The following is a 56,796-nucleotide window of genomic DNA, read 5'->3' on the forward strand; positions in this document are numbered from 1 at the left end:
ATCACTATCACTCCGGCATGGCGCGCGGCTACTACCATGGCGGTGGCTGGGGAGGTACGGCAGCGGGAGGCGCGCGAGGCGGCCGCAGCGGAGGCGGCCGCGGGCGGCACTGATCAGCGCGAACCCATGGCGCACGCAATGCAAAGCGGTCCCGCGCAATGCTCGGGTTTCGTATTGTTGGGAATTTGCAGAACTTGGCCAGGACGGCCCGGAGACGAGCTTCGGAGACCAGAAAAGGTCTTTGGTTGCGGGGGCAGGACTTGAACCTGCGACCTTCGGGTTATGAGCCCGACGAGCTGCCAACTGCTCCACCCCGCGTCCGAGAGGCCGGATTATGGTGGATCCCGCCGCGCATTGCAATCGCTTTGTGACGTCATCGTGAAAAACCTGTCATCGGGCGCGACAGCACGCGCTATGGCGTACTCCCGCATTGCCCGCACGGCAAGGACGACATGCCCGCTAGTCCGTCACCGGCCCCACCAGCTTGTCCAYAAGCTGATAGGCCGCAGCGAACGCGRCGACTTCGGCAGCGTGCCGGGTAGCAAACTGCGCGCCGTCGCCCGACAAGCGCTCGATGTCGCCGGCATCGGAGGGATCCGCGCCCTCCTGGCAGACGCGCACCTCGTACCCCCACTGGGCAACCTTGCCCAAAGCCGGGACGCCGCCGTCGCCCGGCCTCGATACGAGGACATAGACATCCATGCCCCGATAGGCTTCCACCCGCCAGTCCGCATTGCTCATTGGATCCTCCCATGGTTCTTGCCGCAAGCAAGAAGCATAGCGCTTGGCGCCCCCGCACGCTCCTGAACCAGCCTAGGCCGCCAGCACCGGTCCCGCAAGCCGGCGCGCACCTACACGCCATAGTGCGCAGCGTGATAGCGCACCTCGCGCATGGGGCTATCCGAATCGTCGAGGCAATGCCGGACAAACGCCAGCTGCCGCTGCAAACCGGCGCCGGGCCCGGCCCACATGGCCCGGCCCAGCAGGTAGCTCACCGCGACCTCCTGCCAGGACGCCATCTGCGCGAAGACCTGCGACGCTGCCTGCTCGATCACGGCCCAGGCCTGCGCCTCGGTTTGCATGCCACAGTCGTAGGCGGCCCGCGCGACATGAATCGCGCGGCTCATGTCCCAGGCCAGCACGCCACGCGCAAGATCGACCCGCGAGCCGAGCAGGCGACTCGCGCGCAGGTCCGGCATGGCGCGCTCGAGATTGTCGATGCATTGGGCAAGACGCACCGGGTCGAAGCGATCATCGAGCAGCACGATCTCACGCTCGCGCGCCGTGCGCGGCACCGAGAACAAGATCCGGCAGACCTGCGGATACAGCGCGCGATGCCCCTCCTCCAGCAGCCACGCCAGCGTGCCCCGCGCCTCGCCGGCCGTATGGATATGCCAGTCGGTAGCCAGCACGCACGCCTGCGTGCGCGGGTCCACACCGGTGGCAAGGTTGCTGACGTTAAGGGTCAACCGCGCATCGTGCAAAAAGCCCACCAGCAAACCGCACATGCGCTCGCCGGTGGCCGACGCAGACTTGCCCTCGATCGCCTGGCTACAGACACGGGCTTRCAAGTCCGGCCCGCGCTCCGCCGCTGGCGGCAACACGGCTGGCGGCACGCCCGGCTTGCGCCAACGGCATGCGGCACTGGCCACGACGGCAAGCACGGCGGCACAGACAAACCATGGCAACGATCGCATCGCAAGACGCTCCAGAGGAAAGCGCGATCGCTCGGCCCGGCAGATCGGGAAGCAGCAACAAGAGAGCGATCCGGTTATGAACGCGCGAGAATGCGCACCGGAATAGAGATTAGCGAGAGGAAGCCCGGCGCACGATGAGACAAGTCTCAATCGCGGCGATTACGGTCGACGCGCGGCGGAACGCCGTAGAATGAGCAGATCCGCATCTGGAAGCAGGCGGACCAGGAACCGAGAGCGACGGCAGAAGCCCAAATGAAAAAAGAGCTTCCATTTCTGGAAGCTCTTTTTGCAATGAGTGGTGCGGCTGGCAGGATTCGAACCCACGACCCCTTGGTTCGTAGCCAAGTACTCTATCCAACTGAGCTACAGCCGCACTCGAGAAAGAAATTATAACGTACTTTTGAAATTTGGGAACCCCCCTGCCCCACTTTTTTTGCTTTCCCCTCCGGCAGGCCGCCGCTTCCTATAATGACAGCCCCGCAGATGTGATCGGATCATGAACAAGGCATTTGTCAAAGAGTCACCCGGCGACGAGGACGACGACCTTCCCGAAGGCGCCACCCCGCTGCCACCTGGCACCAAGAACTACATCTCGGCGCAAGGCTACCAGCGCTTGCGCGATGAGCTGATGCACCTGATCGACACGGCGCGCCCGGAGGTGGTCCAAATCGTTTCGTGGGCCGCATCCAACGGCGACCGCTCCGAGAACGGCGACTATCACTACGGCAAGAAGCGCCTGCGCGAGATCGACCGCCGCATCCGCTTCCTGACCAAGCGCCTGGAGAAGGCCGAGGTGGTGGACCCGTCCCTGCAGGGCGACAACGACCAGATCTTTTTCGGCGCCACCGTCACCTATGCCGACCAGGCCGGCGAGGAAACCACCGTGACGATTGTCGGCACCGACGAGGTCGACCTCGACAGCAACCACGTGAGCTGGATCTCGCCGATCGCGCGCGCGCTGCTCAAGGCGCGCGAAGGCGATACGGTGCCRCTGCGCACGCCGGCCGGGGTGGAGCAGATCGATATCCTGAAAGTCAGCTATCCCAGGAAGCAGGCGGAACCGATCGCCGCCGCGCAGCCGGAAAAGCACTGAGCCCGGCTCGGCCGGGCTCAGTGCTTGCGTGCGGGAAGACTGCGTCAGCCGTCGTTGCGGTCGCGGAAGATGCGGATGACGTCGGGGTTGCGCCGCAGCGCCCGCATCACGTTGGCCAGGTGCAGGCGGTTCTGCACCTGGATGATGAACTGCATGTAGGTGGCCTCCTGATGGCCGCCCTCCTGCTGCTCCATCGCCACGTGCGCAACGTTGGCGTCGGCCGAAGTCAGGTCGGCCGCCACGCGGGCGACGATGCCCTTGACGTTGCGCACCATCACCTTGATCGACACATCGAAGGAGCGCGTTGTCTTCTTCGCCCACATCACATCGATCCAGTGCTCCGGGTCCTTGCTGTGCAGGCGCTTGGCTATCTTGCAATCCTGGACGTGAATCTGCAAACCCTCGCCCTTGCCCAGGTAGCCGACGATGGAATCGCCGGGAATCGGCCGGCAGCATGACGAGAAGATCATCGACATGCCTTCATCGCCGGTGATCGGCACTGCGGGGGCTTCTTCGCCGGCGAAGGTCTGCACGGCCGCCAGCAGCGCGCTGTCGACATCGCCGGACAGCTCCTGCAGCAGGATCTCCATGCGCTTGGCCACGACGGCCGGCACGCGCCGCCCCAGCGCCAGGTCGGCAAAGATGTCTTCCTTGTGCTTGTTGCCGGTCCACTGCACCATGCGGTCCCACACCGACTGCGGCAGCGCCTTGAGCTCGATGCCGAGCTGTCGCGCCGACTGCTCCAGCAGGCGTTCGCCAAGCTGGATGGCTTCGTCGAGCCGGGTGGTCTTGAGATAGTGGCGGATGGCCGCGCGCGCCTTGCCGGTGCGCACGAACGCCAGCCAAGCCGGATTGGGCTTGGAGTATGGCGCCGTCACCACCTCGACGATATCGCCGCTCTTGAGCTCAGTGCGCAGCGGCAGCAGCTCGTTGTTGATCTTGACGGCCACGCACTGGTTGCCGAGGTCGCTGTGCACGGCATAGGCGAAATCGAGCGCGGTGGCGCCGCGCGGCAGCGCGCGGATATGCCCCTTGGGCGTGAACACATAGACCGCATCCGGGAACAGGTCGATCTTGACGTGCTCGAGAAATTCCTGCGAATCGCCGGTCTGGCTCTGGATATCGAGCAGCGACTGCAACCACTGGTGCGCCTGCTGCTGGATATCGTTGGCCTGGTCGGCCTGATGCTTGTACATCCAGTGCGCGGCCACGCCGGCTTCCGCGATCTGGTGCATGTCGCGGGTGCGGATCTGGAACTCCACCGGCGTGCCGAACGGGCCCACCAGCGTGGTATGCAACGACTGGTAGCCGTTGATCTTGGGAATGGCGATGTAGTCCTTGAACTTGCCCGGCATGGGCTTGTACAGCCCGTGCAGCGCGCCCATCGCCATATAGGTGTGCATCTGGGTTTCCACGACCACGCGGAAACCATACACGTCGAGCACCTGCGAGAACGACAGCTGCTTGTCGTGCATCTTGCGGTAGATGCTGTAGAGCGTTTTTTCACGCCCCGACAGCTCCGCCACGATGCCGGCGTCGCCCAGCGCCTTCTGCGCGGTTTCGAGAATGCGCTTGACCACCTCGCGCCGGTTGCCGCGCGCAGCCTTGACCGCCTTTTCCAGCGTGGCATAGCGGAACGGCGAACCCACCTTGAAGGACAGCTCCTGCAGTTCGCGGTACGTGGTGTTGAGGCCGAGCCGATGCGCGATCGGCGCGTAGATCTCCATGGTCTCGAGCGCGATCCGCCGCCGCTTTTCCGGCGGCACGAAATCAAGCGTGCGCATGTTGTGGGTGCGGTCGGCCAGCTTGACCAGGATCACCCGCACATCGCGCGCCATCGCCAGCAGCATCTTGCGAAAGCTCTCCGCCTGCGCCTGCTCGCGGCTCTGGAATTCGAGCTTGTCCAGCTTGGTCAGGCCATCGACCAGTTCGGACACCTTGGGGCCGAATTTTTCCGCCAGCTCGCTCTTGGTGATGCCCTGGTCTTCCATCACATCGTGCAGCAACGCCGCCATGATGGATTGGACATCGAGCTTCCAGTCGGCGCACAGTTCGGCCACCGCTACCGGATGCGTGATATAGGGCTCGCCGCTCTGGCGATACTGGCCAAGGTGAGCCTCGTCCGAGAACTGGAAGGCTTCGCGCACGTGCGCCTGATCCGCCGGCTTGAGATAAGCGAGCTTCTCCATCAGCCGGGTGATCGAGATCACCTGCTGGCGCGGGGGCACTGCGGGTTGCGAGGTCGGGCCGAAGAAGTGACGATAGGACTGCGCCAGCACCGCGTCGATGAAGAGCGCATCGCCCGGCGCCGCGCCCTGCGGCGCCTCGCTCAGCTCACTTTCGGCGGCGGCCTGGGCGGCTCTTGCCTTGCCTGCACCCATTGCGGGGGCAACGGCACGCTCGCCAACGACATCGTTGCCAAGCGGATCGGGAAGATTGGGAGCGCCAGTACGCGCCGTCACGGTCGACTGACCGGGCACGGCGCGCTTGCGCTGAACGGGTGGCACTGCATCGCCACTCGCGTCACCAGTGGCTTCTCCGCGCGATCGCGCCGGCGTGGCCGTGGGGCTGGCCGTCGCGACAGGGGAGGAAGGCTGGGAGGAAGACATGTGGGCGGCTTCTGTAATCTGGCTGGTTAAGCAAGTACGCGAACAGGTACGTTAGCAGAGTCTCAATGCAAAGGTACGCGTTGCTAGGACTGGCCACCGCCGCCCGAAAATCAGGTCGGTACCTTCTTGAGCATCTCGATGCCGATCTGGCCCGAGGCGATCTCGCGCAGCGCCACAACCGTGGGCTTGTCCTTGGCCTCGACCTTGGGAGTGTGACCCTGCACCAGCTGACGGGCCCGGTACGTTGCCGCGAGCGCGAGCTCGAAGCGATTCGGGATGTGTTTCAGACAATCTTCGACGGTAATACGCGCCATATGTAATCCACCTCGGGACAAAACCTTATGCGATGCCGGCTATTTTACAGCACGCGGCAAGAAACGTTCCCGCCGCGCTCCGGATCAATGAATACCGAGCTCGATGAAGAGGTCGGCGTGACGCGCTTTTTGTGATGAAAAACGCAGACGGGTAGCGCGGATGACGCTGCGAAGCTGTTCGAGCGCCTGCTCGAAAACCTCGTTGATGATGACATAGTCCGACTCGGACGCATGGGCCATCTCGCTGCCTGCCGCCAGCAGGCGGCGCACGATCACTTTCGGCTCGTCCTGGCCCCGCTTGTTCAGGCGTTCTTCAAGCGCTTGCAGCGACGGCGGCAGGATGAAGATCTCCATGGCGTTGGAAAAACGCTTGTGCACCTGCTGCGCGCCCTGCCAGTCGATTTCCAGCAGCACATCGTTGCCCTGGGCCATCTGTTGCTCGATCCACACCCGCGAGGTGGCGTAGTAGTTGCCGTGCACTTCCGCCCACTCGAGGAATTCGCCGCGATCGCGCGCCGCGCGGAACGCGTCCACGGTGGTGAAGTGGTATTCGCGGCCATCCTGCTCGCCGGGACGCGGCGCGCGGGTGGTGTGCGAGATGGATAGGCGAATGGCCTGGTCCTGCGCCAGCAGCGCGTTGACCAGGGTGGACTTGCCGGCGCCGGAAGGCGCCACCACCATGAACAGGTTGCCGGGGTAGGCGGTGTCGATGGCGACGTGGGACGACGTTTCACTCATGATGATTATTCTAGGTTCTGAATCTGTTCTCGCATCTGCTCGATCAGCAGTTTGAGTTCCATGGCGGCATCGGCCAGTTCTTTGGCCGCTGATTTGGAGCCCAGCGTATTCGCTTCGCGGTTGAGCTCCTGCATCATGAAATCGAGCCGCTTGCCAACCTGCCCGCCCTTCTTGAGGATATGGCGGGTTTCGTTCAGGTGGGCCTGCAGGCGCGACAGCTCTTCGGCGATGTCGATGCGGATGCCGTAGACCGTGGCTTCCTGGCGGATGCGCTCGCCGATTTCGTCACGGCTCATCGAGGGCATGCCGCCGGGCGCGACCAGGTTGAAAGCCTCCTGCAGGCGCTCGGTGAGCTTGTCCTGGTGATGGGAGATCAGCTGCGGGATGGTGGGCGTGAGGCGCTCGACGATGGCCAGCATGGCTTCGATGCGCTCGTCCAGCGTGGCCTTGAGCGCGTCGCCCTCGCGGCGGCGCGCTTCCAGCAACTGGCCCAGCGCTTCCTTGGCAGCGTCCGTCACGGCCTCGCGCAGGGCGTCCTGCGACAACTCGGGCTCCACCAGCACGCCGGGCCAGCGCAGGATCTCGCCCATGCGCAGCGAGCCGGCTTGCGTGAAGGTGGCTGCTACCGTGGCCTCGATCGAGCGGATCTGCGCCAGCAAGGCGTCGTTGAGCGCCAGCGTGGTGCCGCCGGCGCCGGCATCGGCGCGCTGCAGGTTGATGCGGCATTCCAGCTTGCCGCGCGACAGCTTCGCCATGAGCATTTCCCGCAGCGCCGGCTCGAAGGCGCGGCATTCTTCGGGAGCCCGGAAAAACAGGTCGAGGAATCGCGAATTGACTGTGCGGAACTCCACCGAAACGGATGCGGTCCTGCCGGTGGGCGCGCCTTGCGCGTCCGTCAGCGGCGCCTGGCGCGTCGCCAGGCCGTAGCCTGTCATGCTGTGGATCATTAAGTAGTCTCGCGAAATGGCCATCTGGCCGCATGGGTTCAAACAGCCCGGGGAGCCGGCAGCCCCGCAACCACGCTGGTTGAACGCCGAAAAGAGAGGCCAAAATGGCCGCTATTGTGTTCTTTACAAGTCTTCGATTAGTCAGGACAATCCGGAGGCAATCAAGGTCCCGAATCCTATGACAGAGCCAAAGGGCGCATCACCTCCAAAGAGCGCACCGCTGCCCATCGGCACGCTGCTGTCCAACTATCGTATTGTAAAGAAGTTGGCCAGCGGGGGGTTCAGTTTCGTCTACCTTGCCACCGACGAGACCGGCTCCCCTGTCGCGATCAAGGAGTACCTGCCGTCGTCTCTGGCACGCCGCCAGCCCGGCGAGCTGATCCCCGTGGTGCCCGAGGAAAGCGCGGCGTCGTTCCGGCTGGGACTCAAGTATTTCTTCGAGGAAGGCCGCTCGCTGGCGAAGATTTCACATCCCAGCGTGGTGCGCGTGGTGAATTTCTTCCGCGAGAATTCCACCGTCTACATGGTGATGAACTACGAGCTGGGCAAGACGCTGCAGGAACACATCCTGCACGCGCGCCAGCAAGGCCGCGCCAAGGTGCTGCGCGAACACTTCATCCGCAAGGTCTTCCACGACCTGATGAGCRGCCTGYGCGAAGTGCATATCCACAAGCTGCTGCACCTGGACATCAAGCCCGGCAACATCTACCTGCGCGAAGACGAATCGCCCATCCTGCTCGATTTTGGCGCCGCCCGCCAGATCCTGACCATGGAAGCGGCGCGCTTCCAGCCCATGTACACGCCGGGCTTTGCCGCGCCGGAGCTCTACGGCAAGCATTCCGAGCTGGGCCCGTGGACCGACATCTACAGCCTTGGCGCCACGCTCTACGCCTGCATGGCCGGCATGCCGCCCCAGGAGGCCAACCAGCGCGAAAAGGACGACCGCATGGCGGACTCCATCACGCGGTTGCGCGCCAGCTATACCGACGGCCTGGTGGACCTGGTCGAATGGTGCCTGCGGCTGCCCCCTTCCGAGCGGCCGCAGAGCGTGTTCCGGCTGCAGAAGGAGTTGCGCGAACAAACCAATGCACTAGGCGAGCAGGCCGCCGCGCCCGCAGCCGCAGTCGCCGAGCGCCCCCTCGCAAGCCGGTTCCTGACGCTGCTGCGCAAGCGCGAGGAGCCAGCCGCTGCAATCCAGGCCAAGGAGTCCGGCGCAAGCGGCGAATAAATAACAAAATGGCGCCATCCCCGCGTCGTGGATAGCCCCCCTCCGTGCGCCCCCTTCTGCCACCATTTGCAACTATGATGAGAACCGTCGCCTCGCGGCACGCCCGCACGCTGTGCCGGTGGAGCGCGCAGATGACGCCGCCGTCTCTCAAGAACCGACTCCTACAGCCACCATGCGATTCTCCGTCTACCAGGAAAGCAGAAAAGGCGGCCGCCGCATCAACCAGGACCGCATGGGCTATTGCTTTACGCGGGATGCCCTGCTGATGGTGCTGGCCGATGGCCTGGGCGGCCACGCGCTGGGCGAAGTCGCCGCGCAACAAGCCTTGCAGACCCTGGCGCGCCAGTTCCAGGCCCAGGCCCGGCCTTCGATCCGCAATCCTGCCGATTTCCTGCAGGACACCATCATGCTGGCCCACCGGGAAATCCATCGCTACGCCGAAGCCAACCAGCTGGCCGACGTCCCGCGCACCACCGTGGTCTGCTGCCTGGTCCAGAACGGCCAGATCCACTGGGCCCACGCCGGCGACTCGCGCCTCTACCTGGTGCGCAAGGGCAACCTGCTGACCCGCACGCGCGACCACTCCAAGATCGAGAACCTGCTGCAGCAGGAGCGCGTGCTGCCAATGGAAGTGGCCAACCATCCCGAGCGCAACAAGCTCTACAACTGCCTGGGCTCGCCCAACCTGCCGCTGATCGATATCGGCGGCCCACTGCGGCTGGAGCCGGGCGACGTGGCGCTGCTGTGCTCAGACGGGTTGTGGGGCAGCATCGAAGAGCAACTGCTGGTGGAGAAGGTCACCAACTTGTCCGTGGTGCATGCCATCCCGGACCTGATCGAGCAGGCGCTGCACAACGCCGGCGACGGCGCCGACAACACGACAGCCATCGCCATGATGTGGGAGCTCGACGCCCACCTGTCCAACGAGGACTCAGTCGCCACCGAGACCCTGCCGCTCAACACGTTCACCACCTCGATCCTGGAGAACAACGGTGGCGATACCGACCTGCTCTCGGAGGAGGAGATCGAGCGCTCCATCGCCGAGATCCGCGCGGCGATCGACAAGACCAGCAATTTCATGCGCTGAGCCCGGGCCAAAGTACCGCCCGCGCCGCAATGGCGCGGGAATTAGCACTCCCCCGCGGGAGGAGTTGGGGCAGGACGCGCACGCGCAGCCCGGCGGCGTTAAAATCCGGGTCCTGAATCGATTTCCGAGAAAACCTCCACATGCGACCCAGCGGACGCGCAGCCGATGCGCTGCGCCCTATTGCTCTGACCCGCCACTACACCCGCCACGCCGAAGGCGCTGTCCTGAGTGCCTTTGGCGACACCAAGGTGCTGTGCACCGCCAGCGTGCTGGCCAAGGTGCCTCCCCACAAGAAGGGCAGCGGCGAAGGCTGGGTCACCGCCGAGTACGGCATGCTGCCGCGCGCCACCCACACGCGCTCGGACCGTGAAGCCGCCCGCGGCAAGCAGACCGGGCGCACGCAGGAAATCCAGCGCCTGATCGGCCGCGCGATGCGCTCAGTGTTCGATCTGTCCGCGCTGGGCGAATTCACCATCCACCTGGACTGCGACGTGTTGCAGGCCGATGGCGGCACCCGCACCGCAGCCATCACCGGCGCCTTCGTGGCCGCCCATGACGCTGTTTCCGCCATGCTGCGCAATGGCCAGATCAAAGCCAGCCCGATCCGCGACTTCGTCGCCGCCGTGTCGGTTGGCATGGTGGATGGCGTGGCCGTGCTCGACCTGGATTATGCCGAGGACAGTAGCTGCGACACCGACATGAACGTGGTGATGACCGGCAGCGGCGGCTTTGTCGAAGTGCAAGGCACCGCCGAGGGCGTGCCGTTCAGCCGTGCCGATCTCGATGCGATGACGCGCATCGCCGAGCAAGGCATCGCCGAACTGGTGGCGCACCAGCGCCGCGCGCTGGGCCTGGCCTGATACGGTGAACGCCATGCAACGCCTGGTCCTCGCCTCCAACAACCCCGGCAAGCTCGGCGAGTTTGGCGCGCTGCTGGCGCCGCTCGGCTTCGAGCTGATCCCGCAGGGGCAGCTCGGCATTGCCGAGGCCGAGGAACCCTACGCCACCTTCGTCGAGAACGCTCTCACCAAGGCGCGCCACGCCAGCCGCCTGGCCGGCCTGCCCGCGCTGGCGGATGACTCCGGCATCTGCGTCGACGCGCTGGATGGCGCGCCGGGCGTCTACTCCGCGCGTTATGCGCAACTCGTGGGCAAGCCCAAGTCCGATGCCGCCAACAACGCCCACCTCATCTCGCAGCTGGCCGGCAAGCTCAACCGCCACGCCTACTACTACTGCGTGCTGGTGCTGGTGCGCCATGCCGAGGATCCGCGGCCGGTGATCGCCGAGGGCGTGTGGGCGGGCGAAGTAGTCGACGCGCCACGCGGCAACGCCGGCTTTGGCTACGATCCGCACTTCCTGCTCCCGCACCTGGGCAAGACCGCGGCCGAGCTGAGCGCCGAGGAAAAGAACGCCGTCAGCCACCGCGCGCTCGCGCTCAGGGCGCTGACCGAGCGCCTGCAGGCCGACAGCCCCGGGACCGGCTGCCCATGATCCCGATCGTTCCCCTGGCGGCCGCGGGCACCGGCGCCCCCGCCGATACCAAGTCATTGTGGCTGCAGCCGGGCCAGCTCGCGCTGCCCGGCTCCCCGCCGCTGTCGCTCTACGTGCATATCCCGTGGTGCGTGCGCAAGTGCCCGTACTGCGATTTCAACTCGCATGCCGTGCCCGGCGCCGCGGACAGCCACGACATCCCGGAAGACGCCTACCTGGACGCGCTGCGCGCCGACCTGGAGCAATCGCTGCCGCTGGTATGGGGCCGCCAGGTGCACACGGTCTTCATCGGCGGCGGCACGCCCAGCCTGCTGTCGGCCGCAGGCATGGACCGGCTGCTGTCGGATATCCGCGCGCTGTTGCCGCTGGACGCCGACGCGGAGATCACGATGGAGGCCAACCCCGGCACCTTCGAGGCGGAGCGCTTCGCCAGCTATCGCGCCAGCGGCATCAACCGCTTGTCCATCGGCATCCAGAGTTTCAACGACCGCCATCTTGCCGCGCTCGGCCGCATCCACGGCGGCGCGGAGGCCCGCGCGGCGATCGGCATCGCGCTGGACAACTTCGACAACGTCAACCTCGACCTGATGTACGCGCTGCCCGGCCAGACGCTGGCGGAATGCGCCGAGGACCTGGAGACGGCGCTGTCGTTCAACACCACGCACTTGTCGCTCTATCACCTGACGCTGGAGCCCAACACGCTGTTTGCCAAGTTTCCGCCGGCGCTGCCGGATGACGACAGCGCGTATGAAATGCAGGACCTGATCGAAGCGCGCACCGCGCAGGCAGGCTACGTCCACTACGAAACCTCGGCCTACGCCCGGCCGCACCGGCAAGCGCGCCACAACCTGAACTACTGGCGCTTTGGCGACTACCTGGGCATCGGAGCCGGCGCGCACGGCAAGCTGTCGTTCCCGCACCGGGTGCTGCGCCAGATGCGCCACAAGCATCCCGCCACGTATATGGCGCAGGCCATGGCCGGCAACGCAGTGCAGGAGCAGCACGATGTCGGCGCAGCCGAGCTGCCCTTCGAGTTCATGCTGAACGCGCTGCGCCTGACTGACGGCGTGCCAGCCAGCACGTTCTTCGACCACACCGGGCTGCCGCTGCACACCATCAGCCGCGACCTGGCCGCCGCCGAAAAGAAAGGGCTGCTGGAAGCGGATCTCGCGACCATCAAACCAACAGAACTGGGGCGGCGCTTCCTGAACGACCTGCAGGAGATGTTCCTGAAAGGTTGATCGCGATACCACGCCGCCACAAGCAAAACGGCCACCCGAGGGTGGCCGTTTGCTCGCGTGCGCGGCGCGAAGGCACGCCGGTCAGTACGGCGTCGCCATGTCGTTGGCCACCTGGACGCGGGAACCGATGCGCAGATTGCTGACGTTGCGCTGCGTCACGGTAGCCATGCGGCCATCGTCCAGCCGCACGTTGACGCGATACACGGTATCGGTGCTGCTGCCTGCGCGCTTCTCGATCTGGTTGCCCGCCACGCCACCCGCCACCGCGCCGCCGATGGTGGCGATGGTATTGCCGGTGCCCCCGCCGATCTGGTGGCCCAGCAAACCGCCGGCCACGCCGCCGATCACGGTGCCGAGCAAGCCCGAGCTGTTTTGCTGCGTCGTCACCGGCTCGATCGATTCCACCCGGCCATAGAACACCGAATTCGCGGGTGCCTGGTAGCTATTGGTGCCCGGGGGCGGGGGCGGTGCCTGGTACGCCGCTTGCTGCGGCGCACCGTAGCCACCGCCATAGCCGCCGCCATAGCCACCACCGGGCGCCGCGCAACCCGCCAAGCCAGCCACCGCGGCGGCCGCCGCCACGCTCAACAGAGTCTTGCCGTTCATCAGTTGTTCTCCTCAAGTGATTGCAAATGCGTGGAACGAGGGAGCGCGGCGCATCGGCATGCGCCCCCTCACGCATATTAGGATCAGTCGGACGAAATGAAGGTTCCATCGCGTCCGACGAACACCGACAAAACAACTTTACACGCCGCATACTGCCGCGCGTCCCCGCACTTGCTATAATGCGCGGCGCTGGCCGTCGTGCCGGCGTCCAAGGCAGCATGCCGCTCGGGCCGGGACCTCCCCGCTTCGCGCTACAATGCCTGCCATTCCTTTCCGGAAGCGTGGCCGAGTGGTTTAAGGCAGCAGTCTTGAAAACTGCCGATGGGGTGACCCATCCGTGAGTTCGAATCTCACCGCTTCCGCCAATTCTGCAGACCAGATCATTGATTTTGAATGGCTTTTTTTAGCCATATGGCTGCCATTTGGCATGACATCATCTTGCCGCTCTCGATGTGCTTTTTTCCACGTTCGACCGTTCAACCACATCCGCAGCGAACTTCAAACGGGCTAAGACCGCAACGGCTCCCATTGGGCCCATAAAAACCCGCCGCTTGATTGAAGTTGGCGTCGCCCGAAAACATATCGGACGACCGAACTTGCCGCTCGGCCGCCGCTGGGTCGGTCTGGAAGCAGATCACAACGGGGCCTGAGAGCACTCGGGTACGACAGCCGACTGCCTGCGCCAAGCGCCGCCCCTAGTCGATAATCCCCCGCCAGTAAGTACGATAGCGACGACCCAACGTAGGTCCGGACGGCGTGAATACATTGGTGCCGCTCACGGCCGCCTGGTACGTGTTGCCGCCGATCTGGACCGAGATCGGGACCGGCGTGGGCGCGTAGCCGCCGCCGGTTAGCACTAGATAGCGATCTGCGGCCGTCAAGCCACCGTCGCCCGTGAGATCACTGGTGGAAGCGGCGGTCAGATAGTTCATCATGTAGTACCGCGCTTCCCCGAGGTTTCCCGTACACGAATTGGTAGCCGCGGTAGCCGGGGTATTGGTGGTAAACATGACCGTGCCGGACAGTGTAGTGGAGCCGCTGACAACCTTCTCCCCCGCACCGAGCGTGACATACCAGCCGCTTGCCGTCGATAGCGCCTGCTTGGCGGCAGCGATCTGGGCTGGAGTGCCGACTTGCACCAGATCGGCGGTGGCGTCATAGAGCTGACCGGCAACGCCGGTCGTGGCGCCGGCCACTCCTTCAGTGATGGGGGTCGAACGCACGGCATTCAGGCTGTGGTCATCCTTGATCATGTAATACCGATTCTGGATGGTCGTGTCGAACGGGTGCTCTCGGTCACCGGAGCCGATCAGCAGGCTATCGGTCGGGTTCAGCGCGGTGGCGGGCACGATGTCAGGCGCGTAAAGGAACTTGCGCGCAGCGGCACTGCTTCCTCCGAGTGAGGCAAGCTTGGTCACGGTCCAGTTCGCCGGCGAGGCGTCGCCGATGTTGATCCGCCAGATGTTGGCGCCGGTATCGGCGGCGTATAGACGATCGATATATCCGTCGCGGTTGGAATCGTAGATCGCGACATTGGAGGGAATGGCATAGGTCATACCCGGCACGTTCAAGCCCGTTGAGCCGGTGGCCGCGGCCGGGCCGGCCTGCCAGACCAGATTGCCGGTGGCCGCATCCAGCACCATCACGCCGCGGCCCTGGGTAGCGGTGCCTTGCACGATGGTGTCGTTGGCGGCGATATCGTAGCCCAGGCCAAAAACAACGACTGGATTGCCCTGATTGGCCTTCACCTTCGCGATGCGCAGGTCCGACCAGGTCTGCCCCAACTCACCGAAACCCGTATCGCTGGCGCCATGCTTCCACAGCAGCTTCGGTGCGGTTGGGTTGGTCACATCCAGGGCATAGATGAAGTTCCCGCCCCTACGCATGGTCAGGAACAGATAAGCCTTGGTGACCGCCCCGGTGGTGGGGTCCGACTCCGTATAGGCCGTTGACGAACCATCCACGAAATATGGCTTCGGCGCCGAACTCGAAATCGACGGCGAGTGGTTATACATCCTGCCGAACTTCGGGAAATGCTCGGACGGGATGAAGCTCCACAACTCCGTTCCGCCGGCACTGCTCTGACCACCCTTGACAGCATGCAACATGCCATCGTTGGCACCGTAGAAGACCACGATATCGTCGGCAGTGCGATTGTAGTTGATCACAGCCGGCCGGGAGTGCAGCACATCGCCGTGCGCAAAGCCGCGAATATTGTAGACAGGCGGGGCGGAAGGATTGGCGACAAGGGGATCGTCCGCCAGGGTATTGCCCCCTCGCACCCAATTGATGACGGGCTCGGTGTTGGCCCCGCTCGACAGGCCGAGCATCGTGGCCACGATCGAGGAATTGCTGGTGCTGAATGGCGTGGCAGACAGGGAAGAACCCGACGTGCAACTGCCGGTGCAGGTATAGATGTTGCGGCTCGCCTGATTATTCGCAAACGCGGTGCGCAGGTATTGCCCCACGCCGCCTTTTTCCACCAGGTCGCCGTCAGGTGAATCCGAACTGCCTCCCACGCCCTGCGAATCCACGTAGTAATTAGGATTCCAGAAGGTTGAAGGATTGGTCCAGAAGCTGATCACATTTGGGTTGACGAAGCCCGTTGTGCTGCTCAGCACCTTCGCGCCAACGCTATCGGCCATATACACGTTGCCGGTCGAGTCCACAGCCAGTTGGTACTGCTTCAGGTTGCCAACCCAGTTCGGCTTGGCATAGGCGTCCGGGCGGAACGTGCCCAGGTACACCTGGTTCAGATAGGTGCCACGCACGCTTACCGACACCGGCAGGGAAACCGACGCGAAGACTGAGTTCACCGCCTGGATCTGAGCCAGGATATTGCTCAACGCCGCCGCCAGAGCGGTATCACTGCCGGCCTGGAAATAGTCGCCGCCGCCATTGCCGGCGACGCTCTTCATCATGGCCGTGAAATCGGTATTCTGCTGCGCGTTGTAAGCGTCGATGGTGAAGGTGGTCACGGATCCATTCGCAGCGGCCGCGCTACCGGCGCCGAGGTCCGGGCGCAATTTCAGGAAGCGTGCCCAGGCAGCCTGGACATTCGAGATCGTGGAATACCCGGGGTATTTCGCCAGCGTGGTGGCGGCCGGGTCCGTGCTGGCGGGCACGGGCGGTAACTGGCCCTGTCGGTTGTTGCCAATGAAGATGATGTAGGTGTGCGCACAGCCGCTGCTGCCAATCGGGCTGTTGTACGCCGAGCCATTGGCGGAGCCCTTGTAGGCGTAACCCGAGGACAAGCCGCCGATGGCGGAGGTTGTCAGATTATCCTTGCTGGTTCCGGCGTTGCCGGAGTAATCCGCAAGCGGATCCATGCCCGCCCAGCTGTTGGAACCATTGAGATAGAGCCAGGCTTCGTACAAGGCGTTGGCGTAGTCGCCGGAAGCCTGGTCAATCTTTTCATCTGGAGCATTGACATCGATGCCGCCAACGATGTTCTGCAACGCAGTGTTATTGGCGGCCACGCTCATATCGCGTATGCCATAGCGCAGGTAGCCGCCATCACGCTTGTTTGCCAGGGACAACATCATCAGGCCCACATTGGCCGGCTTCGTCAGGCCAGCCACGAAGTTCTTGATGGCCGTCAGCTCGGCCTGGCCCTGCGTTGGCGATCCGACCCACTTCTGCGAGGCCTTCGACCAGTTGGCAGTGTTGTCCAGGATAAACAGGATGTTCGGCGCCGGCGATTTCACGCCTGGCGGCTGATTGAAGATATCGGTGTCATCTGTGCGGCCGGTGATCGACACTAGCGCCAGCGAGGCCAGCAGAATGAGCTTCAGCAGTCTCAACATATTCACGGTGGCCCCCCGGGGCGATACAAGTTGTTGTCTAGGGACAGGTCGCCGTCGAATTCATCCGCACCCTGGCGCCTTGATGCACCGTGACGGAGATGCCGGTTCGATTGTCGGTTGCAACCGCACTGATATCCCAATAGGTATCCTTCGGCGCAGAGTCGGCGAAATCGACGCTGTAACCGTCCGCCGCGGTCATCTGCAAGCAAGCCGGCTTGGCAGTCTGGACGGTGTAGTCCGCCATGCCGTCGTTATTGATATCGATGCTGAAAGTCTGCGCGGCAGGTGTGTAGAAATTGCTGACCGAGCCGATGATTCTCTCGATTGCCTGCTGCGCGGCGGCCGTAGCCTCGATTTTGGCTTGCTGGTTGCCCACAACCTTCAGGTTGGTCTTGCTCATGCGCACGGCCGAGACCACCATTAGTGTCAGGACAATCAACATGACCAGCCCCACCACCAGGCTCATACCAGCCTGGCGAAGCCTGCCCTGGAATGATCGAAGCCTCATCTTCACTCTCTCCGGCTGCTGGGGTTGATGACGCGCACGACGCCGGTGTAGACGTGCCGCTTGAAACTGTCCGAGAAGGGGCCTACTGAGCCGGCCACTCCCATGCTGTAGGTCTTCGCAGCCAACGTGCTGTCGACGAAGGCGGACACTTGCGTGTTGCGCGCCAGCAAGTTGACCTGCACGGCCATGACATTGGGCCAGTCGGCCAGCGCTGGCGTGGTTATAAAGGGAACGGCTGGCGCGCCCGCGCCAACGGCGTCGACGCCATAGTCCAGTTGCAGGTTCTCGATACCGTCGACCAGTGGCGTCGTGACCCAACTCGACGTGCCGCCCGCTACTGCGATTTCCAGGCGCTTTAGCGTCGGCACAGGCTTGCCGCCATCCGCGCCCGCGGTGCAGGTGGTGGCGCCAGCAGCCAAGATGTTGCACGGGCTGATGAAGTAGATATGCTCGATGTAACGGCGCAGCGCGGCTGGCGTGACGCCGTCGTTTTGCACCAGGGTGTACACGGAAGGGGTTGCCGGTGTGGGGTCCGGACCGACGGCCGTCACCGGCGTACCGGTGGGGGTAGTCTGCACATAGACCTGGCCCGCTACGGCAGTGGCAAGCGTTGGGAGGGTGTCGCTCGTTTCCAGGCGGCGCACCACCAGGATATCCGTCCCTGCCACGTGATTTGCATTCGGCAGGCAGGCCGACAGCGGAGCCGGTACGGTGGCTGGAGCGTCGTAACCCTGCATGGGCAAGGCGAAGGCATTGCCAATGCTGGTCGTGTCGATTGCGCACGGATCCGGCAAGGCAGACAGGGCCGCAAACGTGCCGCCAAACTGGCCATAGTAGCCGGCATGCTGGATATCGTCCTCCAGCAGCGTAAATGCATAGCGACCGTTTTCAATCTGCCGGGCGGACTTGTCGAGCTCGGTGCGGGTGCTGCTCTGCTGGCTGATCAGCGCCGCGACACCTGCCATCAGGAACAGGCCGATCACGATCGCGATCATCAGTTCGACCAGCGAAAAGCCCGCGTGGCGGGAGCGCAATCGTAGTGAGGCGGTTGACTTTGCCATGTGTCGAGCCTCAGTTCAGGTTGGCAATCTGCAGCGTTGCGCTGACCACCCGCCGCCGCGTTTCGTCAGCGTACAGCCCCTTGCCGCAGCCAAGGCCCGCGCCCGGCGCCACCGTCTTCCCCATGCCCAGCCAGGCCACGCTAACCAGATAGACGCCGCTGACGCTGTCATAGCTGACGCAGCCGCGCGCGCCGATCATGGCGCCGACGCTGCCACTGGCACTGGTTTCAGCCGCGCCGGCGAGCAGGTTGCTCCAGGTCGCAAGATCCCCGTTGGCCATGGTGTAGGCCTGGACGGTACCAAGGGAGCACGCCGGCGCGGCGGCCGCGCCAGTCCCAAGATAAGGCTGCCCGTTGACTGGATCGGTGGTGAAGGCATAACAGCCGGCGACCGACCGGTTGGCATTGATGCGGCCGATCATGTCCTGCAGCAGAATCAGGGCCTGGGTACGCTGGTACGACTCGGCCTCGGCGCGCTGGCTGGTCAACATCAGGCCCACGAGGCCCAGCAGTCCGACCAGCAGGATGATCAGCGTAACGAGAGCCTCGATCAGGCTGAATCCCGACTGGCGGTCTTCTGGCAGCGGCCTGCGCATCAGCAACTCCCTGCCTGGCTGCTTGGCAGCCCGCTCAAATCGATGTTGATGCAGCGCTGCGGTGCACTGGAGCTGGCTGCACTGATGCCAAAAGAACTGACCGAGGCAGCGAGGCGGCCATTGCCGTTGTAGACGAGCCCGGCCACAGGGCCCGTCATGGTCAGCCCCTGCAACGCCTCGTGCTGGCTGAGCGTGATGGTGCCACTTGTGACCGTCCAGCCGTTCTGCCAGCCGCCCGTCGCTGCAGCGACGGTAACACCGCTATTGCGTTTTATCGCCTCGCTGCGAGCGTAGATCAGTGCTGAGACGACATCATAGCCAGCCGCCCGGATCCGCTGCCCCAATATGAAATCTCGAAAATACGGGGTGGCGATCGCCGCCAGAATGGCGATGATCGTCACTGCGGTAATCAGTTCGATCAAGGTGAACCCCCGTTGCAGGTGCCTTCGCGCGTGCCGCGCTTTTGCCAAGCTGGGCAACATTTTTCCCTCCATGATCCACACTCACCAGCAACTGGCAACGGTGCCGCTGCCGCTGATCCCCTTGGCGCCAGTCTGGTCAATGGTGAGATTCATGCATCCGGTGTCGTTGGTAGCCTGCGCGCCGGTCGGCGTGGCGGTCACGAGATAGGTCGGCGGGGTAGCAGCATTGCTGGCTGCCACGGTGACGTTGTAGTTCTTCGCGACTTCCGTGGGAACGGTGGCATAGCCGAGCGCCGTCATGGTGGTAGCGTATTGACGTGCGTCGAGGTTGTACTGCTCTTGCTGGTTGGCCACCCCAAGAATGAAACTCTGGGCAGCGGAGCGGTTGCTCCGGATCACGTATCGGGTGTACGAGGGATAAGCGATGGCCGCAAGGATCGCGATGATGACCACCGTGATCATCACTTCAATCAGCGTGAATCCCAACTGTGCGCTGACCATGTGCAAAGCCGTTGCCGTCCTCGGTTCACCGGCGATAAACAAACGCGCACCAACCAACGCGCCTGCCGGCTCTCGGCAAGAAGACTGACCCATGATTGACCCCGAAGTACGTTTATTTTTTTGTATTCCAGTTCTTCCGGCTAATTTTAATGTGTGCTTCCGGACGGACTCTGCTTAATTTAGCAATTTGTGTGTGCCTCCGCCACTCATTCGTACGGGCCGACAGGATATTTGTCCAGCACGTCGCGAATTTCAGACAGCCACCGGCTGCGGTGGCTGGCCGGCGCCATTGGTCCCGCCCACGAACGCATATTTCACGTTGCGTGTCTCCCAATGAATGGCACGTCCATGCCTCCGCGCTGCACGAGCGCAAGAAGTGATCAAAGAGCACCAAGAGCGTTGATAACGAGGCAAATGGACGAGCAGCCTCGGCCTATAGGGCCTTACGATCCAGCCCGACGCACGTTAGGCTCCGTCGTGATCGCCGAGGGCGTCACGGCCACATGACTCGCCGTGACTTCCACGTGGCTGGCGATTGCCGCGACACCCAATTGTGGCGGAGCAGGCACGCCATGCTTCCCCACACCATGCCCTTGAGCGGAGGAGTCAGGTACAGCCCGACGATATCGCGCACCATCTCGGCAAACAACGGGTTGGTGGAATATGAAGGGCCCCGGCTCCAATCTGACAACCATTAACATATTTGACAATAAATTGATTTAAGTAATTTTTTAATATTTGATTGGATTGCACTGGCCTGAATTCTCGCGGTCACCGCTTCCGCCAGACTTTTCTCCACGGCACAGCCGGCGCTTCGTTACGCGTGCGGAGTTATCCTCACAACGATTCAGACGCTTCCCCAAATTACCGCACCCCGTTACGCACTAGATTGACAGCCCCCCCTCAAGACATCGCCGCACGGCACCGCAGTGCAAGGCCTCCTCGCAATGACCCTTGGCATCGTGGCGCTCGCGCTGATCACCCACAAGCGCAGCCATCCCGGCTGAATCGGTCCGCGCTGCCCGGTTCAGCCTGGCTCGACCGGCGCCGTCAGCAAGCGATACGCTTGCTCCTGCGTAATATCCAGCCGGTAGTGCCGGGCCAGCATGCGCGCGAAGTGATGCGCGGCGTCCGGCTCGCAGTGCCTCAACTGCTCGCGGTAGGCCTCCAGCTCGAAACGCAGCCGCCAGCGCGGGCTCGCCAGGTAGAGCACGCCCATCAGGCCGCACCAGCGCCAGAACTGGCGCACATGCACCTTCTCATGCTCGATCAGCGCGTGGCTCACGCCGGGCCGCACCAGGATCAGCGGTCCCGGCGCGAAGCCATCGAACCCGCGCGGAATCAGCCAGCGGGACTTGGTCTCGATCAGCAGGCAGAGGGGCGATTTGCAGAAGCGGATCATGGCAGGCGACAGCGGTGCGATGGCACAGGGCGCGCATGGGCGTGTCCAGGCGTGAGTTCCCAAGCCTATCAGGTCGCGCGGGCCCGCGTCCAAACCTGCCTGCCAAAATAAAAACGCCCCGCTTTTGGCGGGGCAAAGAGCAATGCCTGAATGGATCGCGCGTGGCTAATCGATACTGATCTTGCCCGCCTCGATCACGCCCTTCCAGCGCTGGAGCTCCTGCTTCTCGAACTGCTCGAACTGCTCCGGCGTATTGGCGACCACCTCGAAACCGTTCTCGGCCAGCTTCTGGCGCATCTGCGGCTCGTTGAGCGAACCGACCAGCGCGGCATGCAGCCTGGCCTTGACGTCCTTCGGCAGCCCGCGCGGCGCGGCCACGGCTTGCCACGAATACACGTCCACGTCCTTCACGCCGCCCTCTGCCATGGTGGGCACGTTCGGCAGCACCGCCGAGCGCTTGTCGCCGGTCACGGCCAGCGCCTTGAGCTTGCCGCTGCGGATATGTTGCAGCACCGCGTTGACGTTCTGGAACGAGACGTCCACCTGGCCTGCGAGCAGGTCGGAGATGGCCGGCGCCCCGCCCTTGTAGGGGACGTGAAGCCCGTCAGTGCCGGACTTCTGCCAGAACAGCGCGGCGGTCAAATGGTCCGACGAACCGGCGCCGGAGCTGGCGAAGGCCACCTTGCCCGGATTCTTCTTCATGTACGCGACCAGCTCCTGCAAGTTCTTCGCAGGGAAATCCGGCTTGGTGACCAGCACGTTGGGCGCACGCACGGCCACCGTCAGCAGGTCGAAGTCCTTGGCCGGGTCATAGCCCAGGTTTTTTTGCAGGAACGGGTTCACGGCATAGACGCCGATCGACGCCACCAGCAAGGTGTAGCCATCGGCAGGCGCGCGCTTGACCATGGTCGCGCCGATGGCCCCGGTAGCACCGGGGCGATTGTCGATCACGAACGGCTGGCCCAGCTTTTCATTGAGCGGCACCGCCAGCATGCGCGCGATGGTGTCGGTGGAGCCGCCCGCAGGGAACGGCACCACCACGGATACGGCCTTCTGGGGCCATGCCGGCGAGGCGGCCGCGGCGCTGGTCACGGCGCCTGCGGCGGCCAGTGCCGTCGTGGCGGCGAGCATGGCCGCGGCGAGCCGGCCGAACTTGCGCCGCGCGGGTGCGGCAAGCGTGCCCGCGGCAGCTGGCCGGCCATCAGGTTTGTTCATGGTTGTCTCCTGGTTCTTGGTGGTTTTCTTGTATTCGTGGGGGCCGCAGATGCGGCTCACCGGACCATGCAGGGCGCCTTGTTGTTGAAGGTCCAGCCCGGGATCAGGAACTGCATGGCGACGGCGTCGTCGCGCGCACCCAGCCCCATATTCTTGTAGCGCTCGTGCGCCAGCGCGAGCTGCTCCATATCGAGTTCCACGCCCAGGCCCGGCTCCGTCGGCACGGCCACCTTGCCGTTCTCGATCTTCAGCGGCGCCTTGGTCAGGCGCTCGCCGTCCTGCCAGATCCAGTGGGTGTCGATGGCGGTGACGCGGCCCGGCGCGGCGGCGGCCACGTGGGTGAACATCGCCAGCGAAATATCGAAGTGATTGTTCGAGTGCGAACCCCAGGTCAGGCCCCACTCGGCGCACATCTGCGCCACCCGCACCGAGCCCTGCATGGTCCAGAAATGCGGATCGGCCAGCGGGATGTCCACCGATTGCAGGCGCACCGCGTGGCCCATCTGGCGCCAGTCGGTCGCGACCATGTTGGTGGCGGTAGGCAGGCCGGTGGCAGTACGGAACTCGGCCATGACCTCGCGGCCCGAGTAGCCCTCTTCCGCGCCGCAAGGATCTTCGGCATAGGCCAGCACGCCATGCTTGTCGCGGCACAGGCGCACGGCTTCGGCCAGCGACCACGCGCCGTTGGGATCCAGCGTGATGCGCGCCTTGGGGAAGCGCTCGGCGAGCGCCAGGATGGCTTCCATCTCTTCGTCGCCGCGCAGCACGCCGCCCTTGAGCTTGAAATCGTTGAAGCCATAGCGCTCATAGGCAGCTTGCGCCAGGCGCACCACGCCCTCGGCATTCATGGCGGCTTCATTGCGCAAGCGGAACCAGTCGTTGTCCGCCTCGGGCTCGCTGCGATAGCCGAGCGTGGTGCGGTTACGGTCTCCGATATAGAACAGGTAGCCCAGCATCTCCACGGCATCGCGCTGCTGGCCTTCGCCCAACAGCGCGGCCACCGGCACGCCCAGATGCTTGCCCAGCAGGTCGAGCAGCGCCGCCTCGAGCGCGGTGACCGCATGGATGGCGATGCGCAGGTCGAAGGTCTGCAGGCCACGCCCACCCGCGTCGCGGCTGGCAAAGGCGGTGCGCACGCGATTGAGCAGCGCCTGGTGGTTGCCGATCGACTGGCCGGCCAGGAGTTCGCGCGCATCCTCCAGCGTCTGGCGGATCGCTTCGCCGCCGGGCACCTCGCCTACGCCCGTATTGCCCGCGCTGTCTTTCAGGATGACGATATTGCGCGTGAAGTACGGACCGTGCGCGCCGGACAGGTTCATCAGCATGCTGTCGTGGCCGGCCACCGGCACGACGGTCAGCTCGGTGATCACGGGCGTGCCTGCCATGGGCGCGGCGCAAAGGGATGATTGGGTCATGTTGAACTCCAGCAGGAAGAGCGGCTCGCCGCGTTGGCTGCCGGCCCTTGCGGGTTGTCTCGGGTTGGATGCGCCGGCTGCTGCCGGATCCTTGTGTGCGGTGCTTGCCAGGTCCCGACGTGGCTGCTACAGCCCATGCAGCGGGAGACACCTGTTATCGGTCGTCATATAACTTACGACGCAGTATAATGAGGCTATTGCGATCCGGTCAAGCCCCAGCCCATCACCATGTCAAACCCGATGTTTGCCTCCACTCCCCCGCTGCGGCGGCGCGGCCGTACGCTTGCCGAAGAGGCGGTGAGCAACCTGAGCGAGCGCATCCAGCAAGGCCAGCTCAAGCCGGGCGACAAGCTGCCGACCGAGTCCGAAATCATGGCCGCGCTCGGCGTCAGCCGCACCGTGGTACGCGAAGCGCTGTCGCGGCTACAGGCCAGCGGGCTGGTGGAAACCCGCCACGGCATCGGCACCTTCGTGCTGGCGCGCAGCGCTGAGAACGGCTCGCCCTTTCGCATCGATCCCGCCACCATGGGCACTGCCATGGACGTGCTGGCCATGCTGGAATTCCGCGTCAGCCTGGAGGCCGAGGCGGCCAGCCTGGCGGCATCGCGGCGCAGCGATGAGCAACTGACGGCGATGCGTGGCGCGCTCGACGAGCTCAAGCGCACGGCGGCGGGCGGCGAGGATTCCGTTGGTGCCGATTTCGAGTTCCACCTGCTGATCGCGCGCGCCACCGGCAACCGCTACTTCACGGACATCATGGGCCACCTCGGCACCATGGTGATCCCGCGCAGCCGGCTGCATGTCAGCGCGCAGGAGCGGGAGCAGTACCTCGAACGCGTCAATATCGAGCACGAGAACATCTTTGACGCCATCGAGCGGCGCGACCCCGAAGGCGCCAAGGCCGCCATGCGCATGCACCTGACCAACAGCCGAGAGCGCCTGCGCAAGGCGTCGGCGGCGGTGGAAGCCGGCTAGGGCCGGCCTGCCGGAGCATCCCGGCGGGATCCGGGATTTCCTGCTTGCCCGACAAGCGGCCTATGTTGTAGGATGTCTTACAATAAACAACGGTGTAGCTGTATCCCCATTGATGCGCCCCGCGTGTTAGCCCGGGGCCACATCCACGCCGCCTCAAGCGCAAGCTACGGCGCGCGCCCACTTGATCGCAGTTGAAAAGCAGGAAACGCTCATGACCATTACCGGCGAAATGCTGATCGGCGCCAGCGCAGTGCGCGGCACCACCAAGATCCTCCATGCCACCAATCCGGCCACGGGCGAAGTCCTGGCACCGGAATTCCACGGCGGCGGCGCCGCCGAGGCCGAGCGTGCCTGCGCGCTGGCCGAGGCCGCGTTCGACACTTACCGCAACACCTCGCCGGAAACCCGCGCCCAGTTCCTGGAGTCGATCGCCAGCGGCCTGGAAGCCCTGGGCGATACGCTGATCGAGCGCGCCCACGCCGAGAGCGCGTTGCCTGTTGCGCGTCTGCAGGGCGAGCGTGCCCGCACCGCCGGCCAGTTGCGCCTGTTCGCCAGCGTGCTGCGCGATGGCCGCTGGCAAGCCGCCACGCTCGACTCCGCCCTGCCCGGGCGCACGCCGCCGCGCCCCGACCTGCGCCTGCAGAAGATCGCGGTCGGCCCGGTGGCGGTGTTCGGCGCCAGCAATTTCCCGCTCGCGTTTTCGGTGGCGGGCGGCGATACCGCATCCGCGCTGGCGGCCGGCTGCCCGGTCGTCGTCAAGGCGCACTCTGCCCACCTCGGCACCTCCGAGCTGGTCGGGCGCGTGATCCAGAAGGCCGTGGCCGATGCCGGCCTGCCCGAAGGCGTGTTCTCGCTGCTGGTGGGCGCGGGCGTTGCCGTGGGCACGGCCCTGGTCGCGCATCCGTCGATCCAGGCAGTGGGCTTCACGGGCTCGCGCAGCGGCGGCCTGGCGCTGGTGCAGACGGCCAACAGCCGTCCCCAGCCGATCCCCGTCTATGCGGAAATGAGCAGCATCAACCCGGTGTTCCTGCTGCCGGCGGCCCTGGCCGCCCGCGGCGCGGAGATCGCCCGCAACCTGGTGGATTCGCTGGTGATGGGCGTAGGCCAGTTCTGCACCAACCCCGGCCTGCTGCTGGCGGTGGAAAGCCCGGCGCTGGACGTGTTCCGCCGAGGCGCGATTGCGGCATTGGCGGAAAAGGCGGCGGCGACCATGCTGACGCCCGGAATCAGCCAGGCTTACGACAATGGCGTGGCCCAGCTCAGCGATATCGAAGGGCTGCGCCGCATCGGCAGCGGCCAGGCCGCCAGCGGCCCCAACCAGGCCCGCCCCGCGCTGTTCGAAACCACGGCCGCGCGTTTCCTTGCGGACCACCGCATGGAAGCCGAAGTGTTTGGCCCATCCTCGGTACTGGTCGTATGCCGCGACCACGAGGAGATGCTGGCGGTGGCGCGCCGCCTGGAAGGCCAGCTGACCGCCACCGTGCAAGCGGATGCGGGGGATCGTGCCGAGGCCGGCAGCCTGCTGACCGTGCTTGAGCGCAAGGCGGGGCGCGTACTGTTCAACGGCTATCCGACGGGCGTGGAAGTGTCGTATGCGATGGTCCACGGCGGGCCGTTCCCGGCTACGTCCGACACGCGCGCCACCTCGGTGGGTGCATCGGCCATCGAGCGCTTCCTGCGCCCGGTGTGCTACCAGAACGTCCCGGCGGAACTGCTGCCGCCCGCACTGCAGGATGGCAACCCGCTGAACGTGTGGCGCCTCACCGACGGGCAACTGGCCCGCGACTGACCCCGCGCGCGCGCATGAAAAAGGGCCGGAAATTCCGGCCCTTTTTTTATCTCAGGCTAGCTGGGCATTACGCCGCAATGCGCTCGATGGCAGCCGGCGCCTGCGGCGGCTGGATCACCGGTGCATTCCCGCGCGAGCGGCCCGAGCTGAGATAGTCGGCGATCGACTCCTGCGTGACTTCGCCCAGGTAGACGCCATCGGCATCGACCACCGGCAGCCAGCTGGTGTTGTGCTGGTACATGCGCGAGAGCACGATGCGCAGGTGCTCGTCGAACGCGGCGGTCGCCACGAACGGCCGCATCGCATCCGCGCACATGCCCTGCCCCGCGCGCGCATCGCGCCGCGTGACGTAGCCTAGCGCGCGCTGCGCATCGTCCACCACCGGCAGGTGGCGCACGTCGGCCTCGTCCATGATGGCGAACGCCTGCGCCAGCGGCATGCCGGGGCTGCAGGTCTGCGCCATGGTGGCGGCATCGCCGGCGCGCACCAGCAGCAGGCGCTTGAGCGTGTTGTCGTGGCCGATGAACGCTTGCACGAAATCGTCGGCCGGACGCGCCAGCAGTGCGTCGGGATGGTCGAACTGCACCAGCTTGCCGCCGCGGAACACGGCCACCCGGTCGCCCAGCTTGATGGCCTCGTCGATGTCGTGCGAGACCATGATCACGGTCTTGCCCAGCTGGCGCTGCATCAGGAAGAACTCGTTCTGGATGCTCTCGCGGTTGATCGGGTCCACCGCGCCGAACGGCTCGTCCATCAGCAGCACGGGTGCATCCGCCGCCAGCGCGCGGATCACGCCGATACGCTGCTGCTGCCCGCCCGAGAGCTCGCGCGGATAGCGCTTGAGCATCTTGTCGGGATCGAGCTGCACCATCGACATCAGCTCGCGCGCGCGCTCGCGGCTGCGCTTCTTGTCCCAGCCCAGCAGGCGCGGCACCACCATGATGTTCTCCTCGATGGTCATGTTGGGGAACAGGCCGATCTGCTGGATCACGTAGCCGATCTTGCGGCGCAGCGTGACTTCGTCCACGCGGGTGGTGTCCTCGCCGCCGATCAGCACCCGGCCGGAGCTGGGCTGGATCAGGCGGTTGATCATCTTGAGCGTGGTGGTCTTGCCGCAGCCCGAGGGGCCGAGGAAGACGCAGATCTCGCCCTTGGGCACGGTGAGCGAAACCGCATCGACAGCGCGCACTTCGGCGCCGTCTTTTTGCCTGAAGGTCTTGGTGAGTTGGTCGAGTTCAATCATGTTCAGCGAATTCCTTTCGGTGTCAGCGCCCGCTGCAACCACTGCAGGCAGGCATCGGCCACGATGGCGAGCACGCTGACCAGCACCGCGCCGATCGCCAGCTTGCTCATGTTGCTCTGGCTGATCGCTTGCAGGATCAGCACCCCGAGGCCACCCGCGCCGATGATGGCGGCAATGGTGGCCACGCCGATGTTCATCACCACGGCGGTACGCACGCCGCCGAGGATGACGGGCACGGCCAGCGGCAGGTCCACCAGCCGCATGCGCTGCCAGGTGGTCATGCCGATGCCGCGGCCGGCTTCCTGGATGCCGTCGTCGACATTGGCGAGCGCCACGCAGGTATTGCGCATGATCGGCAGCAGCGAATACAGGRACACCGCGGTCACCGCCGGCACGTAGCCCAGCGCGTGGCCGAAGCGCGCGAAGATCGGGATCATCAGCCCGAACAGCGCGATCGACGGCAAGGTCAGCACGATGGTGGCCAGCGTCAGCAGCGGCGTGGCGAGAAAGCGGAAGCGCGCGCACAGGATGCCCAGCGGCACGCCGACGACGATCGCCAGGCCCACCGCGGAACCCACCAGCGCCAGATGCTGGCCGGTGAGCTTGAGCAATGTCGGCCAGCTGTGTTGGAGGTAAGTCAGCAAGTCCATGCGGCCCTCCTCAGATCAGGCCGTGGCCGCGCAGGAATTCCTGCGCCACCTTGTCGACCGGCTGCTGGTCGATATCGACCTTGTAGTTCATCTCGGTCATGGCCGCGTTGTCGAGCTGGGCCGCCAGCGCGTTGAGCAGGCCGGCGAGCTCGGGATGGGCGTCGAGCGTTGCCTTGCGCACCACGGGCACCGCGTTGTAGGCGGGGAAGAAGTGCTGGTCGTCTTCCAGCAGCACCAGGTCGAAGCCCTTGACGCGGCCATCGGTGGTATAGACGAGGCCCAGTTCGACCTGGTCGTTCTTCAGCGCGGTGTAGACCAGGCCCGGATCGAGCTGGATCACGTCGCGGCGCGAGAACGGCAGCTTGTAGAGCCCCTTGAGCGGTTCCAGCCCGTCGGGACGCGCGGCGAACTCCATGTCGACCGCGAACGGATGGGCGGTGCCCTCGCCGGCGGCGCGCATCTTCTCGGCGAAGGCCGACAACGTGGCCACGCCAGCGGCTTCGGCACGCTTTCTCGGCATCGCCAGCGCATAGGTGTTGTTGATGCCGGAGGCATCGAGCCATATCAGGCCGCGCGCGGCGTCGAGCGTCTTGACGCGCTCGTAGCTCTCGGCGGCGCCGAGCTTTTCCTCGACCTTGTTGAACACGATCAGCGCCGTGCCGGTGTAGTCCCACACCACGTCGAGCTGGCCGCTTTCCATGGCCTGGCGCATCAGCGTGCTGCCCAGGCCGGCGGTGAGCTCGGTGGTGAGGCCTTTGGCCTGCAGGTACTGCGTGGTCATCGACGACAGGATCAGCTGTTCAGTGAAATTCTTGCCGCCTACGCGAACGGTGTCGGCGTGCGCCGGCAACGCCATGGCTGCCACTGCGGCAAGCACGGCGACACTCGCCAGCATGCGTGCCTGGCCCCGGGCCGCGCGGCCCGCGCGAGCCAGCGCGCTTGTGATGAAATGCATCGGGTTCTCCTTCATGTTCGGTGCGCCCTTGCGCGCCTTAGCGCGCCAGCCCGCGGCGGCGCAGGTAGCAATAACCGGCGGCGGCAAACAGGCCATCGAGGGCGAGTGCCAGCAGCGCGGTGGCCGCGGCGCCCAGCAACAGCAGGGGCTGGTTGTTCAGGTAGATGCCGGGGAAAATCAGTTCGCCCAGGCTGTTGGCGCCGATCAGGAAGGACAGCGGCACCGTGCCGACATTGATCACCAGGCTGATGCGCACGCCCGCCAGGATCACCGGCAGCGCGTTGGGCAGTTCGACCCGGAACAGGCGCTGCATGGCGGTCATGCCAAGGCCGCGCGCGGCCTCGGTCAGTGCCGGGGAAACGCCGAGCAAGCCCTCGCAGGTATTGCGCACGATCGGCAGCAGCGAAGCCAGCCACAGCGCCAGGATGGCGGGCCGCTCGCCAATGCCGAGCACGGCCAGGGCCAGTGCCAGCACCGCCAGCGATGGCACGGTATTGCCGATATTGAAGACCTGCATCAGGCGGTCGGCCCAGCGGCGCATGCACGGACGGCTCAGGCCGATGCCTGCCGGGATGCCGGTGACCAGCGCCAGCGCCATCGACCACGCCACCAGGCGCAGGTGGTCGGCAACGTCGTACCACAGGCGGTCCTGATATTGCAGGATGACATCGACGCCGATCCAGGTGACCAGAGCGGCCAGCGCAGCGAGCGTGAGACACCCCCAGGCCAGCGCCTGTACAGATTGCTTGGACATATTCCCTTCTGTCCGCATGCCAGATGTGGGCACGAGAAACCACATCCGGATTGACGGACGAACAAAGTGGGCTCAGGCGGGTGCAAATGGGGGCCCGCCGGCCCTGACTAGATTGCCTTGCCCGCCATGACCGGCAGATGAGCCGGTGGACGGGCGCCGGGCTTCACGCTGGAGAGCGGGAAACCCAATTGAAAGGACACCGTGCCGGTAAGGGCGAGAGTCCCGGGAGCGGCGCAACCCGCTGCAAGGTGCAGGAACGGGAGGCCAGTGGCAGCGCAAATTTGGTGGTTCCGACGCGCCGCCGGATCAATCGGCCGGTGCCACGCTTGGGGAAGCAAGGGGATGGGGCGGCACTCAAACACGCCTGCCCGGACCCTGCCAACCCGACTTGATTACGCAGCATCGGATGACAACGAGAGCGCTATTATACCCAATTACAGCGATCTTGTCACTATCACGCTTTCTCCACACTTTTGCGCCGCTTTCTGGCCGTATCTATCAGGCTTCGCCCGGCATTCCGGCGTCACTCTCGTTGTTCCAGAATTGAGGCATCGCGAGGCGTTGGCCGTGCCATGGGCAGAACAATCTTTTGCCCGGATGGCCTCTACCGGTTCTGGCCCAAACCCTTAAATTACGAGGGTAGCCTTTGGGGCCGCGCGCCATTGCCGCCATCCCCAGCCAACAGGAGATCGATCATGGAACAACGCACTGCCATCCCTACCGCCCCCACCATCCCGGCCACCGCCACGGAAACCGTGCAGCGCTCGCGCGCGGTCGACCGCGTGGTGCGCGGCATCGCCACCTCGGACGGCGCCGGCGTCAAGCTCACCCGCGTGCTCACGCAGAACCTGCAGCGTCGCCTGGACCCGTTCCTGATGCTGGACGCGTTTGGCACCGATAGCCGCGACGACTATATCGGCGGCTTCCCCGACCACCCGCACCGCGGCTTCGAGACCATCACCTATATGCTGGCCGGCCGCATGCGCCATCGCGACAGCGCCGGCAACGAAGGCCTGCTGGAGAACGGCGGCGCCCAGTGGATGGTGGCCGGCGCCGGCGTGGTGCACTCGGAGATGCCCGAGCAGGAAGACGGCCGCATGGAAGGCTTCCAGCTGTGGCTGAACCTGCCCGCCGCGGACAAGATGACGGCGCCCTGGTACCGCGACCTGCCGGCCGCCGACGTGCCCACGGTGGCGCTGCCGGGCGGCGCCACGGTGCGCGTGCTGGCAGGCGCTTCGCACGGGGTGGCTGGCGCGGTCACACGCCCGGTCACGGAGCCGCTCTACCTGGACGTCTCGCTGCCGGCGGGGCAGACCTTCTCGCAAGCGTTGCCGCAAGGGCATAACGCCTTCCTGTACACCTATCGCGGCGAGATCGCGGTCGGCGCGGGCAGCAACGCCGCCGTGCTGGAAGCGCAGCGCATGGGCGTGCTGGACAACGCCGCCGGCGCCGACGGGGTCAATGTCACGGCCACGGCCGATGCGCGCTTCCTGCTGATCGCGGGCAAGCCGCTGGGCGAGCCGATCGCGCAATATGGGCCGTTCGTGATGAACACCCAGGAGGAGATCTACCAGACCCTGGCCGATTTCCGCGAAGGCCGCTTCAACCAGATCGCGGTCAGCCACGGCGCCTGACACGCTATGAGCCATCGGGGGCGGCATCGCGCCGCTCCCGCTCCGGCATTGGCCGCGGCGCCCCGCCCCGGCCCCCCGCTCTCTCCCCGCCCTACTCTCCCGCATTTCGCAAACTTCACGCCAGTTTCGCGCCGATCGGCCAAGCTGGCCGCCCCCGGCAGCCCGGCCGCCCGCTCACCCGCCCCAAATGCCCGGCATGCGACTTGCAACCTGCTTGTATCCGTTGTGGGGCCGAGAAAACTGGCCTGATCAGGTCGTCCGAACCCCACACACTTATATAATCCACGGTTAATAAACGGCATCACCGCCCAGTGATGGTTGCTGCAATGCGTAACGGCGATCCTGCCCCACGCGCTGCAGCAGGTGCTGCCCGATACAAACATTAACGAACATTGACCCACGTTGCTGCCATAACAACTCGAGCCGCCTCAGTGACCTTAAGCACAACCCCAAGGCTGGCGCTTGCCCATATCATCAAGCGCTACCCCGGCGTGACCGCCAACGATGACGTGTCCCTCGTCGTCGCCCCCGGCGAAATCCACGCCGTGCTCGGCGAGAACGGCGCCGGCAAATCCACCCTGATGAAAATCATCTTTGGCGCGGTCAAGCCGGACGCCGGCGACATGCACTTCAACGGTGCACGCGCCGCGATCCACAATCCGCACGATGCCCGGAACCTGGGCATTGCGATGGTGTTCCAGCACTTTTCGCTGTTCGATACGCTGACCGTGACCGAGAACATCGCCCTCGGCCTGCCCCGGGGCAGCAAGGCGGCCGCCGGCAGCCCGCAGGCCGGCACCAATATGAAGCAGCTGGCCGACCAGATCCGCGAAACCGCCCAGCGCTATGGCCTGCCGCTGGAGCCGAACCGCCATGTGCACACCTTGTCGGTAGGCGAGCGCCAGCGCGTGGAAATCGTGCGGGCGCTGCTGGCCAAGCCGCAGCTGCTGATCCTGGACGAGCCGACTTCCGTGCTGACACCGCAAGCGGTGCAAACCCTCTTCATCACGCTGCGCCAGCTCGCGGCGGAAGGCACCAGCATCCTCTACATCAGCCATAAGCTCGACGAGATCCGCGAGCTTTGCCATAGCGCCACCGTGATGCGCATGGGCCGTGTCACCGGCGTGTGCGATCCGCGCCAGGAAAGCGCGGCCTCGCTGTCGCGCCTGATGATCGGCGGCGAGCCGCCGCGCGAGGCGCGCGTGCAGACCGAGCCCGGCGCCTGCCGGCTGGCGGTGCGCGAACTCTCGCTGCCGCGCTCGCATGCGTTCGCGACGGAGCTTGCCGGCATCTCGCTGGACCTGCGCGCCGGCGAGATCGTTGGCATCGCCGGCGTGTCCGGCAACGGCCAGCAGGAATTGCTGGCGGCGCTGTCGGGCGAGGATGTGCGCGCCGCGCGCGATGCCATCGCGCTGGATAACAAGCCGGTGGGCAAGCTGGACGCGCGCCAGCGGCGCCGCGCCGGACTGGCCTTCGTGCCCGAGGAACGCCTCGGCCGTGGCGCCGTGCCGGGCATGAGCCTGGCCGCGAATATCCTGCTTTCGCACCAGTCCGCGCCCTATGTGCAGCGCGGCATGATTTCGCCCAAGGCCGCCGCCGGCCTGGCGCAGTCCGTGATCGGGCGCTTCCGCGTGAAGGCAAGCGGGCCGGACGCGCTGGCCAAGAGCCTGTCGGGCGGCAACCTGCAGAAATTCATCGTCGGCCGCGAGATCGAAAGCGGCCCGAAGGTATTGATCGTGGCCCAGCCGACCTGGGGCGTGGATGTGGGTGCCGCGGCGCAGATCCACAACGAGCTGCTGGCGCTCAAGGCCACTGGCTGCGCGTTGCTGGTGGTGTCGGAAGAACTGGACGAACTGTTCGCCATCTGCGATCGCCTGCACGTGATCGCCAAGGGCCGGTTGTCACCGTCGATTCCGACCCAGGACGCCACGCGAGAGCAGGTGGGCCTGTGGATGAGCGGTCTTTGGGAAGGCGGGCCAGGCGGCCGGCGCGAACAAGAGGAGACGGTGCTCCATGGCTGATTTCCTCCTTCGCTCGCCGCTGTCGCTGGCGCCGCGCGGGCTGCCCTCGCGCCGCATGGCCTATGCCTCGCCCTTCATCGCGCTGGCCTTGACGCTGGCCTTCGGCGCGCTGCTGTTCCTGCTGCTCGGCAAGGATCCGGTGGCCGCGCTCAAAGTGTTCCTGGTCGACCCGCTCAAGGACCGCCGCGCCATCGGCGAGGTGCTGCTCAAGACCGTGCCGCTGGTACTGTGCGCGCTCGGGCTTTCGGTGTGCTATCGCGCCAATATCTGGAACATCGGCGCGGATGGCCAGCTCATCGTCGGCGGCATCTTCGCCGGCGCCACCGTGTTGTACTTCGACGTGCCCGGCAATGGCGTGAACGGCGCCGTGGTGCTGGTGCTGGCCTCGCTGGCCGGCGTGGTCGGCGGCATGTTCTGGGCGTCTCTCACCGCCGTGCTCAAGGACAAGTTCAACGCCAACGAGATCCTGGTGTCGCTGATGCTGACCTATATCGCGCAGCAATTGATGCTGTACGTGGTCAACGGGCCGCTGAAGGATCCCAACGGCATGAACTTCCCGCAGTCCAAGGTGTTCTCAAGCGAGTTCCTGCTGCCCAACCTGATGTCGGGCTCGCGCCTGCACGCRGGCTTCGTGGTGATGCTGGTGCTGGTGGTGCTGATGACCGTCTTCATCTTCCGCAGCTTCGCGGGCTACCGCCTGCAGGTGGGCGGCACCGCCCCGGCCGCGGCGCGCTATGCCGGCTTCTCGGCGCGCCRTTCGCTGTGGAGCGCGCTGATGATCTCCGGCGGCACCGCCGGCCTGGCGGGCGCGTTCGAGGTGACCGGCCCGATCGGCCAGCTGCTGCCCTCGATCTCACCGGGCTACGGTTTCACCGCGATCATCGTGGCCTTCGTGGGCCGCCTGCATCCGGTGGGCACCGTGTTCGGCGGCATCGTCATGTCGCTGTTTTATATCGGCGGCGAAATGGCCCAGTCGCGCCTGGGCCTGCCTTCGGCGCTGGGCTCGGTGTTCCAGGGCATGCTGCTGTTCTTCCTGCTGGCCAGCGATACGCTGATCGACAACCGCCTGCGCTGGCGCGCCAAGGCCGCCTGAGCGGAACCCCAAGACATGGAACAACTCGCCCCTCTTATCGCCACCGCGATCAACGCCGGCACGCCGTTGCTGCTGGCGGCACTTGGCTTGCTCATCAACGAGCGCGCCGGCGTGCTCAACCTGGGCGCCGAAGGCATGATGCTGGTCGCCGCCGCGTTCGGCTTCATGGTCGGCTACCAGACCCAGTCGCCGCTGATCGGTTTTGCCGCCGGCGCGCTGGCCGGCATGCTGATGGCCACGCTGTTCTCGTGGCTGGCGCTGGTGCTGGCCACCAACCAGGTGGCCACCGGCCTGGCGCTGTCGATCTTCGGCACCGGGCTGTCGGCCTTCATGGGCCAGCGCTTCGTCGGCTTCGCCATGCCGTCGCAGGCCAAGTCGATTCCCTTCCTGGCCGATATTCCCTTCTTCGGGCCGGCCTTCTTCCAGCAGCACTGGATGGTGTATTTCAGCCTGTTCCTGTGCGGCGCCACCATGTGGTTCCTGTTCCGCACGCGCGCCGGCCTGACGCTGCGCGCGATCGGCGAATCGCCGGAATCCGCGCATGCGCTGGGATATCCGGTGCGCCTGATCCGTTTTGGCGCGCTGCTGTTCGGCGGCGCTTGCTGCGGGCTGGCCGGCGCCTACCTGTCGCTGGTGTACACGCCGATGTGGGTAGAGAACCTGGTGGCCGGCCGTGGCTGGATCGCGCTGGCGCTGACCACCTTCGCCACCTGGCGCCCGGGCCGCGTCTGGGCCGGAGCCTGGCTGTTCGGCGGCGTCACCATCCTGCAGTTCTACCTGCAGGGCATTGGCGTATCGGTGCCTTCGCAGATCCTGTCGATGCTGCCCTATGCGGCGACCATCGTCGTGCTGGCGCTGATCTCGCGCAACCCGGCGTGGATCCGCCTGAACATGCCGGCCTCGCTGGGCAAGCCGTTCCGCCCGGGCGCCGCCTGACCGATCCCGTTGCCGTGCCCGCCCGGCGCGGCGCGGCGCCGTGTTTTCCGTTCTTGTTTCGCTTTTATAAAGTCCGTCAGAGACTTCAGGCCTAAAGCCCTCGTTGTTCAGAGCCACAGTTGCAACCTTAATCAAAACATCGGTACTCGGTACCCCGGTCATTACAAGGAGAAATCATGATCGTCACGCGCAGGAAAACCCTTGCCGCACTGGCTGCCACCGCCGTGCTGGCTCTCGCGGGCTGCGGCAAGAAAGAAGCCGAAAAGCCTGCGGAAAGCGCGGCTCCGGYCTCCGCTCCCGCCGCCGAGCAAAAGGCCGAGCCGCTCAAGGTCGCCTTCGTCTACATCGGCCCGGTCGGCGATGCAGGCTGGACCTTCGCCCATGATGCCGGCCGCAAGGCCGTGGAAGAAAAATACGGCGACAAGGTGAAGACGTCCTTCGTCGAGAACGTGCCCGAATCCGCCGCCGATGCCGAACGCGTGTTCCGCGATCTCGCCGCGCAAGGCAACAAGGTCATCTTCGGCACCAGCTTCGGTTACATGGAATCGATGCTCAAGGTCGCCAAGGAATTCCCGGACGTGAAGTTCGAGCACGCCACCGGCTTCAAGACCGCCGACAACCTGGCCCAGTACGACGTGCGCACCTATGAAGGCGCTTACCTGGCTGGTGTGGTCGCCGGCAAGATGAGCAAGACCGGCAAGATGGGCGTGGTGGCATCGGTGCCCATCCCCGAGGTGATCCGCAACATCGACTCGTTCACCATCGGCGCGCGCAGCGTCAACCCCAAGGCCACCGTCAAGGTGGTGTGGGTGAACAAGTGGTTCGATCCGGGCAAGGAGCGCGAAGCCGCGACCACGCTGATCGGCCAGGGCGTGGACATGCTGATGCAGAACACCGACTCCGCCGCCGTGGTGCAGACCGCGCAGGAAAAGGGCGTGTACGCATTCGGCTGGGACAGCGACATGAGCAAGTTCGGCGAGAAGGCCCACCTGGCCGCCTCGGTGATCTCGTGGGGCGTGTACTACAACAAGGTGGTCGGCGACGTGCTGGCTAACCAGTGGAAGAACGGCACCACGTGGTGGGGCGTCAAGGAAGGCATGATCGACCTGAAGGGCTTCAATACCGTGGTGCCGGATGACGTGAAGGCGCTGGTGGAAGAGCGTAAGAAGGGCATCGCCGATGGCTCGGCTCCGATCTGGAAGGGTCCGCTCAAGGACAACACCGGCAAGGAACAGCTGGCCAAGGACCAGGCAGCCGACGACGGCTTCCTGCACGGCATCAAGTTCTACGTCGAAGGCGTGGAAGGCAAGATCCCGGGCTGATTGCCAGCATCGGTTTAGCGGTTGCCGGCAGCCTGCGCTCGCAGCGCTGCCGGCACGGTGGCGTGGTGCGTCTCGCGCCTCGCCACCTGCCCTGCACGTCCGTCACTAGATGTCCGTCACTGGATGTCATTCGCGTCACCCCCCCCCGCCTGAACGCCCCGTGGAACTTGAAGCGCCGAAGATTGGCCCAAGCTATCTGCGAGTGGCGCAATCGGCCACGTCGCTTGGCGTTTGTGGAAAGTGAAGGAGGCCTCTCATGTGGAAACGATTTTCGGCACTGTGGACCCTGGTGCGGCGCGACGGCCGCCTGCTGTGGTACGCGCTGCGCCATCCCGACGCCCCGCGCTGGTTGAAGCCGGCCGCGCTAGGCCTGGTGCTGTACGCCATTTCGCCCATTGACCTGATCCCTGACTTCATCCCTGGCCTGGGCCTGATGGACGACGTGGTGCTGATCCCGCTGGCGGTGCACTTCATCCTCAGGCGCCTGCCCGCGCACGTATTGCGGCAGGCCGAGGCGCGCGCCGGCGCCCAGACGGTGCGAGCCCGCTAGCAGGCCAGGCGGCTCGCACCAGCCTGCGGCGTCAAGGCAGCAGGACGGTCGTGCCAGTGGTCTTGCGGCCTTCCAGGTCGCGATGCGCTTGCGCTACATCCGCCAGCGCGTAACGTTGGCGGACTTCAATCTTCACCCGGCCGCTGGTCACCATCTCGAACAGCTCGGCCGCCATCGGCTCCAGCAGTTCGCGATGGACCACATAGGTCATCAGCGTGGGCCGCGTGATGCGCAGCGAGCCCTTGTTGCCCAGCACGGACAGATCGAACGGCGGCACGGGGCCGGATGCGTTGCCGAACACCACCATGGTGCCGCGCGGCTTCAGGCAATCCAGCGAGCCGTTGAAGGTGTCCTTGCCGACCGAGTCGTAGACCGCGGCGACGCCCTTGCCGCCGGTGATTTCCTTGACCTTGTCGACGAAGGACTCACGCGTGTAGACGATGGTGTGGTCGCACCCATGCGCGCGTGCCAGCGCGGCTTTTTCATCGCTGCCGGCGGTGCCGATCACGGTGGCGCCCAGCGCCTTGAGCCACTGGCTGGCGATCAGGCCAACGCCACCCGCGGCGGCGTGCAGCAGCACGGTGTCTCCTGCCTGCACGCGGTAGCTGTCGCGCAGCAGGTACTGCGTGGTCAGGCCCTGCAGCATCATCGCCGCGCCCTGCTCGAACGAGATGGCGTCCGGCAGGCGCACCACGATATCGGCCGGCATGACCCGCACCTGCGCATAGGCGCCCGTGGGACGGCCGGCATAAGCAACACGGTCGCCCACGCTCAGGTGCCCCACGCCGGCGCCAACCGCCTCCACCACGCCGGCGCCTTCCATGCCGAGGCTACCCGGCAGCGGCTGCTTGTACAGCCCGCTGCGGAAATACACGTCGATGTAGTTGAGGCCAACCGCCTCGTGGCGCACGCGCACCTCGCCGGGGCCGGGATCCCCCACCTCGACATCAACCCACTGCATCACCTCGGGGCCGCCGGTCTCGAAAATGCGGATAGCCTTGCTCATGTCTCACTCCTTTTCCAGTTGCTGGGTGTTGCCATGTGTTGGTAGCTGTTGCTATGTGTTGATGCCGAAAATACGTCAGGCCGACGCGGCTTACTCCGGGTACATCCGCCGCAGCTCCGCGATCAACAGATCCGCGGTGGCCACATTGGTGGCACAGGGCACGTTGTGCACGTCGCAGGCGCGCACCAACGCATTGATATCGGGTTCGTGCGGTTGCGGCGTCATGGGGTCGCGCAGGAAAATCACCACGCCCACGCGGCCTTCGGCCAGTTGCGCGCCGATCTGCAGGTCGCCGCCCCAGGGGCCGGAGAGCATGCGCGTCACCGTCAGGCCGATTTCGTCGCTCAGGCGGCCGCCCGTGGTCCCGGTGGCCAGCAGTTCGCAACGCGACAGGAAATCGCGATGGCGGCCAGCAAAAGCCACGATGTCGTCTTTCTTGTGGTCGTGCGCAATCAGCGCAATACGAGGGGGGGTCATCGGCATCATCCTGGCCAATCAGAGAAAGGCCGGGCCGGCATGGCCCGGCCGGAAAACGCCCGCGGCGCCGGCACGGCCGCCAGGCCGCGCACGCGCCGCGGGTTGGGTGCGGCAGCAGCTTAGAACGTGCCGGGGTAGGCGCCGCCGTCTAGGAGCACGTTCTGCCCGGTCATGTACGCGGCGTGGCGGCTGCACAAGAAGGCGCAGGTGGCGCCGAACTCGGCCGGCTCGCCAAAGCGGCGGCTCGGGTTCTGCGCGGCGCGGCGCTTGGAGACTTCCTCGATCGACAGGCCGGCCTGCCTGGCGCCACCTTCCATGGTCTTGTAGAGGCGATCCGTATTGAACGGGCCGGGCAGCAGGTTGTTCACCGTCACGCCGTGCTGCGCCACTTCGCGCGCCAGGCCGGCGACAAAGCCGGTCAGGCCCGAGCGCGCGCCGTTGGACAGGCCGAGCACATCGATCGGCGCCTTCACGGCGCCGCTGGTGATGTTGACGATGCGGCCCCATTTGCGCGCGATCATGCCGTCCACCGTGGCCTTGATCAGCTCGATCGGGGTCAGCATGTTGGCGTCGATCGCTGCCAGCCAGGCGTCGCGGTCCCAGTCGCGGAAATTGCCCGGCGGCGGACCGCCGGCATTGTTGACGAGGATGTCCAGGTCGCCCAGCTTGGCGACGGCGTCCAGCGCCAGCTTCCGCCCGGCCGGGGTCGTGATGTCGGTGGCGACCGCCATCACGCGCCGGCCGTGGCGCGCGCGCAGGTCCGCCGCAGCTTTTTCCAGCGCCTCGGCGCCGCGCGCCACGATCACCACATCCACGCCTTCGGCAGCCAGCGCGTCGGCGCAGGCAAAACCGAGACCCTTGCTGGCGCCACACACCAGCGCATGCTTGCCGCGCAATCCGAGATCCATCTCATCGACTCCTTGTGTCATCGAGGCGGCCACCCGCCTGCTTGTTGTCCAGCGTATCCATCGCCTTGCCGCCGCGACGAGCAGCCCGGGCCTTGCCCACCTTGCGCGCCGACAGCAAATATATCCCGCCCATCACCAGCGCGCTGCCGGCGAGCTGCACGCCAGTGATCGGCTCACCCAGCAGCCAGAAGCCCAGGAACAAAGTGGATACCGGCCCGAGCATACCCGCCTGCGATGCCATCGGCGCGCCGATGCGCGCCACCGCCACCATCGTCAGCGACACCGGCAGCACCGTGCAAAACACAGAATTGGCAAGCGAAAGCCACATCACGGGGGCCGGCTGCAGCAGCTCCGCCAGCGGCCGGCGCAGCACCAGATATTGCACCACGCAGCACGCGGTGGAAACGCACATCGCATAGGCCACCAGCCGCAACGAACCAATGCGCTGCACCAATTCGCCTGAAGCGATCAGGTAAATGCCGTAGGTTAGTGCGCTGCCGAGCACCAGCGCCGCACCGAGCCACACCTGGCCGCCGCTCACGTCGAGATCATGCGCGAAAACCAGCACGATGCCTATATAGGCCAGCGCCAGGGACAGCCACTGCCGCAGGCTGATGCGCCGCTTGAACAGCACGGCGCTGGCCAGCAGCACGAAGGACGGCGTCAGGAACAGGATCAGCCGCTCGAGCCCGGCCGTGATGTATTGCAGGCCGAGAAAGTCGAGGAAACTGGACAGGTAGTAGCCGATGATGCCGAGGAACACGATGCGGCCGCGATCGGCCCAGGACAGCGCCGGCAGGCGCCGCGACTGCCACCAGCCGATCGCCATGAACAGCGGCACGGCAAACAGCATGCGCAGGGTGATGACCATGACCGCATCGACCTGGTAGCGGTACATCAGCTTGGCGACGATCGCCTTGCCGGAAAAGAGGACGGCGCCGACGGCAGCCACGGCCAAGCCGGCGCGCTGCGATGCCGGCTCGGCGGCAGGCACGGTGCGGGAAAGTTGGGATGCAGACAAGGGAGAAGCCGGATAGTGGGGCCGCGCGCCGCTGGGCGCGGGCTGGCCGCCAAGGACGCGAGCCATTGTATTCGAAAAGAAGCAACTGCATCCGAGGCACATTGTGCTGCGCACAGGTGTTGGGCGGCGTGCCCCAACCCGCGTGCCTCAACCCATGCCGTGCCGATGGCAGCGGCGCCTGCTTCCCGTGCCTCGGCTTTCGCTGGCTTTCGCGGGCTTTCTCTATGTGGGACGGCGCACCTTCACGCCGTAGCCGCCCGGCTAAGCTCTGCCAAGGAGAGTCCCGCGCTGCGTGCCGCCTTGTGTCCACCGCAGCCCTGGCGAGCCGGAACCGGGAGACTGGTCGTGGATGGCACGGACCAAAGCAAGCAATACGATGTACTAGACCTGATCCGGGCGCTGGCCGCGGGCCTGGTCTGCCTTGGCCATGTCCGGGCGCTGGTCATCGTCGACTATGCGGCGAGCGGGCCGCATGGCGGCGCGGCCGGCGTGGCGCTGCAGCTGTTCTATGCGCTGTGCAGCGTCGGCCACGAATGCGTGATCGTGTTCTTCCTGCTCTCGGGCTACCTGGTGGGCGGCACCGTGCGCCGCAAGATGACGCGTGGCGACTGGTCCTGGCGCAGCTACCTGGCTGACCGCATGACGCGGCTATGGATCGTACTGCTGCCCGCGCTGCTGCTCGGGCTGTTCTGGGACAGTGCCGGGATCCACCTGGCGTGGGGGCCGTTCTACCAGGGCACCGAGGGCAACGCGGCCCAGCAGATCGATATCTCGCATAACCTCGGCGTCGCGGGATTGGTTTGCAACGCGGCGTTCCTGCAAACCCTTGCCTGCCAGACCTATGGCTCCAACGGGCCGTTGTGGAGCCTGGCCAACGAATTCTGGTACTACCTCTGGTTCCCTGCGCTATACGGCGCCTGGCACCTGCGCCGCACGCCGCAGGCATTGCTGTGCCTATTGGCGGCGCTGGTCACGATGGGCCTGTTCCACGGCCTGGTCGAAGGCTTCTTGTTCTGGCTGCTGGGTGTGCTGGCGCAAGCCCTGGAAGCAAGGCTGGCGCAGATCGCAGCGATCGCGCGGCGCAAGTGGCTGGTGCTGCCGGCGCTGCTGGTGTTCCTGGCCGCCATTGCACTGACCAAGCACAAGCCGTACGCCGATGCCGCTGTCGCGCTGGGCTTCTTCGTGCTGTTGCTGGCCGTGCTGTCGACCCGCATCCGCATCGGCCACGCAGGCTTGTCGCGCCTGGCTACGCTGGCGTCCGGGTTTTCGTACTCGCTCTACCTGACGCATTTCCCGCTGACCCTGTTCATCGCCGCGGCCCTGGTCAAGGTCCGCCTGCCTGTCGGCGCTGGCAGCCTGGGCCTGGCCGCGCTGATCCTGCTGGGCTGCTATGCCTATGCCTTTGCCGTCTACTGGGTGTTCGAGCGCAATACCCAGCGCGTGCGCGGCCTGCTCGGGCGCCCGGCGCTGCCAGCGGCGCAGCGCGGGCAGAATATCTAGCCGCCATGCCGTTGCCCGGCTAGCCAGCCTGCCTGACTGGCAACCCTGGCAGCCAGCCTGAAACTGCCGTAAGCTCGCCGGTCGGCGCGTCAAACGCGCGCCGCATAAGAAAAACCAGGAGCATTCATGACGGCAGCACCCCTCGCTATTCTTTCCTCGCGCATTCCCGTTCCAGTCAAAAAGCAGACCGCCGCCCGCCCGCTGCTGGTAGCCGCCGCGGTTGCCATGCTCGCAAGCGGCTGGCTGCCCTCGGCCGCCAACGCGGCCGATTACCCCGTCAAGCCAATCCGCTTCATCGTGCCTTACGCCGCTGGCGGCACCACCGACCTCGTGGCGCGCACGGTCGGCCAGAAGGTGGCGGAGAAACTCGGCCAGCCCGTGGTCGTGGAGAACCGCCCCGGCGCTGGCGGCAATATCGGCATGGAGGCGGTCGCCAAGGCCGCGCCGGACGGCTACACCATCGGCTTCGGCGCCATCTCGACCAATGCGTTGAACCCGCATATCTACAAGCACGTGCCGTTCGACCCGCGCAAGGATTTCACCGCGGTCAGCCTGCTTGGCACCTCGACCATCGTGCTGGAAGTCAGCAACAGCCTGCCGGTGAAGAATGTGGCCGAGCTGGTCAGCTATGCGAAGGCCCACCCCGGCCTGACCTACGCCACCGCGGGCACCGGCACGTCCATGCACCTGGCGGGCGCGATGTTCGCGCAGATGACGCAAACGGGCCTGACCCATGTGCCATACAAGGGCAGCAGCCCAGCCATCAACGACATGCTGGGCGGCCACGTGCAGGTGATGTTCGACAACCTGCCCGCCTCGCTGCCGCACATCCAGGGCGGCAAGCTGCGCGCGCTGGCGGTGGCCGGCAAGAGCCGCTCGCCGGCGCTGCCGAACGTGCCGACGCTGGCCGAGGCCGGCCTGGCGGGCTATGCCATCGAGCCCTGGTTCGGCGTGTACGGTCCGGCAGGGCTACCCGCGCCGGTGGTGCAGGCACTCAATGCCGCCTTTCTCGCGGCGCTGGGCAATGCCGACGTGAAGGACAAACTCGGGCAGGCGGGCTTCAATCCCAAGGGCTCGAGCGCGGCTGACCTGCAGTCGCTGACGCTGTCCGAGTACGAGAAATTCGGCAAGGTCGCCAAGAGCGCCAGCATCACGGTGGATTGAGCGCAGGCGGGGCTGCGCGCTTGCGGCGGGAGGATCGCCGGGGGCGCGCAGCCCCGCATCCATTACAATCCGGCTGCAACGGGCCCTCGCGCCCACTCCTGCCGACTACCCGCCATGAAGCAAGATCCGCGTTTCCCCAAGCTGTACATCCTCGATCACCCGCTGATCCAGCACAAGCTCTCCCATATGCGCGACAGGGACACCTCCACGCGCACGTTCCGCGAGCTGCTGCGGGAGATCACGCTGCTGATGGGCTATGAAATCACGCGCGACCTGCCGCTGACCACGCGCCGCATCGAGACGCCCTTGGTGGAGCTGGACGCACCGGTGATCGCCGGCAAGAAACTCACCATCGTGCCGGTGCTGCGCGCCGGCGTGGGCATGAGCGACGGTCTGGTCGAGCTGATTCCCTCGGCCCGCATTGGCCATATCGGCGTCTACCGCGACGACCAGCACCGTCCGGTGGAATACCTGGTGCGCCTGCCCGACGTGGAAGACCGCAGCTTTATCCTGTGCGACCCGATGGTCGCCACCGGCTACTCCGCCGCGCATGCGGTGGATGTGCTCAAGCGCCGCGGCGTCAAGGACGATGCGATCACGTTCGTGGCGCTGGTAGCCGCGCCGGAAGGCGTGGAGGTGTTCCAGAAGGCACATCCGGGCGTCAAGCTGTTCGTGGCTTCGCTGGACAGCCACCTGGACGAGCACGCGTACATCATCCCGGGCCTGGGCGATGCGGGCGACCGACTGTTCGGCACCAAGAACTGAGTTTTGCTGGCAAGCCGGACATTGTCTGCGCCCGGCTTGACCGGCCTCAATCCCGCCGGCCGCGGYGCTCCCTAGACTATCGGCAGCGGCACACCGTCCGGTGTGCCTCGCCTGACTTGGGAGACCCACATGGCAGCCTTGAAGATCCTGTTTTCGACCCCCACCGGGCTGATGAGCCTGGCCGTCATCGCCTTCATCATCGGCATGGGCTGGTTCTTCACCCGGCTGTTCCTGCGCAAGATGCGGGAAGACGAGGCAGCGGCGCAACGCCGCTAAGGCGCGAGTCCCTCTCACTAGTGCTATCCCTGAAGGACCGGCTGACGGACCGGCTGGCCGATACCATGCTGTGGCAATGCGCCACGCCCGCCTGTCTCGCCGGGCGTGGCCCGCCGGAGCGGCCTAGGGATAGCGCCCCTACTGGGTGGCGCCCCTATTTCTTCTTGCCCGAGCCCAGCAAGCTGCCCAGCACGCCGCGAATCAGCTCGCGCCCGACCTGCGAGCCTACCGTGCGCGCGGCCGACTTGGCCATCGACTCCAGGATGGAATCGCCGCGCCCGGTCTTGCCGGTGCCCTTGGTCAGCCCGCCGAAGATCTCGCCCGCCTGTTCCAGCCAGCCACCGCCCTGCGCGGGCGGGGCTTCGGGCTGGCCGGCCGTCGGCACGGGCGCGGGTGCGCCGCCGCCAGCGGCGGGAGCAGACCCAGGCGCGGCGGCGCGGCCCTTGAGCTTCTCGTAGGCCGACTCGCGATCGATGGTCTGCTCATAGGTGCCGGCCACCAGCGAGTTCGCCAGCAATTGCTTGCGCTCGTCGTCGGTGATCGGGCCGATCCGGCTGCCGGGCGCCAGCACCCAGGCGCGCTCCGTGATGCCGGGAATGCCCTTGGCGTCCAACAACGACACCAGCGCCTCGCCCACGCCGAGCTCCCCGATGGCCTTCTCCAGGTCCAGCCCCGGCTTGGCCCGCATGGTGGTGGCCGCCACCTTGACGGCCTTCTGGTCACGCGGCGTGAAGGCGCGCAGCGCGTGCTGCACGCGGTTGCCGAGCTGGCCCAGCACGGTATCGGGGATGTCGACAGGATTCTGCGTGACGAAATACACGCCAACGCCCTTGGAGCGGATCAGCCGCACCACCTGTTCGATCTTGTCGAGCAGGGCCTTGGGCGCGTCGTTGAACAGCAGGTGCGCCTCGTCGAAAAAGAACACCAGCTTGGGCTTGTCGAGATCACCCGCCTCGGGCAGTTTCTCGAACAGCTCCGACAACAGCCAGAGCAGGAAAGTGGCGTAGAGCTTGGGCGAATTCAGCAGCTTGTCGGCGGCCAGGATGTTCACCACGCCCTGCCCGTTCTCGGTCTGGATGAAGTCATCCAGATTGAGCATGGGCTCGCCGAAGAACACGTCGGCGCCTTGAGACTCCAGCGCCATCAGCCCGCGCTGGATGGCCCCGATCGAGGCCGCGGAGATATTGCCGTATTCGGTGGTGAACTGCCCGGCGTTGTCGCCCACGTACTGCAGCATGGCGCGCAGGTCCTTGGCGTCGAGCAGCAGCAGCCCGTTGGCGTCGGCGATGCGAAAGACCAGGTTGAGCACGCCCTGCTGGGTGTCGTTGAGTTCCAGCATGCGCGACAGCAGCAGCGGCCCCATGTGGGAGACCGTGGCGCGCACGGGATGGCCCTTTTGCCCGAACACATCCCACAAGGTGGTGGGGCAGGCGCCCCACACCGGCTCGGGCAGGCCGAGCTCGGCCAGGCGTGCCTTGAGCTTGTCGGAGAGCTTGCCCGGCCGGGAAATGCCGGTCAGGTCACCTTTGACGTCGGCCATGAAAACTGGCACACCCAGCCGCGAGAAGCCCTGGGCCAGGCTTTGCAGGGTCACGGTCTTGCCGGTGCCGGTGGCGCCGGTGATCAGGCCGTGCCGGTTGCCCATTTCAGGCAGCAGGGCAAGTTCCAGCTCGGCGTTCTTGGCGATGATGATGGGTTCGGCCATGGTCTCTCTGGTTGGCAAGCCGCGCGGCGCTTTCGCCGCGACCGTCCCCGCCCTTCCCGGCGGCTCCCGTGATCGGGAGGCCAGCGGCGGCGGGGCCGCGTGATAAAATGCTGGGCTGATTATGCCAGCCCCCAAGGCCGGCTCACAGACACATAAACCACCCGGCGCGCCGCCAGCGAGCACCCGTTGCCCGCCCGGCACAGCCGGCGCGCAAAGCCAAGGCGCGCGCGTCAAACATTTTCCGCTTCGGAGAGAATCATGGCCGGTCACTCAAAATGGGCCAATATCAAACACAAGAAGGCCGCGGCTGACTCCAAGCGCGGCAAGGTCTGGACCCGCCTGATCAAGGAAATCACCGTCGCCGCGAAGCTCGGCGGCGCTGACCCCGATTCCAACCCGCGCCTGCGCCTGTCCATGGACAAGGCAATGGATGCGAACATGCCTAAGGACAACATCCAGCGCGCCATCCAGCGCGGCGTGGGTGGCCTGGAAGGCGTCAACTACGAAGAAATCCGCTACGAGGGCTACGGCCTGGCCGGCGCGGCGATCATCGTCGACTGCCTGACCGACAACCGTACCCGTACCGTCGCCGAAGTGCGCCATGCCTTCTCCAAGAACGGCGGCAACATGGGCGCGGAAGGCTCCGTGGCGTTCATGTTCACCCACTGCGGCCAGTTCCTGTTTGCCCCCGGCACGCCCGAGGACAAGCTGATGGAAGCCGCGCTGGAAGCCGGCGCCGACGACGTGGTCACCAACGACGACGGCTCGATCGAAGTGCTGTGCCCGCCCAATGATTTCGGCACGGTCAAGGCCGCGCTGGAAGCCGCGGGCTTCAAGGCCGAGATGGCCGATGTCACGATGAAGCCGCAAAACGAAGTCAGCTTTACCGGCGACGACGCCATCAAGATGCAAAAGCTGCTCGACGCCCTGGAAAACCTGGACGACGTGCAGGAAGTCTTCACCAACGCGGTGATCGAGGAGTAAGGCGGGGATCGGGTAAGGCCTCGCCTCACGGCGGCAGCGCGGTTCGATGAGCCATGGCTGCCGCTTTTCGCATTTCGCATGCGTCATTTTTTCTGGCAGTAGATCATGAAAGTATTGGTTGTCGGCTCGGGTGGTCGTGAACACGCGATGGCCTGGAAATTGGCCCAGTCGCCCAAGGTGCAGGTGGTGTACGTGGCGCCGGGCAATGGCGGCACCGCGCTCGACAAGCGGCTGCAGAACGTTCCCCTGACCGATCCGGAAGTGCTCGCGGCCTTCGCCGAGCGCGAAGGCGTGAGCTTCACGGTGGTCGGCCCCGAGGCGCCGCTGGCGGCCGGCATCGTCGATATCTTCCGTGCCAAGGGCCTGCGCATCTTCGGCCCGACGCAGGCGGCGGCCCAACTGGAATCCTCCAAGGATTTCGCCAAGGCCTTCATGCAGCGCCACGGCATCCCGACCGCCGCCTACCAGACCTTCAACGACGCCGCCGCGGCGCACGCGTATATCGACGTGCAAGGCGCGCCGATCGTGATCAAGGCCGACGGCCTGGCCGCCGGCAAGGGCGTGGTGGTTGCTGCCACCCTGGAAGAAGCGCACGCCGCGGTCGACATGATGCTGGCCGACAACCGCCTTGGCGATGCCGGCGCACGCGTGGTGATCGAGGAATTCCTCGAGGGCGAGGAGGCCAGCTTCATCGTGCTGGTGGACGGCAAGAACGTCCTGGCACTCGCCACCAGCCAGGACCACAAGCGCCTGCTCGATCACGACGCCGGCCCCAATACCGGCGGCATGGGCGCGTACTCGCCGGCCCCGGTGGTCACGCCCGCGCTGCATGCCCGCGCGCTGCGCGAGATCATCATGCCGACCGTGCGTGGCATGGAAAAAGACGGCATCACCTACACTGGCTTCCTCTACGCCGGCCTGATGATCGACGCCGACGGCAACCTGAAGACGCTGGAATTCAATTGCCGCATGGGCGATCCGGAAACCCAGCCGATCCTGGCGCGCCTGAAGACCGACCTGGTCGATGTGATGGAGCACGCCGTCAACGGCAAGCTCGACGAGATCGAACTGGACTGGGACCGCCGCACCGCGCTGGGCGTGGTGATGGCCGCCTTTGGCTATCCCGATGCGCCGCGCAAGGGCGATGCCATTACCGGCATCCCGGCCGAGACCGACGACAGCGTGACCTTCCACGCCGGCACCACGCTCACGGACGGCACGCTGCTGACCACGGGCGGACGCGTATTGTGCGTGGTCGGGCTGGCCGATACCGTCAAGGCGGCACAGCGCGCGGCTTATGGCGCGGCCGAGAAGATCCACTTCGACGGCATGCAGTACCGTACCGACATCGGCTACCGAGCCATCAAACGGTAAAGGACGAATCCATCTACCGCGCGACCCATGGCGAGCCCTGCGGTGCTTGCCATGGGCCGCTCGCTCCGGTTTCTTCGCCTTTTACGGTGGTTCGTGCTGAATTTGCCGAATCCGGCCAGGCGTTGCCTCAGCCAGTACAATCATGACATCGCTATGACGGCCGGGCAGGTTGACTGACCTGCCCGGCCGTCACCGCTCCGGCTCACCCGCCCGCATACCATGATCGATTCCCAGGCAGTCCGTGCCTATCTGCTCGGTCTGCAAGACCGTATCACCGACGCTATCGCCGCCATCGACGGCAAGGCGTTTTCGACCGATGCCTGGGAGAAGCCGCCCACCGAGCGCCTGCGCGGCAGCGGCCGCACCCTTATCCTGGAAGGCGGCGCCGTGATGGAGCGGGCCGGCGTGGGCTTCTCGCATGTGCGGGGCGATGCGCTGCCGCCATCGGCTACCGCCAACCGGCCGGAGCTCGCCGGGCGGGGCTTCGAGGCAATGGGCGTGTCGCTGGTGTTCCACCCGCGCAATCCCTTTGTCCCTACCGTGCATATGAACGTGCGCTGCCTGATGGCGGTGAAGGAAGGCGCCGAGCCGGTGTGGTGGTTCGGCGGCGGCATGGACCTGACGCCGTACTACGGCGACGCTGGCGACTGCGCACACTTCCACGCCACCTGCCGCGATGCCCTCGCCCCCTATGGCGATGACCTCTACCCGCGTTTCAAGCAATGGTGCGACGAGTATTTCTTCCTCAAGCACCGCGGCGAAGCGCGCGGCATTGGCGGCATCTTCTTCGATGACTTCTCCGCGCTCGGCTTCGAGCGCAGCTTTGCCATGATGCAATCGGTCGGCGACGCCTTCCTGGACGCCTACCTGCCGATCCTGCAAGCGCGCAAGGACACGGCTTACGGCGAGCGCGAGCGGGAGTTCCAGGCCTACCGGCGCGGCCGCTATGTCGAGTTCAACCTGGTGTTCGACCGCGGCACGCACTTCGGGCTGCAATCGGGCGGCCGCAGCGAGTCGATCCTGATGTCGATGCCGCCGCTGGCCAGCTGGCGCTACGACTGGCAGCCGGAACCGGGCAGCGCGGAGGCCGCGCTGTACACGGACTTCCTGCCCGTGCGCGAGTGGGCCTGACGGCAACCCCATGGCACACGACATCGCACGATCGCTCACCGCCAACGCGGCAGACGCAGCAGGCCCGACCAAGAGCAACCGCCCCTACCGCCTCGGCATTCTCGGCGGCACTTTCGATCCGCCCCACATCGGCCACGTGGCGCTCGCCCGCCTCTGCATCGAACATCTCGAACTCGACGAGCTGGTCTGGATCCCGACCGGCCAATCGTGGCAAAAAGGCGACGACGTCACCCCCGCCGCCGACCGCCTCGCCATGACCGAACTGGCCGCGCAGGCGTTGTCCGACACGCGCGCGCTGGTCCATGCGAGCCGCATGGAAGTCGACCGCGCCGGCCCCAGCTACACCGTCGATACCGTGCATGAACTGCGCGAGCACTATGGCCCCGATGCCTCGCTGGCGTGGCTCATGGGCGCCGACCAGTTGCTGCGCCTGCACACCTGGCATGGCTGGCAAGCACTGTTTGCGCACGTCCATCTTTGCGTGGCGACGCGGCCCGGTTTCGACCTCGCGGAACTGGACGGTCCGGTGCGCCAGGAGCTCGCGCAACGGCGTGCGTCCACCGACCTGATACAATCCATGCCCTCCGGCCGCATGTGGATCGACCAGACGCTCGCCGTCGACCTCTCCTCCACCGCCCTACGCCAACGCCTGGCTGCCGGACAACCGGCAGATGACCAGCTGCCGTCCGGCGTGGCACACTACATTGCGAGCCGCGGCCTGTATCGGCCGACGCAGTCGGATCTGCCCATCCCGGCCCGCCCCCAAACCGATCTCAGCTGAACTGAAAAAAGCACCATGGATATTCGCAAACTGCAACGCGCCATCGTCGACGGCCTCGAAGATGTCAAAGCGCAGGACATCAAGGTGTACGACACCACCCACCTGACCGAACTGTTCGACCGGGTGGTGATCGCCAGCGGGAGCTCGAACCGCCAGACCAAGGCGCTGGCCGCCTCGGTCCGCGATACCGTCAAGGAAGCCGGCGGCCATATCGTTGCGGTGGAAGGGCTGGAAACAGGCGAATGGGTGCTGGTCGACTGCGGCGACGCCGTCGTCCACATCATGCAGCCGCAGCTGCGCATGTACTACAACCTGGAAGAACTCTGGGGTGACAAGCCGGTACGCCTGAAGCTGTCCACGGCCAAGAAGGGCCTGGCCAAGGCCAGCGAGCCGATCGACGGCGAAGACGAAGACGACGCTCCGGTCGTGCGCACCGCGCGCCGCGCCACCGGCCTGCGCCCGGCATTGGCCCGTCTGCCTGAAGGCATGAAAGAGCCTTCGCCGCCGCTTGGCCACGAAGATACGGACCCGGACGCCATCGCCACCAACCGCGCCCCGACCGTGCAAAAACGCCTGACCAGCGCGCTGGGCTCGGCGCCGGCACGCAAGGCACCGGCCAAGACAGCCGCGCCGCGCAAGACCGCAGCTGGCACCGGCGTGGCACGCAAGACCGCCACCAAGACGGCTGCGACCAAGACTGCCGCCAAGGCACCGGTCGCGCGCAAGCGCACCACCCGCTCGGCCTGAGCCGGACGGCCCGCTTCCCGCCATGCAGTTGCTGATCGTGGCCGTTGGCCACAAGATGCCCGGCTGGATCGAAACCGGATTCGCGGAGTACGCGAAGCGCATGCCGCCCGAGCTGCGCATCGAGCTGCGCGAGATCAAGCCCGAGACGCGCTCGTCGAGCAATAACGCCACCACCGTGATGCAACGCGAGGCGGCCCGCATCGAGGCGGCGCTGCCCAAGCAATGCCGCATCGTGGCGCTGGACGAGCGCGGCCGCGACCTCACCACGGTGCAGCTTGCCGCCCAGCTGGGCGACTGGCAGCGCGAAGGCGGCGATGTCGCCTTCCTGATCGGCGGCGCCGACGGCCTCGATCCCGCCCTGAAGGCCCGCGCGCAAACCCTGCTGCGCCTGTCCAGCCTGACCATGCCGCACGGCATGGTGCGCGTGCTGCTGGCTGAGCAGCTCTACCGCGCCTGGTCGGTCACGCAGAACCACCCCTACCACCGCGCCTGAAACCAGGCGCGCCCGTGTCGCGCACCAGGCAAGGCCGAGGGTACAATGCGACCGAAGCGGCGCATGCGCCGCAGCCGCATTTGGCATGCCCTCCCCCCCACTGCCCTGCCGTGACCCATACCTTCCTCTATCTCGCCTCCCAGAGCCCGCGCCGGCGCGAGCTGCTGACCCAGCTTGGCGTCGCCTACGAACTGCTGCTGGCCGACGACGATGAAGACGCCGAGGCGCTGGAAGTCGTGTTGCCGGGTGAAAGCCCGGACGACTACGTGCAGCGCGTATGCGCGCTCAAGGCCGAAGCCGCGCTGCGCCGGCGCGAGCGGCGCGCCCTGCCCGACGCCCCCATCCTGACCTCGGACACCACCGTCTGCCTGGGCGGCGAGATCCTCGGCAAGCCCACCGACGATGCCGATGCCGCCCGCATGCTGGCCGCCCTGTCCGGGCGCACCCACCGCGTGCTGACCTCGGTAACCGTGGTTTCCGCGCTCGGCCAGCGCCACGCGCTGTCGGTTTCCGAAGTGAGCTTTCGCGCCATGGCGGCCGACGAGATTGCCGCCTACGTTGCCAGCGGTGAACCCGCCGGCAAGGCCGGCGCCTATGGCATCCAGGGCCGCGCCGCCGAGTTCGTCGAGCGAATCGACGGCAGCTATTCGGGTATCATGGGTTTGCCCCTGTTCGAGACGGCTTTGCTGCTCAGACAGGCCCATCTGCGGTTCTGAGAACCCCGCCGCCGCCCATCCGTTCGCGCTTCAAGCTGCTGCCACCCTGGCCACGGCAGCGCCCGCGGGAAGCATGGCAGCACAATGCGGACAACCACCTGGCCGGTCAGCCGGCGACGAGTTTCATCCACTATGACTGAAGACATCCTCGTCAACATCACACCGCAGGAAACACGCGTGGCCATCGTGCAGCAGGCCGCCGTGCAGGAACTCCACGTCGAGCGCACGCTGTCGCGCGGGCTCGTCGGCAATATCTACCTCGGCAAGGTCGTGCGCGTGCTGCCCGGCATGCAGTCCGCCTTCATCGATATCGGGCTGGAGCGCGCCGCCTTCCTCCACGTCGCCGACATCTGGCACCCGCGCGATCCGGACAAGAACGCCAACGCCGCGCCGCTTGCCATCGAAAAGACACTCTACGAAGGCCAGGCCCTGATGGTCCAGGTCATCAAGGACCCGATCGGCACCAAGGGCGCGCGCCTGTCAACGCAGGTCAGCATTGCGGGGCGCACCCTGGTCTACCTGCCGCAGGACCCGCACATCGGCATCTCCCAGCGCATCGAGGGCGAGGTCGACCGCGAAGCCCTGCGCGCCCGCGTGCAAGGGCTGGTGCCGGCGGACGAGCGCGGCGGCTTCATCGTGCGCACCATCGCCGAAGAATCCAGCAACGAAGAACTCGGCAACGACATCGCCTACCTGCGCAAGATCTGGGCTTCGATCCGCCAGAATGCCACCACGCTGCCCGCACCCAACCTGCTTTACCAGGACCTCAACCTGGCCCAGCGCGTGCTGCGCGACTTCGTCAACGATGCCACCAACGTGATCCAGGTGGACTCGCGCGAGAACTTCCAGAAGCTGGTCGAGTTCGCCCAGGAGTACACCCCCGCGGTGCTGCCACGCCTGTCGCACTACACTGGCGAGCGCCCCGTCTTCGACCTCTTCAATATCGACGCCGAGATCGAGAAGGCGCTGTCGCGCCGGGTCGACCTGAAGTCCGGCGGCTACCTGATGATCGACCAGACGGAGGCCATGACCACCATTGACGTCAATACCGGTGGCTACGTCGGCGCGCGCAACTTCGACGACACGATCTTCAAGACCAACCTGGAAGCGGCGCATACGATCGCGCGCCAGCTGCGGCTGCGCAACCTGGGCGGCATCATCATCATCGATTTCATCGATATGGAAAACACCGAGCACCGCGACCAGGTGCTCTCGGAACTCAAGCGCGCGCTGTCGCGCGACCGCACCCGCATCACCGTCAACAGCTTCTCGCAGCTCGGGCTGGTGGAGATGACCCGCAAGCGCACGCGCGAGTCTCTCGCGCACGTGCTATGCGAGCAGTGCCCGGTATGCACGGGCAAGGGCCAGGTCAAGACGCCGCGCACGGTCTGCTACGACATCCTGCGCGAGATCATGCGCGAATCGCGCCAGTTCAACCCGCGCGAGTTCCGTATCCTTGGCTCGCAGCACGTGATCGATTTGTTCCTGGAAGAAGAAAGCCAGCATCTGGCCATGCTCGGCGACTTTATCGGCAAGCCAATCTCGCTGCAGGTGGAATYGACATTCCACCAGGAACAGTACGACATCATTTTGATGTGATCAGGAACGGCATCGGGCATCCCCCGCGGCTGCCTGATGCCGCGCAGCACCCTCATTCAGGAATCCCCGGATCAAGCGCACCAGGTTGGCCTCCAGTTCAGGATCGGCCAGCAGGGTTTCGTCCGCCGCCAGCGCGCTGCGCATCACGCCCATGACGGCCTGCGTCAGGACGAAGGCGGCCATCGGCCGCATGACAAGCGCGCGGTTCTCGACGTCGACGACGCGGCCCGAGCTGAGCCACTGCGCGACCTGCGCCGCGGAGCCTTCCAGCGCGTGCCTGCTGCCCGAGGCCAGCGCTACCTCCAGCAAGAGCTTGCGTACGCGGTGACGGCCGCCAAATGCACTTAGCAATGCACGCACCAGTAGCCTGGCGCGCGCCGTGGGGTCGGCCGTGCCGGGCGTGCTGAGCAAGAGGCCCAGGCGCCCCATCACGCTCTCGATCTCCCGGCGCCCCAGTGCTTCCATCACTTCCTGCTTGTTCGAGAAGTACTGGTAGAGCGTACCGATGCTGATGCCGGCCACCTCGGCGATCCGGTTGGTGCTCAAACCCTCCAGCCCCTCCTTGTCCAGGAGGCGGATGGTCGACTCAAATATGAGTTCCAGCTTCTCCAGGGACCGCGCTTGCATCGGCCGGCGCCGCTTAGGGCCGTTGTCTTCACGGGTTTGCAGGGTCATGGCGGGGACTCCGGAACGCGAGTAAGCAAACCTGATACTAGCTCATATAATCATCCGCATACTATCCCCTCATGCTCCGGGAGCGGTCATGACCCGTCTTGAAATCCTTCAGCTTTATGCCTTGCCGGTGGTGGTCGGCGCATCCCTGATGGAAGCGCTGGTGCTGCACTGGCGCAAGCCCGGCACGTTCGACTGGCATGAGGCGTGGCTGTCACTGGTAGACCTGGCCGGGCGCAAGATCCTGGTCTTCCTGCCCTTGTCGCTGGCGGCGCCCGTATTCGCGCTAGCCTGGGAACACCGCTTGCAAACCATCGTGCTCAATAGCTGGCTGCTGGGCTTGGCGTTGTTCTTCGGCCAGGAGTTCTGCTACTACTGGTACCACCGCGCGGCGCACCGCGTGCGCTTCTTCTGGGCCACGCACGCCGTCCATCACTCGCCCAACCAGCTCACCTTGTCGACGGCTTACCGCCTTGGCTGGACCGGCAAGCTGACAGGCACCACGCTGTTTTTCACGCCTCTGGTGTGGCTGGGCTTTCCGCCCGAGGTGGTGATCGCGACCTTGTCGCTGAACCTGCTCTATCAATTCTGGATTCACGCGACCTGGATCCCGCGGCTCGGCTGGCTGGAATATGTCCTGAACACGCCGTCCGCGCATCGGGTTCATCACGCTGCCAATATCGAATACCTGGATGCCAACTTCGGCGGTGTGCTGATCGTCTTCGACAGGCTCTTCGGCACCTACATGGCCGAGCGCGACGACGTGCCGTGCCGCTATGGGCTGGTCACCCCGATGCGCTCGCGCAATCCGCTGCGTGTCGAGTTCCAGCAGTGGCTCGACCTTGGGCGGGACCTGGCGCAAGCACGCAGCTTGAGTGCGATGCTCGGCTTTCTCCTCCTGCCGCCCGGCTGGCGCCCCGACGGACAGGGCCACACCACTGAAGCGCTTCGCCGTCAGCTCGCGCTTGCCGGCCCCCTTGCATCAGAGGGCAGCGGCGCCGCGCCGAAGTAGCGAGAGCGGTGTGCGTCCGCACGCTTTGTGCTCGCCTTCCTTGCCCCATCCGCTATAAATATGGAGACAGGTGCCGGCAGTCAGATTGCGTCGCGGGCACCGGGCGCAAGGAGTCACCATGAAGAAGAAGCGCTTGCTGTTGTGGCCGTTAGCTGCCGCGTTGGCGGCATGCACGGTGACATTGCCTCCGCCCTCCCCGCCGGCTGCGCGCGCACCCGAGACACAAAAGGCCCCCGGCCCCGTGGCGCGGGAACGCGCCACGCCCATTCCCCCGCACGACATCGATATCGCCGCCGATTGCCAGCGCACGGAGGAAGACGGCTTTCGCGAGGATGCCCATATGCGGGTGGCCAGCAACGATGTGCGCAGCCTGAGCTGGAAGCTGTGGGTGGGCCGGCACGGCTCCTGCCATTTCGATCTCACCGAGTTCCGCCAGGTGCGCAAGACCCCGCATATCGAACTGCAAGCGATTGATGGCAGCGGCTGCACGCTGATGGTCTGGCAGGACCCGCGGCGCGTCACGCTGGCGCATGCGCATTGCGAGCAGCATTGCACCCCGGGCATCTA

General features: G+C 65.7%; 54 protein-coding genes and 3 tRNA genes (1 of these 57 only partly in view). 29 read left to right on the forward strand and 28 right to left on the reverse strand.

The window, feature by feature from the left end; translation table 11 throughout:
- Window positions 1–242 precede the first annotated feature (242 nt).
- From AB4061_RS27310 to AB4061_RS27325, 4 genes are all read right to left on the reverse strand, one after another.
- A tRNA-Met gene (locus tag AB4061_RS27310) sits at window positions 243–318 on the reverse strand.
- 141 nt (window positions 319–459) lie between these two features.
- Window positions 460–741: a hypothetical protein gene (locus tag AB4061_RS27315; protein WP_441639389.1), complete on the reverse strand. Its 282-nt coding sequence runs from the start codon at window positions 739–741 to the stop codon at window positions 460–462.
- A gap of 110 nt (window positions 742–851) precedes the next feature.
- Entirely contained in the window at window positions 852–1,697 is an 846-nt protein-coding gene (locus tag AB4061_RS27320) for a DUF1266 domain-containing protein (protein ID WP_441639390.1), read from the reverse strand.
- A 296-nt stretch (window positions 1,698–1,993) separates the two neighbouring features.
- Window positions 1,994–2,070, reverse strand: a tRNA-Arg gene (locus tag AB4061_RS27325).
- 123 nt (window positions 2,071–2,193) lie between these two features.
- Here AB4061_RS27325 and greB point away from each other — a divergent pair.
- Window positions 2,194–2,790: a transcription elongation factor GreB gene (gene greB / locus AB4061_RS27330; RefSeq protein ID WP_441639391.1), complete on the forward strand. Its 597-nt coding sequence runs from the start codon at window positions 2,194–2,196 to the stop codon at window positions 2,788–2,790.
- A gap of 44 nt (window positions 2,791–2,834) precedes the next feature.
- Here the strand turns inward: greB and AB4061_RS27335 are convergent, their stop codons facing one another.
- From AB4061_RS27335 to AB4061_RS27350, 4 genes are all read right to left on the reverse strand, one after another.
- Window positions 2,835–5,252, reverse strand: a complete 2,418-nt coding sequence (locus AB4061_RS27335) for a RelA/SpoT family protein (protein ID WP_441639448.1) — start codon at window positions 5,250–5,252, stop codon at window positions 2,835–2,837.
- Between the two features lie 257 nt (window positions 5,253–5,509).
- Window positions 5,510–5,713, reverse strand: coding sequence for a DNA-directed RNA polymerase subunit omega (gene rpoZ / locus AB4061_RS27340; protein ID WP_006162413.1), 204 nt, complete (start codon window positions 5,711–5,713; stop codon window positions 5,510–5,512).
- A gap of 84 nt (window positions 5,714–5,797) precedes the next feature.
- A complete protein-coding gene (gene gmk / locus AB4061_RS27345; RefSeq protein WP_441639392.1) occupies window positions 5,798–6,451 on the reverse strand; it encodes a guanylate kinase in 654 nt (217 codons plus the stop codon).
- 5 nt (window positions 6,452–6,456) lie between these two features.
- Window positions 6,457–7,398: a YicC/YloC family endoribonuclease gene (locus tag AB4061_RS27350; protein WP_441639393.1), complete on the reverse strand. Its 942-nt coding sequence runs from the start codon at window positions 7,396–7,398 to the stop codon at window positions 6,457–6,459.
- 178 nt (window positions 7,399–7,576) lie between these two features.
- Between AB4061_RS27350 and AB4061_RS27355 the strand changes: the two genes are divergently transcribed.
- From AB4061_RS27355 to hemW, 5 genes are all read left to right on the forward strand, one after another.
- A complete protein-coding gene (locus tag AB4061_RS27355) occupies window positions 7,577–8,626 on the forward strand; it encodes a serine/threonine protein kinase (protein ID WP_441639394.1) in 1,050 nt (349 codons plus the stop codon).
- A 172-nt stretch (window positions 8,627–8,798) separates the two neighbouring features.
- Window positions 8,799–9,713: a PP2C family protein-serine/threonine phosphatase gene (locus tag AB4061_RS27360; protein ID WP_441639395.1), complete on the forward strand. Its 915-nt coding sequence runs from the start codon at window positions 8,799–8,801 to the stop codon at window positions 9,711–9,713.
- Between the two features lie 140 nt (window positions 9,714–9,853).
- Window positions 9,854–10,573: a ribonuclease PH gene (gene rph, locus AB4061_RS27365; protein WP_441639396.1), complete on the forward strand. Its 720-nt coding sequence runs from the start codon at window positions 9,854–9,856 to the stop codon at window positions 10,571–10,573.
- Between the two features lie 13 nt (window positions 10,574–10,586).
- On the forward strand, window positions 10,587–11,204 hold the full coding sequence (gene rdgB, locus AB4061_RS27370) for an RdgB/HAM1 family non-canonical purine NTP pyrophosphatase (RefSeq protein WP_441639397.1): 618 nt from the start codon (window positions 10,587–10,589) through the stop codon (window positions 11,202–11,204).
- A complete protein-coding gene (gene hemW, locus AB4061_RS27375) occupies window positions 11,201–12,445 on the forward strand; it encodes a radical SAM family heme chaperone HemW (RefSeq protein ID WP_441639398.1) in 1,245 nt (414 codons plus the stop codon). Before rdgB ends, hemW begins: the two co-directional genes overlap by 4 nt.
- Window positions 12,446–12,526: 81 nt before the next feature.
- Here hemW and AB4061_RS27380 read toward each other — a convergent pair whose 3' ends face one another.
- Window positions 12,527–13,051 (reverse strand): glycine zipper 2TM domain-containing protein, encoded by a 525-nt coding sequence (locus AB4061_RS27380; protein WP_441639399.1) that lies wholly within the window; start codon window positions 13,049–13,051, stop codon window positions 12,527–12,529.
- A gap of 275 nt (window positions 13,052–13,326) precedes the next feature.
- Between AB4061_RS27380 and AB4061_RS27385 the strand changes: the two genes are divergently transcribed.
- Window positions 13,327–13,416, forward strand: a tRNA-Ser gene (locus AB4061_RS27385).
- Window positions 13,417–13,746: 330 nt separating this feature from the next.
- On the opposite strand, the gene AB4061_RS27390 is transcribed toward AB4061_RS27385, so the two are convergent.
- The 9 genes from AB4061_RS27390 to gudD form a co-directional block, all read right to left on the reverse strand.
- A complete protein-coding gene (locus AB4061_RS27390) occupies window positions 13,747–16,857 on the reverse strand; it encodes a pilus assembly protein (protein WP_441639400.1) in 3,111 nt (1,036 codons plus the stop codon).
- A 37-nt stretch (window positions 16,858–16,894) separates the two neighbouring features.
- On the reverse strand, window positions 16,895–17,365 hold the full coding sequence (locus AB4061_RS27395) for a pilus assembly PilX family protein (RefSeq protein WP_441639401.1): 471 nt from the start codon (window positions 17,363–17,365) through the stop codon (window positions 16,895–16,897).
- A 2-nt stretch (window positions 17,366–17,367) separates the two neighbouring features.
- A complete protein-coding gene (locus tag AB4061_RS27400; RefSeq protein WP_441639402.1) occupies window positions 17,368–18,426 on the reverse strand; it encodes a PilW family protein in 1,059 nt (352 codons plus the stop codon).
- 10 nt (window positions 18,427–18,436) lie between these two features.
- On the reverse strand, window positions 18,437–19,021 hold the full coding sequence (gene pilV / locus AB4061_RS27405; protein WP_441639403.1) for a type IV pilus modification protein PilV: 585 nt from the start codon (window positions 19,019–19,021) through the stop codon (window positions 18,437–18,439).
- Window positions 19,021–19,515 (reverse strand): GspH/FimT family pseudopilin, encoded by a 495-nt coding sequence (locus tag AB4061_RS27410; protein WP_441639404.1) that lies wholly within the window; start codon window positions 19,513–19,515, stop codon window positions 19,021–19,023. Before AB4061_RS27410 ends, pilV begins: the two co-directional genes overlap by 1 nt.
- A gap of 9 nt (window positions 19,516–19,524) precedes the next feature.
- Window positions 19,525–20,037, reverse strand: a complete 513-nt coding sequence (locus AB4061_RS27415) for a type IV pilin protein (RefSeq protein ID WP_441639405.1) — start codon at window positions 20,035–20,037, stop codon at window positions 19,525–19,527.
- A 934-nt stretch (window positions 20,038–20,971) separates the two neighbouring features.
- Window positions 20,972–21,346, reverse strand: a complete 375-nt coding sequence (locus tag AB4061_RS27420) for a hypothetical protein (RefSeq protein ID WP_441639406.1) — start codon at window positions 21,344–21,346, stop codon at window positions 20,972–20,974.
- A 165-nt stretch (window positions 21,347–21,511) separates the two neighbouring features.
- Complete coding sequence (locus tag AB4061_RS27425) at window positions 21,512–22,477, reverse strand: Bug family tripartite tricarboxylate transporter substrate binding protein (RefSeq protein WP_441639449.1); 966 nt, start codon at window positions 22,475–22,477, stop codon at window positions 21,512–21,514.
- Between the two features lie 140 nt (window positions 22,478–22,617).
- Window positions 22,618–23,976 carry a glucarate dehydratase gene (gene gudD / locus AB4061_RS27430; RefSeq protein WP_441639407.1) on the reverse strand — a complete coding sequence of 453 codons (1,359 nt, stop codon included), beginning with the start codon at window positions 23,974–23,976 and terminating at the stop codon, window positions 22,618–22,620.
- A 228-nt stretch (window positions 23,977–24,204) separates the two neighbouring features.
- Between gudD and AB4061_RS27435 the strand changes: the two genes are divergently transcribed.
- Window positions 24,205–24,951, forward strand: coding sequence for a FadR/GntR family transcriptional regulator (locus tag AB4061_RS27435; RefSeq protein WP_254615405.1), 747 nt, complete (start codon window positions 24,205–24,207; stop codon window positions 24,949–24,951).
- Between the two features lie 211 nt (window positions 24,952–25,162).
- A complete protein-coding gene (locus AB4061_RS27440) occupies window positions 25,163–26,740 on the forward strand; it encodes an aldehyde dehydrogenase (NADP(+)) (protein WP_441639408.1) in 1,578 nt (525 codons plus the stop codon).
- Between the two features lie 67 nt (window positions 26,741–26,807).
- Here AB4061_RS27440 and AB4061_RS27445 read toward each other — a convergent pair whose 3' ends face one another.
- Genes AB4061_RS27445 through AB4061_RS27460 form a run of 4 tightly spaced genes read right to left on the reverse strand, consistent with a single transcriptional unit; the run spans window position 26,808 to window position 30,342 of the window.
- On the reverse strand, window positions 26,808–27,983 hold the full coding sequence (locus AB4061_RS27445; protein WP_441639409.1) for an osmoprotectant ABC transporter ATP-binding protein OsmV: 1,176 nt from the start codon (window positions 27,981–27,983) through the stop codon (window positions 26,808–26,810).
- 2 nt (window positions 27,984–27,985) lie between these two features.
- Window positions 27,986–28,633 carry an ABC transporter permease gene (locus AB4061_RS27450; protein WP_441639410.1) on the reverse strand — a complete coding sequence of 216 codons (648 nt, stop codon included), beginning with the start codon at window positions 28,631–28,633 and terminating at the stop codon, window positions 27,986–27,988.
- A 10-nt stretch (window positions 28,634–28,643) separates the two neighbouring features.
- Window positions 28,644–29,588 (reverse strand): glycine betaine ABC transporter substrate-binding protein, encoded by a 945-nt coding sequence (locus tag AB4061_RS27455; RefSeq protein ID WP_441639411.1) that lies wholly within the window; start codon window positions 29,586–29,588, stop codon window positions 28,644–28,646.
- A 37-nt stretch (window positions 29,589–29,625) separates the two neighbouring features.
- Window positions 29,626–30,342, reverse strand: coding sequence for an ABC transporter permease (locus tag AB4061_RS27460; RefSeq protein WP_174423121.1), 717 nt, complete (start codon window positions 30,340–30,342; stop codon window positions 29,626–29,628).
- A gap of 695 nt (window positions 30,343–31,037) precedes the next feature.
- Between AB4061_RS27460 and AB4061_RS27465 the strand changes: the two genes are divergently transcribed.
- From AB4061_RS27465 to AB4061_RS27490, 6 genes are all read left to right on the forward strand, one after another.
- Window positions 31,038–31,976: a pirin family protein gene (locus tag AB4061_RS27465; protein WP_441639412.1), complete on the forward strand. Its 939-nt coding sequence runs from the start codon at window positions 31,038–31,040 to the stop codon at window positions 31,974–31,976.
- Between the two features lie 431 nt (window positions 31,977–32,407).
- The gene (locus tag AB4061_RS27470) at window positions 32,408–33,997 is read left to right on the forward strand and encodes an ABC transporter ATP-binding protein (protein ID WP_441639413.1); all 1,590 of its coding nucleotides are present in this window, start codon (window positions 32,408–32,410) and stop codon (window positions 33,995–33,997) included.
- Complete coding sequence (locus tag AB4061_RS27475; protein WP_441639414.1) at window positions 33,990–35,090, forward strand: ABC transporter permease; 1,101 nt, start codon at window positions 33,990–33,992, stop codon at window positions 35,088–35,090. The genes AB4061_RS27470 and AB4061_RS27475 overlap by 8 nt, the downstream gene beginning before the upstream one ends.
- Before the next feature lie 15 nt (window positions 35,091–35,105).
- Window positions 35,106–36,026, forward strand: a complete 921-nt coding sequence (locus AB4061_RS27480; RefSeq protein WP_441639415.1) for an ABC transporter permease — start codon at window positions 35,106–35,108, stop codon at window positions 36,024–36,026.
- Window positions 36,027–36,202: 176 nt separating this feature from the next.
- A complete protein-coding gene (locus tag AB4061_RS27485) occupies window positions 36,203–37,348 on the forward strand; it encodes a BMP family ABC transporter substrate-binding protein (RefSeq protein ID WP_441639416.1) in 1,146 nt (381 codons plus the stop codon).
- Between the two features lie 256 nt (window positions 37,349–37,604).
- Complete coding sequence (locus AB4061_RS27490) at window positions 37,605–37,898, forward strand: YkvA family protein (protein WP_043344566.1); 294 nt, start codon at window positions 37,605–37,607, stop codon at window positions 37,896–37,898.
- Between the two features lie 31 nt (window positions 37,899–37,929).
- Here the strand turns inward: AB4061_RS27490 and AB4061_RS27495 are convergent, their stop codons facing one another.
- From AB4061_RS27495 to AB4061_RS27510, 4 genes are all read right to left on the reverse strand, one after another.
- Window positions 37,930–38,904 (reverse strand): quinone oxidoreductase family protein, encoded by a 975-nt coding sequence (locus AB4061_RS27495; RefSeq protein ID WP_441639417.1) that lies wholly within the window; start codon window positions 38,902–38,904, stop codon window positions 37,930–37,932.
- A 90-nt stretch (window positions 38,905–38,994) separates the two neighbouring features.
- The gene (locus tag AB4061_RS27500; protein WP_043344563.1) at window positions 38,995–39,381 is read right to left on the reverse strand and encodes a methylglyoxal synthase; all 387 of its coding nucleotides are present in this window, start codon (window positions 39,379–39,381) and stop codon (window positions 38,995–38,997) included.
- Between the two features lie 119 nt (window positions 39,382–39,500).
- Window positions 39,501–40,289 (reverse strand): SDR family oxidoreductase, encoded by a 789-nt coding sequence (locus tag AB4061_RS27505; RefSeq protein ID WP_441639418.1) that lies wholly within the window; start codon window positions 40,287–40,289, stop codon window positions 39,501–39,503.
- 1 nt (window position 40,290) lies between these two features.
- Window positions 40,291–41,283 carry a DMT family transporter gene (locus AB4061_RS27510; RefSeq protein WP_441639450.1) on the reverse strand — a complete coding sequence of 331 codons (993 nt, stop codon included), beginning with the start codon at window positions 41,281–41,283 and terminating at the stop codon, window positions 40,291–40,293.
- Window positions 41,284–41,655: 372 nt separating this feature from the next.
- On the opposite strand from AB4061_RS27510, the gene AB4061_RS27515 reads away from it, so the two are divergent.
- The 4 genes from AB4061_RS27515 to AB4061_RS27530 all read left to right on the forward strand — a co-directional run bounded on the left by AB4061_RS27515 (window position 41,656) and on the right by AB4061_RS27530 (window position 45,015).
- The gene (locus AB4061_RS27515; protein ID WP_441639419.1) at window positions 41,656–42,810 is read left to right on the forward strand and encodes an acyltransferase family protein; all 1,155 of its coding nucleotides are present in this window, start codon (window positions 41,656–41,658) and stop codon (window positions 42,808–42,810) included.
- A 225-nt stretch (window positions 42,811–43,035) separates the two neighbouring features.
- The gene (locus tag AB4061_RS27520) at window positions 43,036–43,974 is read left to right on the forward strand and encodes a Bug family tripartite tricarboxylate transporter substrate binding protein (protein ID WP_441639451.1); all 939 of its coding nucleotides are present in this window, start codon (window positions 43,036–43,038) and stop codon (window positions 43,972–43,974) included.
- Window positions 43,975–44,088: 114 nt separating this feature from the next.
- Window positions 44,089–44,739 carry a uracil phosphoribosyltransferase gene (gene upp, locus AB4061_RS27525; RefSeq protein ID WP_441639420.1) on the forward strand — a complete coding sequence of 217 codons (651 nt, stop codon included), beginning with the start codon at window positions 44,089–44,091 and terminating at the stop codon, window positions 44,737–44,739.
- A gap of 129 nt (window positions 44,740–44,868) precedes the next feature.
- Window positions 44,869–45,015: a DUF3149 domain-containing protein gene (locus AB4061_RS27530; protein WP_006158366.1), complete on the forward strand. Its 147-nt coding sequence runs from the start codon at window positions 44,869–44,871 to the stop codon at window positions 45,013–45,015.
- 154 nt (window positions 45,016–45,169) lie between these two features.
- Here the strand turns inward: AB4061_RS27530 and AB4061_RS27535 are convergent, their stop codons facing one another.
- On the reverse strand, window positions 45,170–46,720 hold the full coding sequence (locus AB4061_RS27535) for a helicase HerA-like C-terminal domain-containing protein (protein ID WP_441639421.1): 1,551 nt from the start codon (window positions 46,718–46,720) through the stop codon (window positions 45,170–45,172).
- A gap of 258 nt (window positions 46,721–46,978) precedes the next feature.
- Here AB4061_RS27535 and AB4061_RS27540 point away from each other — a divergent pair, with 258 nt between their 5' ends.
- The 8 genes from AB4061_RS27540 (at window position 46,979) to rng (ending at window position 54,545) form a co-directional block, all read left to right on the forward strand.
- Entirely contained in the window at window positions 46,979–47,704 is a 726-nt protein-coding gene (locus AB4061_RS27540; protein ID WP_441639422.1) for a YebC/PmpR family DNA-binding transcriptional regulator, read from the forward strand.
- 105 nt (window positions 47,705–47,809) lie between these two features.
- Window positions 47,810–49,078, forward strand: coding sequence for a phosphoribosylamine--glycine ligase (gene purD / locus AB4061_RS27545; RefSeq protein WP_441639423.1), 1,269 nt, complete (start codon window positions 47,810–47,812; stop codon window positions 49,076–49,078).
- A 219-nt stretch (window positions 49,079–49,297) separates the two neighbouring features.
- On the forward strand, window positions 49,298–50,209 hold the full coding sequence (gene hemF / locus AB4061_RS27550; protein ID WP_441639424.1) for an oxygen-dependent coproporphyrinogen oxidase: 912 nt from the start codon (window positions 49,298–49,300) through the stop codon (window positions 50,207–50,209).
- 10 nt (window positions 50,210–50,219) lie between these two features.
- Complete coding sequence (locus tag AB4061_RS27555; protein ID WP_441639425.1) at window positions 50,220–50,990, forward strand: nicotinate-nucleotide adenylyltransferase; 771 nt, start codon at window positions 50,220–50,222, stop codon at window positions 50,988–50,990.
- 15 nt (window positions 50,991–51,005) lie between these two features.
- The gene (gene rsfS / locus AB4061_RS27560) at window positions 51,006–51,737 is read left to right on the forward strand and encodes a ribosome silencing factor (RefSeq protein WP_441639426.1); all 732 of its coding nucleotides are present in this window, start codon (window positions 51,006–51,008) and stop codon (window positions 51,735–51,737) included.
- Window positions 51,738–51,759: 22 nt separating this feature from the next.
- Complete coding sequence (gene rlmH, locus AB4061_RS27565) at window positions 51,760–52,230, forward strand: 23S rRNA (pseudouridine(1915)-N(3))-methyltransferase RlmH (RefSeq protein WP_043344552.1); 471 nt, start codon at window positions 51,760–51,762, stop codon at window positions 52,228–52,230.
- Window positions 52,231–52,340: 110 nt separating this feature from the next.
- Window positions 52,341–52,946, forward strand: coding sequence for a Maf family protein (locus AB4061_RS27570; RefSeq protein ID WP_441639427.1), 606 nt, complete (start codon window positions 52,341–52,343; stop codon window positions 52,944–52,946).
- Between the two features lie 132 nt (window positions 52,947–53,078).
- Window positions 53,079–54,545, forward strand: coding sequence for a ribonuclease G (rng, locus tag AB4061_RS27575; protein WP_441639428.1), 1,467 nt, complete (start codon window positions 53,079–53,081; stop codon window positions 54,543–54,545).
- On the opposite strand, the gene AB4061_RS27580 is transcribed toward rng, so the two are convergent.
- Window positions 54,546–55,220 carry a TetR/AcrR family transcriptional regulator gene (locus AB4061_RS27580; protein ID WP_441639429.1) on the reverse strand — a complete coding sequence of 225 codons (675 nt, stop codon included), beginning with the start codon at window positions 55,218–55,220 and terminating at the stop codon, window positions 54,546–54,548.
- 88 nt (window positions 55,221–55,308) lie between these two features.
- Between AB4061_RS27580 and AB4061_RS27585 the strand changes: the two genes are divergently transcribed.
- Entirely contained in the window at window positions 55,309–56,229 is a 921-nt protein-coding gene (locus tag AB4061_RS27585; RefSeq protein WP_441639430.1) for a sterol desaturase family protein, read from the forward strand.
- Between the two features lie 118 nt (window positions 56,230–56,347).
- Window positions 56,348–56,796, forward strand: partial view of a hypothetical protein gene (locus AB4061_RS27590; RefSeq protein WP_441639431.1) — the 5' portion only. 61 nt of this gene lie beyond the right edge of the window; only the first 449 of its 510 coding nucleotides appear in the window; it begins with the start codon at window positions 56,348–56,350; its stop codon lies beyond the right edge, outside the window.

Origin of the sequence: Cupriavidus sp. YAF13, assembly GCF_052113425.1 — a bacterium.
Taxonomy (GTDB): domain Bacteria; phylum Pseudomonadota; class Gammaproteobacteria; order Burkholderiales; family Burkholderiaceae; genus Cupriavidus.

Excerpts from the sequence above, each read along its gene's own strand:
- AB4061_RS27495 (WP_441639417.1), bottom strand. The coding sequence starts at position 38,904 with ATGAGCAAGGCTATCCGCATTTTCGAGACCGGCGGCCCCGAGGTGATG.
- AB4061_RS27440 (WP_441639408.1), top strand. The coding sequence starts at position 25,163 with ATGACCATTACCGGCGAAATGCTGATCGGCGCCAGCGCAGTGCGCGGC.
- AB4061_RS27580 (WP_441639429.1), bottom strand. The coding sequence starts at position 55,220 with ATGACCCTGCAAACCCGTGAAGACAACGGCCCTAAGCGGCGCCGGCCG.
- hemW (WP_441639398.1), top strand. The coding sequence starts at position 11,201 with ATGATCCCGATCGTTCCCCTGGCGGCCGCGGGCACCGGCGCCCCCGCC.
- AB4061_RS27350 (WP_441639393.1), bottom strand. The coding sequence starts at position 7,398 with ATGATCCACAGCATGACAGGCTACGGCCTGGCGACGCGCCAGGCGCCG.
- AB4061_RS27380 (WP_441639399.1), bottom strand. The coding sequence starts at position 13,051 with ATGAACGGCAAGACTCTGTTGAGCGTGGCGGCGGCCGCCGCGGTGGCT.
- AB4061_RS27425 (WP_441639449.1), bottom strand. The coding sequence starts at position 22,477 with ATGCTCGCCGCCACGACGGCACTGGCCGCCGCAGGCGCCGTGACCAGC.
- gmk (WP_441639392.1), bottom strand. The coding sequence starts at position 6,451 with ATGAGTGAAACGTCGTCCCACGTCGCCATCGACACCGCCTACCCCGGC.
- AB4061_RS27460 (WP_174423121.1), bottom strand. The coding sequence starts at position 30,342 with ATGTCCAAGCAATCTGTACAGGCGCTGGCCTGGGGGTGTCTCACGCTC.
- AB4061_RS27445 (WP_441639409.1), bottom strand. The coding sequence starts at position 27,983 with ATGATTGAACTCGACCAACTCACCAAGACCTTCAGGCAAAAAGACGGC.
- AB4061_RS27555 (WP_441639425.1), top strand. The coding sequence starts at position 50,220 with ATGGCACACGACATCGCACGATCGCTCACCGCCAACGCGGCAGACGCA.
- AB4061_RS27390 (WP_441639400.1), bottom strand. The coding sequence starts at position 16,857 with ATGTTGAGACTGCTGAAGCTCATTCTGCTGGCCTCGCTGGCGCTAGTG.
- AB4061_RS27480 (WP_441639415.1), top strand. The coding sequence starts at position 35,106 with ATGGAACAACTCGCCCCTCTTATCGCCACCGCGATCAACGCCGGCACG.
- AB4061_RS27505 (WP_441639418.1), bottom strand. The coding sequence starts at position 40,289 with ATGGATCTCGGATTGCGCGGCAAGCATGCGCTGGTGTGTGGCGCCAGC.
- rlmH (WP_043344552.1), top strand. The coding sequence starts at position 51,760 with ATGCAGTTGCTGATCGTGGCCGTTGGCCACAAGATGCCCGGCTGGATC.
- AB4061_RS27490 (WP_043344566.1), top strand. The coding sequence starts at position 37,605 with ATGTGGAAACGATTTTCGGCACTGTGGACCCTGGTGCGGCGCGACGGC.
- rpoZ (WP_006162413.1), bottom strand. The coding sequence starts at position 5,713 with ATGGCGCGTATTACCGTCGAAGATTGTCTGAAACACATCCCGAATCGC.
- AB4061_RS27530 (WP_006158366.1), top strand. The coding sequence starts at position 44,869 with ATGGCAGCCTTGAAGATCCTGTTTTCGACCCCCACCGGGCTGATGAGC.
- AB4061_RS27455 (WP_441639411.1), bottom strand. The coding sequence starts at position 29,588 with ATGCATTTCATCACAAGCGCGCTGGCTCGCGCGGGCCGCGCGGCCCGG.
- AB4061_RS27500 (WP_043344563.1), bottom strand. The coding sequence starts at position 39,381 with ATGACCCCCCCTCGTATTGCGCTGATTGCGCACGACCACAAGAAAGAC.
- purD (WP_441639423.1), top strand. The coding sequence starts at position 47,810 with ATGAAAGTATTGGTTGTCGGCTCGGGTGGTCGTGAACACGCGATGGCC.
- upp (WP_441639420.1), top strand. The coding sequence starts at position 44,089 with ATGAAGCAAGATCCGCGTTTCCCCAAGCTGTACATCCTCGATCACCCG.
- AB4061_RS27420 (WP_441639406.1), bottom strand. The coding sequence starts at position 21,346 with ATGATCCGCTTCTGCAAATCGCCCCTCTGCCTGCTGATCGAGACCAAG.
- AB4061_RS27395 (WP_441639401.1), bottom strand. The coding sequence starts at position 17,365 with ATGAGGCTTCGATCATTCCAGGGCAGGCTTCGCCAGGCTGGTATGAGC.
- rph (WP_441639396.1), top strand. The coding sequence starts at position 9,854 with ATGCGACCCAGCGGACGCGCAGCCGATGCGCTGCGCCCTATTGCTCTG.
- rsfS (WP_441639426.1), top strand. The coding sequence starts at position 51,006 with ATGGATATTCGCAAACTGCAACGCGCCATCGTCGACGGCCTCGAAGAT.
- AB4061_RS27435 (WP_254615405.1), top strand. The coding sequence starts at position 24,205 with ATGTCAAACCCGATGTTTGCCTCCACTCCCCCGCTGCGGCGGCGCGGC.
- hemF (WP_441639424.1), top strand. The coding sequence starts at position 49,298 with ATGATCGATTCCCAGGCAGTCCGTGCCTATCTGCTCGGTCTGCAAGAC.
- AB4061_RS27520 (WP_441639451.1), top strand. The coding sequence starts at position 43,036 with ATGCTCGCAAGCGGCTGGCTGCCCTCGGCCGCCAACGCGGCCGATTAC.
- AB4061_RS27540 (WP_441639422.1), top strand. The coding sequence starts at position 46,979 with ATGGCCGGTCACTCAAAATGGGCCAATATCAAACACAAGAAGGCCGCG.
- pilV (WP_441639403.1), bottom strand. The coding sequence starts at position 19,021 with ATGCGCAGGCCGCTGCCAGAAGACCGCCAGTCGGGATTCAGCCTGATC.
- AB4061_RS27400 (WP_441639402.1), bottom strand. The coding sequence starts at position 18,426 with ATGGCAAAGTCAACCGCCTCACTACGATTGCGCTCCCGCCACGCGGGC.
- gudD (WP_441639407.1), bottom strand. The coding sequence starts at position 23,976 with ATGACCCAATCATCCCTTTGCGCCGCGCCCATGGCAGGCACGCCCGTG.
- AB4061_RS27410 (WP_441639404.1), bottom strand. The coding sequence starts at position 19,515 with ATGGAGGGAAAAATGTTGCCCAGCTTGGCAAAAGCGCGGCACGCGCGA.
- AB4061_RS27535 (WP_441639421.1), bottom strand. The coding sequence starts at position 46,720 with ATGGCCGAACCCATCATCATCGCCAAGAACGCCGAGCTGGAACTTGCC.
- rdgB (WP_441639397.1), top strand. The coding sequence starts at position 10,587 with ATGCAACGCCTGGTCCTCGCCTCCAACAACCCCGGCAAGCTCGGCGAG.
- AB4061_RS27465 (WP_441639412.1), top strand. The coding sequence starts at position 31,038 with ATGGAACAACGCACTGCCATCCCTACCGCCCCCACCATCCCGGCCACC.
- AB4061_RS27360 (WP_441639395.1), top strand. The coding sequence starts at position 8,799 with ATGCGATTCTCCGTCTACCAGGAAAGCAGAAAAGGCGGCCGCCGCATC.
- AB4061_RS27585 (WP_441639430.1), top strand. The coding sequence starts at position 55,309 with ATGACCCGTCTTGAAATCCTTCAGCTTTATGCCTTGCCGGTGGTGGTC.
- AB4061_RS27415 (WP_441639405.1), bottom strand. The coding sequence starts at position 20,037 with ATGGGTCAGTCTTCTTGCCGAGAGCCGGCAGGCGCGTTGGTTGGTGCG.